62 protein-coding genes, 1 other RNA gene and 1 riboswitch (2 of these 64 cut by a window edge) are annotated in these 54,446 nt (G+C 71.9%); of the genes, 48 read left to right on the forward strand and 15 right to left on the reverse strand.

Annotation, left to right across the window (positions count from 1 at the left end):
• From ASC77_RS13415 to ASC77_RS27230, 4 genes are all read left to right on the forward strand, one after another.
• Nucleotides 1-1,064, forward strand: partial view of a hypothetical protein gene (locus tag ASC77_RS13415; RefSeq protein WP_156391066.1) — the end only. It extends 1,696 nt beyond the left edge of the window; only the last 1,064 of its 2,760 coding nucleotides appear in the window; its start codon lies off the left edge, out of view; the stop codon is at nucleotides 1,062-1,064.
• Nucleotides 1,054-1,899, forward strand: coding sequence for an ABC transporter ATP-binding protein (locus ASC77_RS13420; protein ID WP_162260716.1), 846 nt, complete (start codon nucleotides 1,054-1,056; stop codon nucleotides 1,897-1,899). The genes ASC77_RS13415 and ASC77_RS13420 overlap by 11 nt, the downstream gene beginning before the upstream one ends.
• On the forward strand, nucleotides 1,896-2,534 hold the full coding sequence (locus ASC77_RS13425; RefSeq protein ID WP_056153446.1) for an ATP-binding cassette domain-containing protein: 639 nt from the start codon (nucleotides 1,896-1,898) through the stop codon (nucleotides 2,532-2,534). The genes ASC77_RS13420 and ASC77_RS13425 overlap by 4 nt, the downstream gene beginning before the upstream one ends.
• 208 nt (nucleotides 2,535-2,742) lie before the next feature.
• A riboswitch (cyclic di-AMP (ydaO/yuaA leader) is annotated at nucleotides 2,743-2,893 on the forward strand.
• 6 nt (nucleotides 2,894-2,899) lie between these two features.
• Entirely contained in the window at nucleotides 2,900-3,484 is a 585-nt protein-coding gene (locus ASC77_RS27230; protein WP_056153448.1) for a C40 family peptidase, read from the forward strand.
• Nucleotides 3,485-3,499: 15 nt separating this feature from the next.
• On the opposite strand, the gene ASC77_RS13435 is transcribed toward ASC77_RS27230, so the two are convergent.
• Nucleotides 3,500-4,096: a hypothetical protein gene (locus tag ASC77_RS13435; protein WP_056153450.1), complete on the reverse strand. Its 597-nt coding sequence runs from the start codon at nucleotides 4,094-4,096 to the stop codon at nucleotides 3,500-3,502.
• Nucleotides 4,097-4,267: 171 nt separating this feature from the next.
• Between ASC77_RS13435 and ASC77_RS13440 the strand changes: the two genes are divergently transcribed.
• The 14 genes from ASC77_RS13440 (at nucleotide 4,268) to prfB (ending at nucleotide 16,098) form a co-directional block, all read left to right on the forward strand.
• On the forward strand, nucleotides 4,268-4,660 hold the full coding sequence (locus tag ASC77_RS13440; protein ID WP_156391067.1) for a hypothetical protein: 393 nt from the start codon (nucleotides 4,268-4,270) through the stop codon (nucleotides 4,658-4,660).
• Complete coding sequence (locus tag ASC77_RS13445; RefSeq protein WP_056153456.1) at nucleotides 4,660-5,976, forward strand: hypothetical protein; 1,317 nt, start codon at nucleotides 4,660-4,662, stop codon at nucleotides 5,974-5,976. The genes ASC77_RS13440 and ASC77_RS13445 overlap by 1 nt, the downstream gene beginning before the upstream one ends.
• A 178-nt stretch (nucleotides 5,977-6,154) precedes the next feature.
• The gene (locus ASC77_RS13450; protein ID WP_056153458.1) at nucleotides 6,155-7,447 is read left to right on the forward strand and encodes a CpaF family protein; all 1,293 of its coding nucleotides are present in this window, start codon (nucleotides 6,155-6,157) and stop codon (nucleotides 7,445-7,447) included.
• Between the two features lie 13 nt (nucleotides 7,448-7,460).
• Nucleotides 7,461-8,315, forward strand: coding sequence for a type II secretion system F family protein (locus ASC77_RS13455; RefSeq protein WP_056153461.1), 855 nt, complete (start codon nucleotides 7,461-7,463; stop codon nucleotides 8,313-8,315).
• The gene (locus ASC77_RS13460; RefSeq protein WP_056153463.1) at nucleotides 8,312-9,247 is read left to right on the forward strand and encodes a type II secretion system F family protein; all 936 of its coding nucleotides are present in this window, start codon (nucleotides 8,312-8,314) and stop codon (nucleotides 9,245-9,247) included. Before ASC77_RS13455 ends, ASC77_RS13460 begins: the two co-directional genes overlap by 4 nt.
• Before the next feature lie 18 nt (nucleotides 9,248-9,265).
• Nucleotides 9,266-9,460, forward strand: a complete 195-nt coding sequence (locus ASC77_RS13465) for a hypothetical protein (RefSeq protein ID WP_056153466.1) — start codon at nucleotides 9,266-9,268, stop codon at nucleotides 9,458-9,460.
• The gene (locus ASC77_RS13470) at nucleotides 9,460-9,849 is read left to right on the forward strand and encodes a TadE/TadG family type IV pilus assembly protein (protein WP_056153470.1); all 390 of its coding nucleotides are present in this window, start codon (nucleotides 9,460-9,462) and stop codon (nucleotides 9,847-9,849) included. The genes ASC77_RS13465 and ASC77_RS13470 overlap by 1 nt, the downstream gene beginning before the upstream one ends.
• Nucleotides 9,846-10,307, forward strand: coding sequence for a hypothetical protein (locus ASC77_RS13475; RefSeq protein ID WP_056153472.1), 462 nt, complete (start codon nucleotides 9,846-9,848; stop codon nucleotides 10,305-10,307). Before ASC77_RS13470 ends, ASC77_RS13475 begins: the two co-directional genes overlap by 4 nt.
• On the forward strand, nucleotides 10,294-10,734 hold the full coding sequence (locus ASC77_RS13480) for a pilus assembly protein TadG-related protein (protein WP_056153475.1): 441 nt from the start codon (nucleotides 10,294-10,296) through the stop codon (nucleotides 10,732-10,734). Before ASC77_RS13475 ends, ASC77_RS13480 begins: the two co-directional genes overlap by 14 nt.
• Before the next feature lie 24 nt (nucleotides 10,735-10,758).
• Nucleotides 10,759-11,307: a nitroreductase family protein gene (locus tag ASC77_RS13485; RefSeq protein WP_056154144.1), complete on the forward strand. Its 549-nt coding sequence runs from the start codon at nucleotides 10,759-10,761 to the stop codon at nucleotides 11,305-11,307.
• Between the two features lie 31 nt (nucleotides 11,308-11,338).
• On the forward strand, nucleotides 11,339-11,797 hold the full coding sequence (locus tag ASC77_RS13490; protein ID WP_056153478.1) for a CAP domain-containing protein: 459 nt from the start codon (nucleotides 11,339-11,341) through the stop codon (nucleotides 11,795-11,797).
• Nucleotides 11,798-11,853: 56 nt separating this feature from the next.
• Complete coding sequence (locus tag ASC77_RS26165) at nucleotides 11,854-14,148, forward strand: PAS domain S-box protein (protein WP_082574680.1); 2,295 nt, start codon at nucleotides 11,854-11,856, stop codon at nucleotides 14,146-14,148.
• A gap of 53 nt (nucleotides 14,149-14,201) precedes the next feature.
• Nucleotides 14,202-14,945: a response regulator gene (locus tag ASC77_RS13500; protein ID WP_056153480.1), complete on the forward strand. Its 744-nt coding sequence runs from the start codon at nucleotides 14,202-14,204 to the stop codon at nucleotides 14,943-14,945.
• A 34-nt stretch (nucleotides 14,946-14,979) separates the two neighbouring features.
• Nucleotides 14,980-16,098, forward strand: a complete 1,119-nt coding sequence (gene prfB / locus ASC77_RS13505; protein ID WP_056153485.1) for a peptide chain release factor 2 — start codon at nucleotides 14,980-14,982, stop codon at nucleotides 16,096-16,098.
• Between the two features lie 7 nt (nucleotides 16,099-16,105).
• Here the strand turns inward: prfB and ASC77_RS27235 are convergent, their stop codons facing one another.
• Complete coding sequence (locus ASC77_RS27235; RefSeq protein WP_200944979.1) at nucleotides 16,106-16,702, reverse strand: TetR/AcrR family transcriptional regulator; 597 nt, start codon at nucleotides 16,700-16,702, stop codon at nucleotides 16,106-16,108.
• A gap of 47 nt (nucleotides 16,703-16,749) precedes the next feature.
• Here ASC77_RS27235 and ASC77_RS13515 point away from each other — a divergent pair, with 47 nt between their 5' ends.
• Nucleotides 16,750-17,634, forward strand: coding sequence for an oxygenase MpaB family protein (locus ASC77_RS13515; RefSeq protein WP_056153490.1), 885 nt, complete (start codon nucleotides 16,750-16,752; stop codon nucleotides 17,632-17,634).
• Nucleotides 17,635-17,647: 13 nt separating this feature from the next.
• Here the strand turns inward: ASC77_RS13515 and ASC77_RS13520 are convergent, their stop codons facing one another.
• Nucleotides 17,648-18,250 (reverse strand): hypothetical protein, encoded by a 603-nt coding sequence (locus ASC77_RS13520; protein ID WP_056153492.1) that lies wholly within the window; start codon nucleotides 18,248-18,250, stop codon nucleotides 17,648-17,650.
• 81 nt (nucleotides 18,251-18,331) lie between these two features.
• Here ASC77_RS13520 and ftsE point away from each other — a divergent pair, with 81 nt between their 5' ends.
• The 15 genes from ftsE (at nucleotide 18,332) to ASC77_RS13590 (ending at nucleotide 32,156) form a co-directional block, all read left to right on the forward strand.
• On the forward strand, nucleotides 18,332-19,021 hold the full coding sequence (gene ftsE / locus ASC77_RS13525) for a cell division ATP-binding protein FtsE (protein ID WP_056153494.1): 690 nt from the start codon (nucleotides 18,332-18,334) through the stop codon (nucleotides 19,019-19,021).
• Between the two features lie 52 nt (nucleotides 19,022-19,073).
• Entirely contained in the window at nucleotides 19,074-19,985 is a 912-nt protein-coding gene (gene ftsX / locus ASC77_RS13530; RefSeq protein WP_056153496.1) for a permease-like cell division protein FtsX, read from the forward strand.
• A 55-nt stretch (nucleotides 19,986-20,040) separates the two neighbouring features.
• Entirely contained in the window at nucleotides 20,041-21,303 is a 1,263-nt protein-coding gene (locus ASC77_RS13535; protein WP_056153498.1) for a M23 family metallopeptidase, read from the forward strand.
• Nucleotides 21,304-21,470: 167 nt separating this feature from the next.
• Nucleotides 21,471-21,950, forward strand: coding sequence for an SsrA-binding protein SmpB (smpB, locus tag ASC77_RS13540; protein ID WP_056153501.1), 480 nt, complete (start codon nucleotides 21,471-21,473; stop codon nucleotides 21,948-21,950).
• A complete protein-coding gene (locus tag ASC77_RS13545; protein WP_082574681.1) occupies nucleotides 21,943-22,878 on the forward strand; it encodes an amidohydrolase family protein in 936 nt (311 codons plus the stop codon). The genes smpB and ASC77_RS13545 overlap by 8 nt, the downstream gene beginning before the upstream one ends.
• Nucleotides 22,862-23,140 carry a hypothetical protein gene (locus ASC77_RS13550; RefSeq protein WP_082574682.1) on the forward strand — a complete coding sequence of 93 codons (279 nt, stop codon included), beginning with the start codon at nucleotides 22,862-22,864 and terminating at the stop codon, nucleotides 23,138-23,140. Before ASC77_RS13545 ends, ASC77_RS13550 begins: the two co-directional genes overlap by 17 nt.
• Nucleotides 23,137-23,520 (forward strand): DNA polymerase ligase N-terminal domain-containing protein, encoded by a 384-nt coding sequence (locus ASC77_RS13555; RefSeq protein WP_056153504.1) that lies wholly within the window; start codon nucleotides 23,137-23,139, stop codon nucleotides 23,518-23,520. The genes ASC77_RS13550 and ASC77_RS13555 overlap by 4 nt, the downstream gene beginning before the upstream one ends.
• 78 nt (nucleotides 23,521-23,598) lie before the next feature.
• Nucleotides 23,599-23,969, forward strand: a transfer-messenger RNA (tmRNA) gene (gene ssrA, locus ASC77_RS26170).
• 178 nt (nucleotides 23,970-24,147) lie between these two features.
• Nucleotides 24,148-25,086, forward strand: a complete 939-nt coding sequence (locus ASC77_RS13560) for an alkaline phosphatase family protein (RefSeq protein ID WP_056153507.1) — start codon at nucleotides 24,148-24,150, stop codon at nucleotides 25,084-25,086.
• Between the two features lie 207 nt (nucleotides 25,087-25,293).
• Nucleotides 25,294-26,202, forward strand: a complete 909-nt coding sequence (locus ASC77_RS13565; protein WP_056154154.1) for an ATP-binding cassette domain-containing protein — start codon at nucleotides 25,294-25,296, stop codon at nucleotides 26,200-26,202.
• Nucleotides 26,199-27,032 (forward strand): ABC transporter permease, encoded by an 834-nt coding sequence (locus ASC77_RS13570; protein WP_056153510.1) that lies wholly within the window; start codon nucleotides 26,199-26,201, stop codon nucleotides 27,030-27,032. The genes ASC77_RS13565 and ASC77_RS13570 overlap by 4 nt, the downstream gene beginning before the upstream one ends.
• 82 nt (nucleotides 27,033-27,114) lie before the next feature.
• Nucleotides 27,115-28,542 carry a lytic transglycosylase domain-containing protein gene (locus ASC77_RS13575; RefSeq protein WP_082574684.1) on the forward strand — a complete coding sequence of 476 codons (1,428 nt, stop codon included), beginning with the start codon at nucleotides 27,115-27,117 and terminating at the stop codon, nucleotides 28,540-28,542.
• 81 nt (nucleotides 28,543-28,623) lie between these two features.
• Nucleotides 28,624-30,141, forward strand: coding sequence for a PP2C family protein-serine/threonine phosphatase (locus ASC77_RS13580; RefSeq protein WP_082574685.1), 1,518 nt, complete (start codon nucleotides 28,624-28,626; stop codon nucleotides 30,139-30,141).
• Between the two features lie 37 nt (nucleotides 30,142-30,178).
• Complete coding sequence (locus tag ASC77_RS13585) at nucleotides 30,179-30,703, forward strand: hypothetical protein (RefSeq protein WP_156391068.1); 525 nt, start codon at nucleotides 30,179-30,181, stop codon at nucleotides 30,701-30,703.
• 64 nt (nucleotides 30,704-30,767) lie between these two features.
• The gene (locus ASC77_RS13590; RefSeq protein ID WP_156391069.1) at nucleotides 30,768-32,156 is read left to right on the forward strand and encodes a M15 family metallopeptidase; all 1,389 of its coding nucleotides are present in this window, start codon (nucleotides 30,768-30,770) and stop codon (nucleotides 32,154-32,156) included.
• Between the two features lie 4 nt (nucleotides 32,157-32,160).
• Here the strand turns inward: ASC77_RS13590 and ASC77_RS13595 are convergent, their stop codons facing one another.
• Nucleotides 32,161-33,909, reverse strand: a complete 1,749-nt coding sequence (locus ASC77_RS13595) for a cation:proton antiporter (protein ID WP_056153523.1) — start codon at nucleotides 33,907-33,909, stop codon at nucleotides 32,161-32,163.
• A gap of 18 nt (nucleotides 33,910-33,927) precedes the next feature.
• Here ASC77_RS13595 and ASC77_RS13600 point away from each other — a divergent pair, with 18 nt between their 5' ends.
• The 3 genes from ASC77_RS13600 (at nucleotide 33,928) to ASC77_RS13610 (ending at nucleotide 36,285) form a co-directional block, all read left to right on the forward strand.
• Nucleotides 33,928-34,344 (forward strand): HIT family protein, encoded by a 417-nt coding sequence (locus ASC77_RS13600; protein ID WP_056153524.1) that lies wholly within the window; start codon nucleotides 33,928-33,930, stop codon nucleotides 34,342-34,344.
• A gap of 54 nt (nucleotides 34,345-34,398) precedes the next feature.
• Entirely contained in the window at nucleotides 34,399-35,166 is a 768-nt protein-coding gene (locus ASC77_RS13605) for an SDR family NAD(P)-dependent oxidoreductase (protein ID WP_056153526.1), read from the forward strand.
• A 105-nt stretch (nucleotides 35,167-35,271) separates the two neighbouring features.
• A complete protein-coding gene (locus tag ASC77_RS13610) occupies nucleotides 35,272-36,285 on the forward strand; it encodes a DUF3048 domain-containing protein (RefSeq protein ID WP_056153527.1) in 1,014 nt (337 codons plus the stop codon).
• Between the two features lie 18 nt (nucleotides 36,286-36,303).
• Here ASC77_RS13610 and ASC77_RS13615 read toward each other — a convergent pair whose 3' ends face one another.
• On the reverse strand, nucleotides 36,304-36,999 hold the full coding sequence (locus tag ASC77_RS13615; RefSeq protein WP_056153530.1) for a TetR/AcrR family transcriptional regulator: 696 nt from the start codon (nucleotides 36,997-36,999) through the stop codon (nucleotides 36,304-36,306).
• 150 nt (nucleotides 37,000-37,149) lie between these two features.
• Between ASC77_RS13615 and ASC77_RS13620 the strand changes: the two genes are divergently transcribed.
• Together ASC77_RS13620 and ASC77_RS13625 are read left to right on the forward strand one after the other, a co-directional pair.
• Entirely contained in the window at nucleotides 37,150-37,671 is a 522-nt protein-coding gene (locus ASC77_RS13620; protein ID WP_056153533.1) for a hypothetical protein, read from the forward strand.
• A gap of 105 nt (nucleotides 37,672-37,776) precedes the next feature.
• On the forward strand, nucleotides 37,777-38,334 hold the full coding sequence (locus ASC77_RS13625; RefSeq protein WP_056153536.1) for a YqgE/AlgH family protein: 558 nt from the start codon (nucleotides 37,777-37,779) through the stop codon (nucleotides 38,332-38,334).
• Between the two features lie 7 nt (nucleotides 38,335-38,341).
• On the opposite strand, the gene ASC77_RS13630 is transcribed toward ASC77_RS13625, so the two are convergent.
• On the reverse strand, nucleotides 38,342-39,064 hold the full coding sequence (locus tag ASC77_RS13630; protein WP_056153539.1) for a class I SAM-dependent methyltransferase: 723 nt from the start codon (nucleotides 39,062-39,064) through the stop codon (nucleotides 38,342-38,344).
• A gap of 65 nt (nucleotides 39,065-39,129) precedes the next feature.
• Here ASC77_RS13630 and ASC77_RS13635 point away from each other — a divergent pair, with 65 nt between their 5' ends.
• Genes ASC77_RS13635 through ASC77_RS13645 form a run of 3 tightly spaced genes read left to right on the forward strand, consistent with a single transcriptional unit; the run spans nucleotide 39,130 to nucleotide 41,838 of the window.
• A complete protein-coding gene (locus tag ASC77_RS13635; RefSeq protein WP_056154156.1) occupies nucleotides 39,130-39,381 on the forward strand; it encodes a DUF3039 domain-containing protein in 252 nt (83 codons plus the stop codon).
• Nucleotides 39,378-41,180, forward strand: a complete 1,803-nt coding sequence (locus ASC77_RS13640) for a DEAD/DEAH box helicase (RefSeq protein ID WP_056153541.1) — start codon at nucleotides 39,378-39,380, stop codon at nucleotides 41,178-41,180. The genes ASC77_RS13635 and ASC77_RS13640 overlap by 4 nt, the downstream gene beginning before the upstream one ends.
• Nucleotides 41,181-41,199: 19 nt before the next feature.
• Nucleotides 41,200-41,838, forward strand: a complete 639-nt coding sequence (locus tag ASC77_RS13645; protein WP_056153546.1) for an IclR family transcriptional regulator — start codon at nucleotides 41,200-41,202, stop codon at nucleotides 41,836-41,838.
• Here the strand turns inward: ASC77_RS13645 and ASC77_RS13650 are convergent.
• Entirely contained in the window at nucleotides 41,819-42,367 is a 549-nt protein-coding gene (locus ASC77_RS13650; RefSeq protein ID WP_056153549.1) for a MarR family winged helix-turn-helix transcriptional regulator, read from the reverse strand. The genes ASC77_RS13645 and ASC77_RS13650 overlap by 20 nt on opposite strands.
• A gap of 95 nt (nucleotides 42,368-42,462) precedes the next feature.
• On the opposite strand from ASC77_RS13650, the gene ASC77_RS13655 reads away from it, so the two are divergent.
• Complete coding sequence (locus ASC77_RS13655; protein ID WP_056153550.1) at nucleotides 42,463-43,095, forward strand: NAD(P)H-dependent oxidoreductase; 633 nt, start codon at nucleotides 42,463-42,465, stop codon at nucleotides 43,093-43,095.
• A gap of 66 nt (nucleotides 43,096-43,161) precedes the next feature.
• Here the strand turns inward: ASC77_RS13655 and ASC77_RS13660 are convergent, their stop codons facing one another.
• Nucleotides 43,162-43,650 carry an Lrp/AsnC family transcriptional regulator gene (locus ASC77_RS13660; protein ID WP_056153555.1) on the reverse strand — a complete coding sequence of 163 codons (489 nt, stop codon included), beginning with the start codon at nucleotides 43,648-43,650 and terminating at the stop codon, nucleotides 43,162-43,164.
• Nucleotides 43,651-43,717: 67 nt separating this feature from the next.
• On the opposite strand from ASC77_RS13660, the gene hppD reads away from it, so the two are divergent.
• Complete coding sequence (gene hppD, locus ASC77_RS13665; RefSeq protein ID WP_056153557.1) at nucleotides 43,718-44,926, forward strand: 4-hydroxyphenylpyruvate dioxygenase; 1,209 nt, start codon at nucleotides 43,718-43,720, stop codon at nucleotides 44,924-44,926.
• 3 nt (nucleotides 44,927-44,929) lie between these two features.
• Here hppD and ASC77_RS13670 read toward each other — a convergent pair whose 3' ends face one another.
• The 5 genes from ASC77_RS13670 to ASC77_RS13690 are packed head-to-tail and all read right to left on the reverse strand — an operon-like array spanning nucleotide 44,930 to nucleotide 48,255.
• A complete protein-coding gene (locus ASC77_RS13670; protein ID WP_056153561.1) occupies nucleotides 44,930-45,598 on the reverse strand; it encodes an SIMPL domain-containing protein in 669 nt (222 codons plus the stop codon).
• Nucleotides 45,599-45,616: 18 nt separating this feature from the next.
• Nucleotides 45,617-46,864 (reverse strand): MFS transporter, encoded by a 1,248-nt coding sequence (locus tag ASC77_RS13675; RefSeq protein ID WP_056153564.1) that lies wholly within the window; start codon nucleotides 46,862-46,864, stop codon nucleotides 45,617-45,619.
• Nucleotides 46,861-47,277, reverse strand: a complete 417-nt coding sequence (locus ASC77_RS13680) for a MarR family winged helix-turn-helix transcriptional regulator (protein WP_235547636.1) — start codon at nucleotides 47,275-47,277, stop codon at nucleotides 46,861-46,863. Before ASC77_RS13680 ends, ASC77_RS13675 begins: the two co-directional genes overlap by 4 nt.
• 52 nt (nucleotides 47,278-47,329) lie before the next feature.
• Nucleotides 47,330-47,611 (reverse strand): DUF4873 domain-containing protein, encoded by a 282-nt coding sequence (locus tag ASC77_RS13685; RefSeq protein ID WP_056153569.1) that lies wholly within the window; start codon nucleotides 47,609-47,611, stop codon nucleotides 47,330-47,332.
• Nucleotides 47,608-48,255, reverse strand: coding sequence for a TetR/AcrR family transcriptional regulator (locus ASC77_RS13690; protein ID WP_056153572.1), 648 nt, complete (start codon nucleotides 48,253-48,255; stop codon nucleotides 47,608-47,610). Before ASC77_RS13690 ends, ASC77_RS13685 begins: the two co-directional genes overlap by 4 nt.
• Before the next feature lie 67 nt (nucleotides 48,256-48,322).
• Here ASC77_RS13690 and ASC77_RS13695 point away from each other — a divergent pair, with 67 nt between their 5' ends.
• Complete coding sequence (locus ASC77_RS13695) at nucleotides 48,323-49,216, forward strand: AurF N-oxygenase family protein (RefSeq protein WP_056153577.1); 894 nt, start codon at nucleotides 48,323-48,325, stop codon at nucleotides 49,214-49,216.
• A gap of 19 nt (nucleotides 49,217-49,235) precedes the next feature.
• Entirely contained in the window at nucleotides 49,236-49,760 is a 525-nt protein-coding gene (locus ASC77_RS13700; protein ID WP_056153580.1) for a DUF1697 domain-containing protein, read from the forward strand.
• Here ASC77_RS13700 and ASC77_RS13705 read toward each other — a convergent pair.
• The gene (locus ASC77_RS13705) at nucleotides 49,732-50,979 is read right to left on the reverse strand and encodes an MFS transporter (protein WP_056153583.1); all 1,248 of its coding nucleotides are present in this window, start codon (nucleotides 50,977-50,979) and stop codon (nucleotides 49,732-49,734) included. The genes ASC77_RS13700 and ASC77_RS13705 overlap by 29 nt on opposite strands.
• A 110-nt stretch (nucleotides 50,980-51,089) precedes the next feature.
• Here ASC77_RS13705 and ASC77_RS13710 point away from each other — a divergent pair, with 110 nt between their 5' ends.
• The gene (locus ASC77_RS13710; RefSeq protein WP_056153586.1) at nucleotides 51,090-52,937 is read left to right on the forward strand and encodes a bifunctional metallophosphatase/5'-nucleotidase; all 1,848 of its coding nucleotides are present in this window, start codon (nucleotides 51,090-51,092) and stop codon (nucleotides 52,935-52,937) included.
• A 205-nt stretch (nucleotides 52,938-53,142) separates the two neighbouring features.
• A complete protein-coding gene (locus ASC77_RS13715; protein WP_056153589.1) occupies nucleotides 53,143-54,150 on the forward strand; it encodes a type IV toxin-antitoxin system AbiEi family antitoxin domain-containing protein in 1,008 nt (335 codons plus the stop codon).
• Between the two features lie 18 nt (nucleotides 54,151-54,168).
• Here ASC77_RS13715 and ASC77_RS13720 read toward each other — a convergent pair whose 3' ends face one another.
• Nucleotides 54,169-54,446 carry the 3' end of an enoyl-CoA hydratase gene (locus tag ASC77_RS13720; RefSeq protein WP_056153592.1) on the reverse strand. Its footprint extends 496 nt past the window's final position, so the window shows 278 of its 774 coding nt (coding positions 497-774); its start codon lies off the right edge, out of view; the stop codon is at nucleotides 54,169-54,171.

Genomic DNA, 54,446 nt, shown 5'->3' on the forward strand with positions numbered 1-54,446 from the left:
AGACGGCCGCCCTGGCCGGTGCGACGACGTCGATGCAGGTGGCCGAGGACTTCCGCGGCAAGAAGATGCGGGGCCTGGTCACCCCGCCGACCGACGGGACGACGATCGTGTGGCGGCGCTCGGTCGCGATCCTCCCCGACTTCGGCGACGAGCCGCTGATGTCGATCGAGCCGACCAGCTTCGCCGGGGTCGCCGACTGGGGCGGCTCGGGCGACCTCGACGCCGGCCGCGACCTGCTGCCGCGCCTGGATCGCACGGTGCAGAGCGGCAACCCGCGGATCCTCCCGGTGCTGCTCGCCGGTACGACAGACCTCGAGACCGGCGACCAGGGCACCCTCGACTTCAACTCCGAGTTCCAGATCCAGTTCGAGGTCGTGGGCGTCGTGGACGCCTTCCCCGGGTCGGAGACCGAGACCGGCAACGCGGCGGTCGTCGCCAGCAGCAAACGGCTCTTCCGGCTGGTCCTCAAGACCGTCAACCCGAAGCTCGAGGGGGCCCGCAGCGACGACGCGGGTGCCTTCGCGTCGTGGGTCTGGTCCGACGGCTCGCCCGCGGACCTGCGCCGCGACCTCGGCGAGGCGGGCGTCGCCAACGACGGCGACGTCGTCACCGCCTCGGAGCAGGCCATCTCCAACGGGCTGGTCGCCTCCACCTGGGCCGCCGGCTACGTGCTCGCGCTCGGCGTCGTCATGCTCGTCCTGGCGCTCGCGGGCGCCCTCGTGCTCGCGCTGCGGCTCGCCGACCGTGACACCGTCTCCGACGTGCTGCTCTCCCGGATGGGCTGGTCGTCGCGCGAGCTCGCCCGGTCGCGCTCCTGGGAGGTCGCGTACGCCGTCGCGACCGCCGTCCTCGCAGCGCTGGTCGCCGGCGCCGTCCTCGTGCTCGGCCCCACGATCATCGACGCGGCGGCGGCCATCCCGCCCCTCACCCGGCCGCGTCCCGACGTCGCCGACCTGGTCGTGCTGCTCGTCGTGCTGGTCGTGACGGTGCTGCTGGCCTGGCTCCTCGGCACCCGCCGGGCGAGCCGGCGCAACCCGGCGGAGGTGCTTCGTGGTGGTGGCTGAGACCGTGCCCGCGACCGTGACCGCCCCGGCCGTCAGCTGCGAGGACCTGGTCAAGGTATTCCGCTCGGCGACGGGTGAGACCCATGCACTGCGCGGCATCGGGCTGGAGGTGCACCCCGGTGCGCTGACCGTCGTCGCCGGGCCGTCCGGCTCCGGCAAGAGCAGCCTGCTGACGATGCTCGGTGCCCGCGACCGGCCGAGCGCCGGCACCCTCAGCGTCCTGGGCAGCGACATCGGCGCCGCCTCGACCCGCGACCTGCGGCGGCTGCGGCGCACCCGGATCGGGTTCGTGCCGCAGCGCTCCGCGCTGGCGGTCTTCCCGCACCTGCGCGCGGTCGACCAGCTCCGCCAGGTCTCGTCCTGGCGTGGCGCCGACGACAGCCACGCGACCGAGGCGCTCGCCGCGGTCGGTCTCGAGCACCGCGCCGACCACGTGCCGCTCGCGCTCTCCGGTGGTGAGCAGCAGCGGCTCGCCGTCGCGCTGGCCCTCGCCGGGCGGCCCGCGCTGGTGGTCGCCGACGAGCCCACGGCGGAGCTCGACCACGCCAACGCCGACCTCGTCGTCGACGCTCTGCTGGCCGCTGCCGCCGACGGCATCGCCGTGGTCATCAGCAGCCACGACGAGCGGATCATGCACCGCGCCGACCGGCTGCTGCGGCTGCGGCACGGCGTGCTCTCCAGCGAGACCACCCGCCGCGACACGACCGGGGTCATCGACGCGACCGGCCGGCTCCAGCTGCCGCCGGCCGTGCTCGACCTCTTCCCCTCACGTCGGGTGATCGTCGAGGTCGACGCCGACGGCGTTCGCCTGCGTGCCCCGGAGGGGGAGTCGTGAGCGCGCTCGAGCTGCTCGGCGTCGCCCACGGGTACGGCGCCGGTGGCCGCCGCGTCGAGGTGCTCCACGACATCTCCCTGCGGGTCGAGCCGGGGGAGCTGGTCGCGCTCGCGGGCCCGTCCGGCTCCGGCAAGTCGACCGTCTGCCATCTCGCCGCCGGCATCGAGCACCCCGACATCGGGACGTCCACGCTCGACGGTCGCCCGACGGCCGAGATCGCCGACTGGGCGATGATCGCCGTGGTCCCGCAGCAGCACGGCCTGCTCGCGGGCCTCACCGTCGAGGACAACATCGTGCTGCCCGCCCACCGCGCCCGCGTCGACCCGGCCGAGCGGTTCGCCCGGCTGGCCGAGGACCTCGACCTCACGGCCTTCGCCCGCCGCGGGGTCACCGACACCTCGCTCGGCGAGCAGCAACGGGTCGCGGTGGCCCGCGCCCTCGTCCTCGACCCGCGTCTCGCCGTGCTCGACGAGCCGACCGGGCACCAGGACGACGACCACGTCGGCCAGGTCATCGGCGTCCTCGCGGCGGCCGCCCGGGCCGGCTCCGCGGTGCTCGTGGCGACCCACGACCAGCGGGTCTGGGAGGTCGCGCACCGCGTCGTACGCCTCGAGGACGGACGCGTCCTGGCCTGAACCACATGGCTGGAACTGTGTGATCTGCGTCCACTCGGGCCGCGGATCCACGCGGGGAACGTGACCTGGGCCACCGGAATCTGTACTGCGCGAGTCGTGATTGGCGCAGACCTGTGGTTACTGTCGTTGACGATTGCACCAGCACACACCGGTTCCCGAGCACGCCGAGTCCTGCCCGCTCACGGCACCGGTCCGCCAGGTCGGACACTCGGACCGATCGACGATCTGAACCAGCACGGGCAGGAGTGGGGGAACCACCTTCGCGGCCACACGGTCGCTCGGGGTGAAGCCGCCGACTGGCGGCCGGGCACCTTCCTGCCCGAACCCGACAGCTCACCTCGCAGGCGTGGGAAGGAAACCACGTCATGACTCTTGCCCTGCCCACCCCTCTACCCGCTCTGGCACGCGCCTGCGGCCGCACCGGCGCCCGGGTCGCCCTCAGCGGCGCCCTCGCCGTCGGCATCCTCACCTCGGCGCCGACCTCCGACGCGCACGGCGCCGTCGCCGCGACCCACGCGACCGCCTCAACCGTCGCCGCGACGGAGCGCCAGCAGCCGAAGCACCACCGGCCGAGGCACTCCAAGGTCTTCCGCGCGATGTCCACCGCGGTCGCCCAGAAGGGTGACCCCTACGCGTACGGCGCGGCCGGGCCCAACCGGTTCGACTGCTCCGGCCTGACCTACTACAGCTTCCGCCGCGCCGGCATCCACGGCATCCCGCGGACCTCGTCGGCGCAGGCGCACTTCGCGCGGCACATCTCGCGCGGCGCCATGAAGCGCGGCGACCTGATGTTCTTCACCGACGGCGGCGGCGTCTACCACGTCGGCGTGTACGCCGGCTGGAAGCATGGTCGCCGGCTGGTCCTGCACGCGCCGTACTCCGGCACCCGCGTGCGCACCGACCCCGTGTGGACCAACAGCTGGTTCCCGGGCACCCTGCGCGGTCGCTGAGGGGCGGGCGGGGGATCAGCTGAACGTGAAGGAGGCCAGCCCCTCCGCGATCAGCTTCTCCCGCTCTGCCGCCGGCATCTTCGGGTCCAGGGTGTAGCGGATGGTGGTCTCGTAGCCGCTGTCCCGGACGGCGAAGACGTCCTCCGTGGCGTACCGGTCCCGCTTGCCGGCGACGTGGTAGAACTTCACGCCGTCGATCTCCTGGTCGGGCAGGCGCTGGTAGCCCTTGCGCTCGTACGAGCCCTTCACGGCGTCGTACAGGAGGTCCAGCGGCAGCGTCGGGCCGGCGTACTCCAGGGCCGTGAGGGTGACGCTGCTGGTGAAGTCGGGCGAGGCGGCGTCGACGGAGAAGTCGACGATCTTGCCGGTCGTCTTCCAGCCCTGCGGGGCGTTCATCGTCGCGTTCGACATCTTCAGCTGCTGCCCGGTGGCCGGTGCCACGCTCGGCGACGCGTCATCGGACGGCGACGCCGACGAGCTGCCGTCGGAGGATGTCGCCGAGGGCGACGTGGTGGGGTCGGCGTTCGTGCCAGGGTCGTCGTCGTTGCACCCGGCGAGGGCGAAGGCGAGGCCGAGGGCGGCGATGGCGACGACAGCACGGGGGCGGGACACGGTGCCTCCTGGTGGTCCGAGAACGTCGGGGTCACCCTTCCCCGCGCGGGCGCGCGACAAAACCGGGGGAGACGGTGCGGCCGGGAGGTTTTGTCGCCGCGCCAACGGGGGAGGTGGGCCTGCGAGGGCGCTGCGGCGCGAACGGACTCTTTCTTCGGGGGAAGCGCAGAGATGACGACAGGACCACTGGACATCCTGACGATGCTGGGGCTGCCAGAAGCCCTGGTGAACTCGTGCAGGGACATCCTCGAGACGCATGCCGGTGAGATCCACAAGGCCGGCCCGACCACGATCAACGGGGTCTTCGGCGGCTCGGACGCCGGCGCCGACCTCGACAACCAGGTCAGCATCGCGCACCAGCACGTGAAGGACGCGCTCAACGAGATGGTCGAGGGCCTGCGGGGCTACGCGACGAACCTCAACGAGTTCTCGCGGCACCTCAACGACACCGACCTCCAGGCCGCGGCCGACCTGACGCCGAGCCGCAAGAACGAGCTCGCGGACGCCGCGTCGCACCTGAACTCGCACGACTTCCACGGCGACCGCTCGGGAGGTGAGGGCTGATGGTCCGCGGACCGCAGGCCGAGCGCCTGACCAAGGCCGTCACCGGCGGCAACCCCGGTGTCGTGAACTCCGCCGCCATGGAGTGGCAGAAGTGCAGCGACGTGCTCACGGATGTGGGCTACTACCTCCGGGGTGCGGCGGGCACCGTCAAGTGGGCGATCGGCGGCGAGACCGGTCCGGCCGTGGACGCCGCCTTCCAGAAGTCCGCCGACGCCATGGAGGCCAAGGCGCAGGTGCTGCTCAAGGGCCACCACGCCCTCCGGGGCGCCGGCGACGCGATCCAGACGGCGATCGACCACGAGGCGAAGCTCGAGGACATGTCCTCACCGACGCCGTACCGCGCCCCCGGCAACAACGCGACCGACGAGGAGCTCGCCAAGGAGGCCACGAGCAAGTCGAAGGAGACGGCGTTCGCCAACGCCTTCGCCGCGCAGGAGGAGAAGGCGCGCGCCCACGCCGACGCCCTCGACGAGGCCCTGGGCAAGTCGTCGACGACGATGAAGGAGATCCACGGCGAGCCCGATCCGCCGCCTCCGCCCCCGCCGCCCAGCAGCGCACCCACCCGGTCCGGCGGCGGCTCAGCCGGGGTCGGGCCCATGTCGACCTCGACCATCGGCAGCGCTCACGCCGACCCGGACAGCGGGACGACCGGCAGCGAGCCGAAGCACCCGCCGCGCGACCCCACCACGACCGTCGACTACGTGCCCAACAACACCGGCGGCACCGGCGGCGACGACACCCCGTCCGTCGACGGCGGCTCGTCCTTCCCCGGCACCCCGATCGGCGGAGCCGAGATCGCCGGACCCGGCGGCTCGTCCGGCCCGGGCCTCGGCGTCCTCGGCGCCGGCGCGGGTGGCGGCGCGGCCGCCGGCCTGATCGGCGCCCGGCTCACCAACGCCCTGCGCGGCGGCGGCCTGCTCCCGGGCTCGGGTGGCGCGGCCGCCACGGCCGGTCGTGGCACCGCCTCGAGTGCCGTCCGCGGCATCGGCAGCTCGGCGCGCACCGGAGGCGCCGGCACCCTCGGACGCAGCGGCGCTGCCTCGACGGCCGCAGGCAAGTCCGCGACCTCCGGCACGTCCGGCCGTTCGGGAGCCGGTGCGACCGGCCGCTCGGGCTCCGGCGGTCGCGGTGGCTCCGGCTCCGGTGGTCGTGGCGGCTCGGGCGGACGCAGCGGGTCGGGCGGACGCTCCGGCGCCGGCCCCACCGGCCGCTCCGGTCGCGGCAAGGACGACGAGAAGGGCAAGAAGAAGGAGCTCTTCGACGTGGGTGAGGACTGGGTCGACGACGAGGGAGCCGCCCCCGGCGTCCTCGACTGAGCTCGGGCAGGGATAGTCCCTGACGTTCTGGTCCGCCGATGGCACTCGGCAGGACCATTCCGTCAGGGACTATCCCTTTTCAGTCTCGTTCGTTGTCCACAGGTAGCGATCTCGGGCTGTTTCGCCGGGGTGGCTGCAGGCAACACTGGCTGCGAAGGATCCATCTCGGGAGACCTCCATGTCGCTGACCCACCCCTCGGCCCACCCCGCGGTACGCCGTACCTCTGACGGCGCCGGCGCGCACGACGAGCTCGTCGAGCACCTCGACCAGCAGGTCCGCGAGCACGTACGCCGGGAGGGCGTCGACCCGCAGCGCGAGGCGGCCCTGGTCCGCCGGATCGCCGAGGGCGTCGTCCGCGAGCACGACGACCGCAGCCTGACCGGCGTGGTCGCTCCGGTGCCCGACGTCGGCGTGATGGTCGGCGAGCTGGTCGCCCGGGTGTCCGGGTTCGGACCGCTCCAGCCGTTCCTCGACGACGACAGCGTCGAGGAGGTCTGGATCAACGACCCGAGCCGGGTCTTCATCGCCCGCAACGGCCGGCACGAGCTGACGACGCTGGTGCTGACCAGCGCCCAGGTCCAGGAGCTGGTCGAGCGGATGCTGAAGTCGTCCGGACGCCGCATCGACATGAGCAGCCCCTTCGTCGACGCCATGCTCCCCGAGGGGCACCGGCTGCACGTCGTCCTCGAGGGCATCAGCCGTGGCTTCTCGGCCGTCAACATCCGCAAGTTCGTGCTGCGCGCCGGTCGGCTGAGCCAGCTGGTCGAGCTCGGCAGCATGACGCCGTCCGCGGCGGCGTTCCTCGAGGCGTCGGTCCGCGCCGGGCTCAACATCCTGGTCGCCGGCTCGACGCAGGCCGGCAAGACCACCCTGCTCAACTGCCTCGCGGCCGCGATCCCGGGCGGGGACCGGATCGTGTCGGCCGAGGAGGTCTTCGAGCTCCGCTTCCCGCACCCCGACTGGGTCGCGCTGCAGACCCGGCAGTCCGGCCTCGAGGGCACCGGCGAGATCCAGCTCCGCGACCTCGTCAAGGAGAGCCTGCGGATGCGGCCGAGCCGGATCATCGTCGGTGAGGTCCGCGCCGAGGAGTGCCTCGACCTGCTGCTCGCGCTCAACGCCGGCCTGCCCGGCATGTGCACCATCCACGCCAACAGCGCGCGCGAGGCGCTGGTCAAGATGTGCACCCTGCCGCTGCTGGCAGGCGAGAACATCTCCGCCCGCTTCGTGGTCCCGACGGTGGCGTCGTCGGTCGACCTCGTGGTCCACCTCGGCATCGACGAGCGCGGCGTGCGCCGGGTCAACGAGATCGTGGGCGTCCCCGGCCGCGTCGAGCAGGACGTCATCGAGACCGAGCCGGTCTTCGTGCGACGCGGCGGTGAGCTGCAGCGCGCAGGCGGCCTGCCACCGCACCAGGAGCGCTACGAACGCGTCGGCATCGACGTGCACCGGATCGTGGCCGGGGCCCCGTGATGGAGGTGCAGTGATGGGCGCGCTGGTCGGGCTCGGGGTGGGGATCGGGCTGCTGCTCGTCTGGAGCGCCTTCCTCCTGCCCCGCCGGCCGCGCGATGCGGCACCGACCTCGCGGCGTACGTCGGACCTGCTCGCGCGGGCCGGCCTCGGCCAGGTGTCCGTGACCGGCTTCGTGGTGCTCTGCGTGGTCTGCGGCGTCGCGACGACGCTGGTGATGCAGGTCGTCTCGGGCACGCCGCCGGTGGCCCTCGCGTTCGGTGCGATGGGCGCCTACCTGCCGGTGGCGATCGTGGCGGGGCGGGCTCGGCGCCGACAGGCGGAGCTCGCCGAGGTGTGGCCGGAGGCGGTCGACAACCTGACCTCCGCCGTACGCGCCGGCATGTCGCTGCCCGATGCGCTCGCCGGGCTGGCCGTGCGTGGCCCTGCTCCTCTGCGGGAGGCGTTCGACCAGTTCGCGCTGGACTACCAGGTGACCGGCCGGTTCGGGGAGTCCCTCGACCGGCTGAAGGCGCGGCTGGCCGACCCGGTCGGCGACCGGGTCGTGGAGGGTCTGCGGATCGCCCGCGAGGTCGGCGGCGGCGAGCTCGGCCGCCTGCTGCGCAACCTGTCGACCTACCTGCGCGAGGACGCGCGGACCCGCTCCGAGATGGAGGCGCGCCAGGCCTGGACGGTCAACGGCGCCCGGCTCGCCGTCGCGTCGCCCTGGCTGGTCCTCCTGCTGATGTCCTTCCAGTCCGACGTCATCCATCGCTACGCCTCGCCGGTCGGCGTCTTCGTGCTCGCGCTCGGCGCGGGCCTGTGCCTGGTCGCCTACCGGTCGATGATGCGGATCGGCCGGCTCCCCGTCGAACGCCGGATCCTCTCGTGAGCCCGGCGATGTGGGGCGCGCTCCTCGGTGCCTCGACGGCCGCCGGGCTGCTTCTCGTCGCCGCGCGCGTCCGCGCCATCCGCCGCCCGCAGCTGGCCGTGCGCGTGCTGCCCTACCTGCGCGACCTGCCCCTCCTCGGCGACACCGGGCCTCGCGCCGCGCCGGCCCCGACCTCGGCAGCGGTCGGGGTCTTCGGTCCGCTGCTCCGTTCCGCGGCCGACTCGGTCGAGCGGGTGCTGGGTGGAGCGACGTCGGTACGCCGGCGCCTCGACCGCGCCGGGATCGACAAGACGGTCCACGAGCTCCGCATCGAGCAGGTGGTCTGGGGCCTGGTGGCGTTCGCCGCCACGGCCGCCGTCGCGTTGCTGCGGATGCTGACGCACCCCGGTTCGGTCGTGCTCTGGCTGCTCGCGTGCGCGATCGCCTTCGTCGCCGGCGTCCTCGCCCGCGACACCCACCTCACGTCCCAGGTGCGCACCCGCGAGCGGAAGATCCTCGCGGAGTTCCCGACGATCGCCGAGCTGCTGGCGCTGGCCGTGGCGGCGGGGGAGAGCCCGGTCATGGCCCTCGACCGCGTCGTGCGTCGCAGCGGCGGCGAGCTCTCCCGCGAGCTCGGCCAGGTGCTCTCCGCGATCCGGACGGGCGAGCCCGTCAGCTCTGCTTTCGACGCCATGGCCGCGACCAGCGGGCTGCCGATCGTGTCCCGCTTCGCGCAGGGGGTCGCGGTCGCCGTCGAGCGCGGCACCCCGCTCGCCGACGTGCTGCACGCGCAGGCTGCCGACGTACGCGACGCCGGCCGTCGCGAGCTGATCGAGACCGCCGCCCGCAAGGAGGTCCTGATGATGGTCCCCGTTGTCTTCCTGGTGCTGCCGGTGACCGTGCTCTTCGCCTTCTGGCCCGGCGTCGTGGGCCTCTCCCTGACCGCTCCCTGACCTGAAAGGACAGGACTGATGGAACACCTCACCCTCGCGCTGGCGAGGATCTACCTCACGGTGGTGGCCCCTCGGCCACGCGACGAGCGCGGTGACGTGCCGGGCTGGGTGATGATCACCGTGATGACCGCCGGGCTGGTCGTCGGCATCACCGCGATCGCAGGCCCGGCACTCCAGGACATGGTGTCCAACGCGCTCAACAAGGTGAAGTAGTGCCCCGGCGCGATCGGGGTCAGCGCGGGTCGGCGGTCGTCGACCTCGTGCTGGTCCTGGTCGTGCTGGTGCCCGTCTTCCTCGGGATCCTCCAGGTGGCCCTGGTGCTGCTGGTGCGCAACACGCTCGCGTCCGCCGCCTCCGAGGGAGCGCGGTACGCCGCGACGCTCGACCGCGGGCCCGAGGACGGCGCCGCCAGGACCCGTGACCAGATCGACGGTGCGATCTCGGGTCGCTTCGCCCAGGACGTATCGGCGCGCCCGGCGAACGTCGACGGTGCCCCCGGTGTCGAGGTCACGGTCCGCGCCGTCGTGCCGGCGCTGGGCATCGGCGGGCCCGGCATCGCGCTCGAGGTGACCGGGCACGCGGTGGAGGAGCAACCGCCGTGACCCGGCGCGACCGCGGCGAGGACGGAAGCGCGCTGGTCGAGCTGAGCTGGCTCGGCATCCTGCTGCTGGTCCCGATGCTGTGGATCGTGGTCTCGGTCTTCGAGGTCCAGCGCGGTGCGTTCGCGGTCTCCGGCGCGGCCCGCGCGGCCGGTCGCGCCTACGCCCTTGCCCCGACCGACGCCGAGGGTCGTGCCCGGGCGCAGGCCGCCGCCCGCCAGGCGCTGGCCGACCAGGGCGTCGGCGACGCACCCCTGGACGTCGAGATCACCTGCACGCCGTACCCCCACGACTGCCACAGCGGCACCTCGGTCATCACCGTCGTCGTGTCCTCGCGCGTCGACCTGCCGCTGATGCCCGCGATGCTCGGCGGCGACGCCCCCAGCTTCGCGCTCGACTCGACGCACTCGGTGCCGATCGGCCAGTTCCAGGAAGTGGAGGCCGACGATGCGGCGCGGTGAGGAGGGCCAGACGACGGTGCTGATCGTCGGCCTCGCCCTGGTCCTGGCGATGGCGGTCGCGATGGTCGTCGACGTGTCCGCGGCCTACCTCCAGCGCCAGGGCCTCGACTCCGTCGCCGACGGAGCCGCCTTGCGCGCCGCCGACCTCGGCGCCACCGGCGAGGAGGTGTACGCCGGGGGCGTGCCGCGCGGTCGGCTCGACCTGAGCGTCGAGCGGGTCCGCGGGTCCGTGCGCGAGTTCCTCGCCGGCTCGGGTGCGTACGCCGACTACCCGGGCCTCTCGTTCGACGTGGACGTCGACACCGCGACGTCCACGGTCACCGTGCACGTCACCGCGCCGCTCGACCTCCCGCTCACGGTGCCCGGCTCGCCCGACGTCGCGACCATCGGCGCGACCGGGTCGGCGGTCGTGGTCGCCGAACGCTGAGCCGTCGGCCCTAGGGTGGCGGTCGTGGAGCTGGACGACGTCGCCGCCCTGATCAGACGCCCCGTCGTGCGCAGCTTCGACCCTGACCGGCCCGTCCCGGACGATGCCGTGGGCCGAATCCTCGAGGCCGCCCGCTGGACGGGGTCGGCCCGCAACCGGCAGCCCTGGCGGTTCGCGACCGTCCGCGACCGGGCCACGCTCCGCGCGCTGGCCGGCCTCGGCGCCTACGCCCAGTTCGTGGCGGACGCCCCCGCCGTCCTGGTGGTCTCGTCGGTCCACCACGAGTACGCCGACAGCGAGTTCGACGTCGGCCGGATCACCCAGTCGATCGTCCTCGCCGCAGCCGCGCTCGGCCTCGGCAGCTGCCCGGCGACCCTCTTCCCGGACGACAACGTCGGCGCGGCGCGCAGTCTCCTCGGCCTGCCCGAGGGCTGGCGCCCGCGCCACCTGCTCGCCCTCGGCTACCCGTCCGCGGGCCCGGTGACCGCGACCGGGGTCTCGGCGGTGCCGCGCGGACGGCGTACGGTCGAGGACCTCGTCCTGGAGGACGCCGGGCCGCCCGACGTCGGGTAGGCGGTCCTCCTCTGACCCTGTGGAGGCTGTGATGATCTCGGACCCCCGTCGCACGATCGCCGCGCTCGTCGTGGCGGCCCTCGCCGTACTGCTGCTGCAGGCGCCTGTCCAGGCGGCGCCGGCGGACCGGTACGCCGCGACGGCGTTCGCGGCCACCAACCAGCAGCGCGCGTCCCACGACCGGGTGCGGCTCCGGGAGGGCGCCTGCCTGACCGGGTTCGCCGAGCGCTGGGCACGGCACATGGCGCGCACCGGCCGCCTGGTGCACCAGGACCTCGGACCGATCCTGCGGCGGTGCGGCCTGCGGATGACGGGGGAGAACATCGCCTACGGCTACCCGAGCGGACGGGCCGTCGTGAACCGTGGCTGGATGCACTCCGAGGGTCACCGCGAGAACATCCTGCGGCCGTCGTACCGGCTGATGGGCATCGGGGCCGCGCGCGATCGGCAGGGACGGTGGTGGGTCTCGCAGGTCTTCGGGCGCGGCTGAGGCGCCACGACGCACGGGTGACGACATCGCCGTCCGCGCTGGGTTAGGTTCCGTGCGTGGGAGCGGGCGGGGAGGGAACGCGACCGACGATCGTCGTGGTCGACGACGCGGCGGAGGTACGTGCGCTGGTGCGCACCCGGCTGCGGCTCTCGGGCCTGCTGGACGTCGTCGGTGAGGCCGGCGACGGCGCCGCCGCAGTCGAGGTCGTGAGCGAGCTCCGGCCAGACCTGGTGCTGCTCGACGTGTCGATGCCGGTGATGGACGGACTCGGCGCGCTGCCGCGGATCCTCGAGGTCGCGCCGGGGACCCGCGTCGTCATGTACAGCGGCTTCCAGGAGGAGGGCCTGGCGCACCGCGCCGTCGAGCTCGGCGCCGCCGCCTTCCTCGAGAAGTCCACGGACCTCAACACCCTCGCCGGCGACCTGGTGGACATCCTGGCCACCCCGGACGCTCCGCACGCCACGCACGTGGCGGAGTCGGACGAGATCGACGGCGACGACGAGCGGCGGGTGCTGCGCGAGCACCTCGAGCGCTTCCGCGAGGTCTTCGAGGACGCCGCGATCGGGATGGCGACGGTGACGCTCGCCGGACAGGTCGTGCGCGCCAACCGGTCCCTCGCCGCGATCTTCGGACGCTCGGTCGACGAGCTCGTGGGCGCGTCGTACGCCGGGTTCACCAGCGACACGGGGACCGCGTTCGACGACCTGCTCGCCGGCATCCTGGCCGGTCACAACGACGTCGCACAGCTCGAGCACACGGTCACGGGCACCGAGGGGCGGCAGGTGGTGGCGACGTTCTCGCCCGTGCTCGACAGCAGCCGCCGCCCGCTCTACCTCTTCGCGCAGGTCCAGGACGTCACCTCGCAGCGCGGTGCCGAGGAGGAGCTGCGCCGCAGCGAGCTGCGCTTCCGCCTCCTCGTCGACAACGTCGAGGACTACGCGATCTTCATGCTGTCGCCCGAGGGGCTCATCGAGAGCTGGAACGCCGGCGCCCAGCGGATCAAGGGCTACACGGCCGACGAGATCATCGGCCGGCACTTCCGGACCTTCTACCCTCCGGAGCTGCAGGAGTCCCGGCACCCGGAGCACGAGCTCGAGGTGGCCCTGCGCGACGGCCACTACGAGGAGGAGGGCTGGCGGATCCGCAAGGACGGCAGCCGCTTCTGGGCCAACGTCCTGATCACCGCGGTCCACGACCTCGACGGCCGGCACGTGGGCTTCGCCAAGATCACCCGCGACTTCAGCCAGCGCCGGGTGCAGGAGGAGGAGCTGCGCGCCAGCGAGGAGCGGTTCCGGCTGCTCGTCGAGCACGCCGCCGACTACGCGATCTTCATGCTCAGCCCCGACGGCATGGTGGCGAGCTGGAACGCCGGCGCGCAGCGCACCAGTGGGTACGCCGCCCACGAGATCATCGGGCGACACTTCCGGACCTTCTACCCGGCGGAGCTGCAGGAGTCGCGGCACCCGGAGCGCGAGCTCGAGCTGGCCCTGCGCGACGGCCGCTACGAGGAGGAGGGCTGGCGCGTCCGGCAGGACGGCAGTAGCTTCTGGGCGACGGTGGCCATCAGCGCCGTCCGCGACTCGCAGGGACGGCACGTCGGCTTCGCCAAGGTCGTCCGCGACATCACCGAGCGCCGGCTGGCCGCCGCCCAGGTCGAGGCGGCCAACGGCCGGCTGCAGCAGGCCGCCGACGACCAGGCGCACTTCCTCGCCGTCACGGCCCACGAGCTGCGCACGCCCGTCGGGGTCCTGGGCGGTACGGCGGACCTGCTCGCCGCCCACTGGAGCGAGCTCGACGAGTCCGAGCGCGGCGAGCTGCTGGGCGGGCTCAGCTCCAGCGCGGCCCGGCTGCGGCGGCTGCTCGACGACCTGCTGACGGCGTCGAGGCTGCAGCGCAGCAAGCTGGACCTCCAGGTCGCGGAGGTCGACGTCGCGAAGGTCGTGACGACCGCCGTCGCGACGGCGCAGCGCGCGCACCCCGGAGTGGGCATCGAGGCCGTCGTCGAGCCCGGGCTGCTGGTCGACGGCGACGTCGGCCGGCTCGGCCAGGCCGTCGACAACCTGATCACCAACGCGCTCAGCCACGGCGCCCCACCGGTGGCCGTCTCGGCGCGGGCCGACGGTGCCGACGTGGTCGTGACCGTGCTGGACGCGGGGCCGGGCGTCTCGGCGGAGATGCGGGAGCGCCTCTTCGAGCGGTTCGCGACCGGGCGCACCGCCGGCGGCACCGGCCTCGGCCTCTACATCGTGCGCGAGCTCGCCCGCGAGCACGGCGGCGACGCGACGTACCGGGCCCCTGTCGGCGCGGAGCCTGGAGGGTTCGAGATCCGGATCCCGCGCATCGTCGCGTGAACACTCCCGCCCCGTTCCTGTCTCGAATGCTCCGGACGCTCTAGGCTGCGGTCGTGCCGATCCGCGTCCTCCTGGTGGACGACGTCGTTGAGGTGCGCCGGCTGGTCCGCACCTCCCTCCGTTTTCGGGGCGGTTTCGAGGTCGTGGGAGAGGCGGCGGACGGTGCCGAAGCCGTCCGGCTGGTCGCCCAGCTGCGTCCCGACGTCGTCGTTCTGGATCTCGGCCTGCCCGACATCGCCGGGCAGGAGGTCCTCGCGCGCATCCGTGGGGAGGCGCCGATGACCAAGGTCGTCGTCTTCTCGGGGCTCGAGACCGTCGACCGCGCGTGGATCGACGCCAACGCGGCCGGCTTCGTGCTCAAGGACGCCGACCTCGGCTACCTGGTCGAGCTGCTGGAGTCGGTCGGTCGCGCCACCGACGCGGAGGCCGTGCTCGACCTGCCCAACGACCTGAGCAGCGTCTCCGTCGCCCGCAGGTTCGTGCGCGACAAGCTCAGCGAGTGGGGCATCGAAGAACCGCTCGACGACGCCCAGCTGGTGGTCAGCGAGCTGGCCGCCAACGCGCTGACCCACGCGGACTCGTCGTACCGGGTGCGCATCACGACCAGCGGCTCCGCGCTGCGGATCGAGGTCGAGGACGGCGGCGTCGGCACGCCCGAGCCGCAGCCGCTGACCGACGACGAGGAGCACGGCCGCGGCCTGCACCTGGTCGGCGCCCTCGCCGCGTCGTGGGGGATGGACGCCGGCGAGACCGGTGGCAAGCGGGTCTGGGCCGAGCTCCCGATCACTGCCGAGTAGGCCCGTCGCCCGCCGACCCGTAACCTTGGTCCTTGTGGCAGGACCAGACTTCGACGCGCAGATCAAGCAGCTCCAGGCGACCATGCACACGATCGAGCAGGTGCTCGACGTCGACACCATGCGCCGCGACATCGCCGACCTCAGCGAGCAGGTCGCCGCGCCCGACCTCTGGGACGACCAGGACAACGCGACCCGGGTGACCGGTCGGCTCTCGGCGCTCCAGGGCGAGCTGGACCGGGTGACCGCGCTCGGCAGCCGCATCGAGGACCTCGAGATCATGGTCGAGCTCGGCCGCGAGGAGGGCGACGCGTCCGCCCTCGCCGACGCCGAGGTCGAGCTGCACAAGGTGCAGAAGGTCGTCGAGGGCCTCGAGGTCCGCACCCTCCTGAACGGCGAGTACGACGCCCGCGAGGCGCTCGTCTCCATCCGCGCCGGTGCTGGCGGCGTCGACGCCGCCGACTTCGCCGAGACGCTGATGCGGATGTACGTCCGCTGGGCCGAGCAGCACGACTACCCCGTCGAGGTCTACGAGACGTCGTACGCCGAGGAGGCCGGGCTCAAGTCGGCCACCTTCGCCATCCACGCGCCGTACACCTACGGCACGCTGTCGGTCGAGGCGGGCACCCACCGCCTCGTGCGGATCAGCCCGTTCGACAACCAGGGCCGTCGCCAGACGTCGTTCGCGGCCGTCGAGGTCGTGCCGGTGCTCGAGCAGACCGACGAGATCGACATCCCCGACGAGGAGATCCGCGTCGACGTCTACCGCTCCGGCGGCCCGGGCGGCCAGTCGGTCAACACCACCGACTCCGCCGTCCGCCTGACGCACATCCCCACCGGCACCGTCGTCAGCTGCCAGAACGAGAAGTCGCAGCTGCAGAACAAGGCCAGCGCGATGGTGGTGCTCAAGGCCAAGCTGCTCGCCCTCAAGAAGGCCGAGGAGAAGGCGCACCTCGACGGACTGCGCGGCGACGTGCAAGCCAGCTGGGGCGACCAGATGCGCAACTACGTGCTGAACCCGTACCAGATCGTCAAGGACCTGCGCACCGGCTACGAGCAGGGCAACCCGAGCGCGGTCTTCGACGGCGACCTGGACGGCTTCCTCGAGGCCGGCATCCGCTGGCGCCGCGGCGCCGAGAAGGCCGAGTCCAACTAGTCGGGCGTCACGGCGCGACGACGGCGCCGACCGCTCGCGCCACCGCGTCGGCGAAGGCCGCGCCGTCCAGCGAGCCGGGGGAGACCTGGGCGTCCTCGAAGAGCGCCTGCGAGGCCCCGAGCGCGAAGAGGATCCGCCAGGCCGCCTCGGCGTCCGAGCGGGACGCGCCGAAGCGGCCGCGCAGCCACCCGGTGACCGTCGAGGCGAGCAGGTGGGAGCTGCGCTCGTTGCGTGCGTCGATGGCGGGGTCGCCCTGACCCTCGACGAGGAAGGCACGCATCGGCCCGCGGTGCCGGGCGAAGATGTCCAGCGCCGCGTGCGCCAGCAGCCGCAGTGCGCGTACGTCGTCCGCCTCGCCGTCCGCCCGGGCGAAGGCGGCGGCCGTCTCCTCCTCGATCGCCGAGAGCGCGCGCTCCTGAGCCGCCCGCAGCAGCCCGGCCCGGTCGCCGAAGCGGTGGTAGAGCGAGCCGTTCGACGCGCCCGCCTGCCGCGCGACCGCGGCGACCGTCACCGCCTGCAGCCCGCCGGTCTCGAGCAGCTCGAGGGTCGCGTCGACCATCCGATCGGCCGATGACGTGCTGCGGGTCTGCAGGGGAGTGCGCACGTCGACACCCTAGCCAAACTGGAGCGAGTGCTCTAGTTTCTTGGTCCATGAGGCGCGACCACTGGAGACGGCGCAACGACGCCCTCGACCCCGCCACCGACTTCGTCGAGATCTATGCCAACGTCGTGGGTCACGAGTTCCCCTGGGACATGAACCAGTCCCTCGGCTTCGCGCTGTTCCGCACCTACGCCGTGCCCGGCATCGGCCGGCTGCTCGACGAGACCGGCGAGTTCACCGAGCGCCCGCAGAAGCGCTACGACGACACCGCCCTGCTGCTGGAGCCCCCGACCCGCCTAGGGTTCGAGGACCCGGAGGCCAAGTCGGCGATCCGCCGGATCAACGCGATGCACCGCGCCTACGACATCCCTAACCACGAGTTCCGCTACGTGCTCAGCACCTTCGTGGTCGTGCCCAAGCGCTGGCTCGACGACTACGGCAAGCGGCCGATGACCGCCCACGAGGTCGAGGCGTCGGTGCACTACTACCGCACCCTCGGCCGCCACATGAACATCAAGGACATCCCGGAGACCTACGCCGGCTTCGAGGAGCTGATGGACTCCTACGAGGCCGAGCACTTCGCCTACGACGAGGGCGGGCGCCGGGTCGCGGACTCGACGCTCGCCCTGATGGTCGACTTCCAGCCGCGGGTCGCCCGGCCCGTGATGGGCCTCTTCAGCCGGGCGCTCATGGACCCGCCCCTGCGCCGGGCGTTCCGGTACGACGACCCGCCGGCCGCCGTCGTCGCCCTGTCGCGCGGAGCGCTCAAGGCGCGCGGCCTGCTGCTGCGGGCGTTCCCGGCCCGCAAGCAGCCGAAGCTCATCGAGGACCTGCCCCAGATCCGCAGCTATCCCGACGGGTTCGACATCGAGCGGCTCGGCACCTTCCCGGTGCCCGGCGTGGCCGGCTGCCCGATCCGCCACGAGACCAGCTGAGGCGGCGGCGTACCTAGCTCCGTGCCGCCTGCGCCACCGCGACGCACCACCGGCCGGTCCGGTCGACGTCGGGCTCGGTGGTCGAGCTGAGTGAGCAGGTCAGCCAGGCGTCACCGAACAGGCCCTGGAAGGTGACCACGTCGCCGCAGCGCGTCGCGACCGACGGAGCGCCGTACGCCGGGGCGTCGGGAAGTGCCCGGCAGCCGTCCGCCCCGCGCGCCCGGCGGCCGAGGTCGGCGGCACCGGCGGCGGTGACCGGCGGGGCGAAGACCCAGGCCCGCGCGACGGTGCCGTCGGCGGCCGTCCAGGAGCAGCCGTACTCGTGGGCGACGTCTCGGACGCCGTCGGCCAGCTCGACCCGGTCGCCGTTGGCCCAGGTCGTGCCGTCGGTGGACTCGCTGCCCAGGGCGTCGGTGACCGCCTCCGGGGCGATCCGCGGGCAGAACTCACCCCGCACGACGCTGACGTCGTCGGTCGCGAAGTCCTGCAGGGGCGTGCTGGAGGCCGACGGCCGGTCCGCGGAGGGTCCGTCGTCGCCGTCCGACGTGCAGCCGGCCGCGGCGGTCGCCAGCACCAGGGCGGCGAGGGCGACGAGGGCGCGGCGTACGGCGGACACGCCCGCCAAGATAACCGCCCGCCACGCCCGGCACGACGCCGCATCCGGAACGCTCAGGAACAGCAGTTACGCTCGATTCCCGTGATCCGTTTCGAGAAGGTCTCCAAGGCCTACCCAGGCCAGGCGAGCGCCGCGCTCGACACCGTTTCCGTGGATGTCGAGAAGGGCGAGTTCGTCTTCCTCGTCGGCACGTCGGGGTCGGGGAAGTCGACGTTCCTGCGCCTGGTCCTGCGCGAGTACCGCCCCACGTCGGGCCGGGTCTACGTCGCGGGCAAGGAGATCAACCGCCTCGCGACCTGGAAGGTGCCGCGGCTGCGCCGCCAGATCGGCACGGTCTTCCAGGACTTCCGGCTGCTCCCCAACAAGACCGTCGACGAGAACGTCGCGTTCGCGCTCCAGGTGATCGGCCGGTCGCGCTCCGAGATCAACCAGCTGGTCCCCGAGACGCTCGAGCTGGTCGGACTCGAGGGCAAGGGCGACCGGATGCCCGACGAGCTGTCCGGTGGCGAGCAGCAGCGGGTCGCGATCGCCCGGGCGTTCGTCAACCGGCCCACGATCCTGATCGCCGACGAGCCGACCGGCAACCTGGACCCGACCACCTCGGTCGGGATCATGAAGCTGCTCGACCGGATCAACCGCACCGGCACGACCGTGCTGATGGCCACCCACGACGCCGGCATCGTCGACCAGATGCGCAAGCGCGTCATCGAGCTCGAGCACGGCCGCGTCATCCGTGACCAGGCGCAGGGCGCCTACGGCTTCCAGCACTGAGGCTGCCGACTCCGGCGTCCGACCCCGAGCCCCCGAAGGAACCTCACTCCACATGCAGCTGCGTTACGTCTTCTCCGAGCTCGGCCAGGGCCTGCGTCGGAACCTCTCGATGCACATCGCGGTGATCCTCACCCTGTTCGTGTCGCTGACGCTCGTCGGCTTCGGCGTACTCCTGCGTGAGCAGTCGATCAAGGCGACCGACCAGTGGGGCTCCGAGCTCCAGATCACCGTCTTCCTCTGCAAGGCGCGCGACGACAACCCCGCGTGCACGGGTGAGGTCACCGACACCCAGAAGCAGGCGATCGCCCAGGTCGTCGACGACAGCCCCGAGGTGGACAAGTACCGCTTCGAGTCCAAGGACGAGGCGTTCCAGAAGGTCAAGGAGCTCCTCGGGCCGGAGAAGTTCGAGGGCAGCAACCCGGCCGCGACCGCGGAGGACATGCCGCAGTCGATCTGGATCACCCTCAACGACCCGGACCAGTACCAGGGCATCACCAGCGCCATCGTCGGCCTCGACGGGGTCTCGCAGGTCCGTGACCAGCGCGACGTGGTCGGGCCGCTGCTGCGGAGCATGAAGTTCATGCAGCGCGGCTCGCTGGTGATCGCGCTCGTCCTCGTCGCCGCGGCCCTGCTGCTGGTCGGCAACACCATCCGTCTGGCGGCCTTCGCGCGCCGCCGGGAGATCAGCATCATGCGCCTCGTCGGTGCCTCCCGGCTCTACATCACCCTGCCCTTCCTGATGGAGGCGCTGGTCACCGCGGCGATCTCGCTGGTGCTCTCGTTGGCGGCGCTCGGCGGGTTCATGTACTTCGGCGTCGACCAGTGGCTCAGCGAGGAGCTGGGGTTCATCCCGTGGATCGACTGGGCCGACACGACGACCTGCGTGCTGGTCGTCGCGATCCTCGCGCCCGTGCTCACCCTGCTTCCGACACTCGTGGTGACACGCAAATACCTCAAAGTCTGATTCCGGCGCGTTACGGTCGTCGCGTTCACTTCCCCGAACACGTGAAGGCAGACCGGTGCGTCTCTTCCCCCGTACCGCACGCCGACGCCTGCTCGCGGCCACGGCCGTGTGCTCCCTGGCGCTCGGTGCGCTCGTCGTACCTCTGGCCACCGCTGACAACGGCAAGGGCCTCAAGAACCGTCAGCACGACGCGCAGCACCAGGTCAAGCACGCCCAGCAGGACCTCGACGAGTCCAGCTCGCAGGTCCGTACGGCGCTGGCCGCCCTCGACCGGGCACGCGCGTCGCTCGACGCCGCCCGCGGCGACCTGCGGGTCGCCAACGCCAAGCTGGCGGCGGCCCGCGTCCGCGACGACCAGATGCAGCAGCGGCTGGCCGAGGCCGAGACCCGGCTGTCGACCGCGCAGCAGGACCTGGTGGACGGGCAGGACGCGCTCGAGAAGCAGCGCCTCTCGCTGACCGACACGATCACCGACATCTACGAGGGCGACGACCCGGCCCTGCTCACCTTCGCGAGCCTGCTCAAGTCGCAGTCGACCGCGGACCTGACCCGTCAGCAGGCGTTCAACGACGTGGTGGTCAACCGTCAGGCGCACGCGTACGACGACCTGCACGCCGCGGAGGTGCTGCTCCAGGTCCGGGAGAACCAGGTGCAGGCCGCCCGCGACGACGTGGAGGTCCAGCGCGCCGAGGCGGCCGACCACCTCGTCACCATGCAGGGGCTCCAGGACGACACGCAGGCGGCGGTCGCGAAGGTCCACGGCCTCGTCGTCGACCGGGTCTCGGCAGGCAGGGCCGCGAAGCGGGCCCGGCACCACGACCTGCGCGCCCTGCGCATCGCCAAGAAGCGCGAGGCTCACGTCCGGCAGCTGATCCTCGCTGCCGCCCGGCGCTCGCGCGGCGGCTACAACGGTCCGACCAACGGGCTCTTCATCCGCCCGGTGCCGGGCTCGATCACCTCGCCGTACGGCTATCGCATCCACCCGATCTACCACTACTACGGCCTCCACGACGGCACCGACTTCGGCGTCTCCTGCGGTGAGGGCATGCGTGCCATCGCCGGCGGCACTGTGATCGCGAAGTACTGGTCCGACGTCTACGGCAACCGGCTCTACGTGTCGCTGGGCAACATCAACGGCAAGAACGTCACCGCCGTCTACAACCACGCCACCGGCTACCGCGTCGGCGTCGGCGACCACGTCAAGCAGGGCGAGGTCGTCGGGTACGTCGGCTCCACGGGCTGGTCCACCGGCTGCCACCTGCACTTCACGATCCTGGTCAACGGGACCGCGGTCGACCCGATGTCCTACCTGCCCTGACGGTTGAATCGAGAGTTGTGACGCCCGAGTCGGGACTTCTGACCGTCCAGTCGAGACTTCTGGACACGCTCCGTTGGCAGAACTCCCGATTCAACCGTCAGAACTCCTGATTGAACCGTCAGAAGTCTCGATTCAACCTGGTTGTCGGGCCCTGAGAGAATGGTGGGATGGCCAAGGAGCAGGGGCGCAAGGTGATCGCGCAGAACAAGAAGGCGCGACACGACTACCTCATCGAGGACACCTACGAGGCGGGCCTCGTCCTCATGGGCACCGAGGTGAAGTCGCTGCGCCAGGGCCGGGCCTCGCTGGTCGACGGGTTCGTCGACATCGACGGCCACGAGGCGTGGTTGCACGGGGTCCACATCCCCGAGTACGCCCAGGGCACCTGGACCAACCACTCCGCCCGCCGCAAGCGCAAGCTCCTCCTCAACCGCGACGAGATCGACAAGATCGAGCGTCGCGTCAACGAGAAGGGCCTCACCGTCGTCCCGCTCTCGCTCTACTTCAAGGACGGTCGGGCCAAGGTCGAGATCGCGCTCGCCAAGGGCAAGAAGTCCTGGGACAAGCGGCACGCCCTCGCCGAGCGGCAGGCCAACCGGGAGACCGAGCAGGCCGTCGGCCGCCGCCTGAAGGGCATGGATGACTGACCGTTCGGTGGTCGAGCCGGTCGAGACCGATGCCCTCGCGGTCCGGATGTTCTGGCAGCCGCTCGGGCTCCCCGGGCTCTTCGACGTGCACACCCACTTCCTGCCGGAGAACATCGAGCGGCGGGTGTGGGCGCAGTTCGACGAGGCCGGCCCGAAGATCGGCCGACCCTGGCCGATCCGCTACCGGCAGTCCGTCGCCGAGCGTGTCGACCAGCTGCGTCGCTTCGGCGTACGCCGCTTCTCGTCGCTGCCGTACGCGCACAAGCCCGGCATCGCGACCTACCTCAACGACTGGGCCCGTGGTTTCGCCGCCGACGTCCCGGAGTCGATCTGGTCGGCCACCTTCTACCCCGAGCCCGAGGCGCTGGCGTACGTCGAGGCGCTGGTCGCGCACGGCGTCGAGGTGTTCAAGGTGCATGTCCAGGTGGGGGAGTTCCGCCTCGACGACCCGGTCCTCGACCCGGTGTGGGGCACCCTCGCCGACGCCGGCACCCCGGTGGTGATCCACGCCAGTGCGGCTCCGGTCGGCAACGCCTTCACCGGGCCGGATCCGCTGCGCCGGGTCCTGGAGCGACACCCGCGGCTGACCGCCATCGTCGCCCACCTCGGCGCCCCGGACTACCTGGAGTTCTGCGACCTCGCCGCCGACTTCGAGCGGGTGCACCTCGACACCACGATGGTCTTCACCGACTTCTGGGAGACCAGCTATCCGGCCGAGCTGACCGCGCGCCTGCGCGACCTCCAGGACCGGGTGCTGCTCGGGTCGGACTTCCCGACGATCCCGTACCCCTACGCCCACCAGCTCGAGGGCCTGGCCCGGCTCGACCTGGGTAACGACTGGCTCCGCGACGTCTGCTGGCACAACGGACACCGCCTGTTCGGGATGCCACGCCACGGGGTAGACCTGGCACGTGACGAAGAAGAGTGACCTCAACAACGACCCGACCCTCCTGGCCGGTCTCCGGGGGCCCGACCCGGCACCCGGCGCGGACGTGCTGCTCCGGTCCGGCGAACCGCTCGCCTGCCTGGTCTGCCGCGAGCAGCGCTTCACCCGTCGCGAGATCAAGCTCAACACCACGGGAATGACGCTCATGGACCTCGACTGGGCCAACAGGTCCGGTGACGGTGCGGTCTGCAAGGCCTGCGGCTACGTCCATGTGTTCCTCGACGGCGACCTCACCTGGCGGTGAGTGCGTCGATCTTCGTCGTCCAGCGGCACCGCGCCACGACCCTGCACTTCGACCTCCGGCTCGAGGTCGACGGAGTTCTCGCGTCCTGGGCGGTGCCGAAGGAGCCGTCGACCGACCCGCAGGTCAAGCGGCTCGCCGTCCAGGTCGACGACCACGAGCTCGCGCACGCGACGTACGAGGACGAGAACAAGTCCATCTGGGACCACGGCACCTACGACAGCCTCACCGAGCCCGACGCCGCGACCGCGATCGCGGCCGGCCACCTCAAGTTCGAGCTGCACGGCGCGCGCCTGACGGGCGTCTTCGCGCTGACCCGGACGCGCATGAACGGCGACCCGAAGAACTGGATCCTGGTGAAGGTCAGCGGCCACGGTGGTTGAGGAAGGCGCGCAGCGCCTGTGTCGAAACCACTTAGGAACAACGCGGTTCGACCCGTAGACTGGTGCCACAACTCAAGAGGGGCTGATCGGTTTCGACTTGGGACGTTAGTTCCAGGGGAAGCGGGTCGAGAAGCCAGCGTCATCTCGTAAACGATCGCTGGAAACCTATAACTGCCAACACCAATCGCAGTTCCTTCGCTCTCGCTGCCTGAGCAGTGATCGAAGCGTCAGTCCGGGCACCCGTCTCCGTCCCGGATCCTGGCGTCATCTAGGAGACTTGCTGCTCACTCCGTGTCGCGGAGGGTGAGCGGGACTATTCCGTGACTGAGCCTGTCGGGGACGTGTCCGTGCGAGCCCCGAGGCCGAGAAAAGCGACAACACGGACTGCACCCGGAGAAGACCTGGATCGACGCTCGAGGACCGGGGTTCGATTCCCCGCAGCTCCACCGACCGACCGGGGTGTTCGCGAACGTGCGACACCCCACCTCGCCAATATCGTCAGCGCGAGATCTCCCTGATCAACCTCTTGATGCGTCGAACCGCACCGACTGAGTCGGTGCGGTTCGACGCGTACGCCGACGACCGTCGGTCAGGTTGCTGTCAGGTTCAGGAGCGCAGACTGCGGGGGTGACGTCCCAGCGCAGGTCTGCCGTCGCCACCGTGGCCCTCCTGCTGGCCGTCCTCCTGGTCGAGGGCTGCGGGTCGGGGGCGCCGGAGCTCACACCGAGCGCTCCGTCCGGCTCCACCTCCGGTCGGGCGCGCCCCGCCCCGAAGGTGACGAAGCTCCTCGTGCTCGTCGTGGAGAACCACTCGCTCGACGAGATGAGCCGCGACATGCCCTACACGTTCGGGTTGGCGGAGAAGTACGGCTATGCCACCGCATTCACGGCGCTCACCCACCCGTCGCTGCCCAACTACCTGGCGATCGCGGGTGGCGACATGTTCGGGGTCACCGACGACGACCCGCCCGCGAGCCACACCGCCTCCGGCCCGTCCGTCTTCGGCCAGGCACTCTCCCTGGGCAGGACCGCGACACTGTACGCCGAGGGGATGCCGGGCACCTGCGCCACCGAGGACGGCGGCGACCGGTACGCCGTACGCCACAACCCGTGGGCGTACTTCGCCGACGAGCGCACGCTGTGCGAGCAGCACGACCTCCCGATCGACGCCTTCGCCGCCGACGTCGCGGCCGGGCACCTCCCGAACGCCGGCATGGTGATCCCCGACGCCTGCAACGATGCGCACGATTCCGACTGCACGCTCGGCGACGCCGACGGCTGGATCCGCGAGCACATCGGCCAAGTGCTCGCCGGCCCGGACTTCGCCTCGGGTCACCTGGCCGTGGTCGTCACCGCGGACGAGGACGACGGCTCCCAGGGCAACACGGTTCTCACCACCGTCTTCCACCCCAGCCAGCGCGGCCACGTCGTGGGGACGCCGCTGTCGCCGTACAGCCTGACCCGGCTGTACGAGCAGGTCCTCGGCGCGCCGTTCCTCGGCGCCGCGGCGACGGCACCGGACATGGCGGCCGCGTTCGGGCTCCGGGTCGCGCACCGGCCGGGGTGACGTCAGGTGCCCGAGCCCACTTCCCCTGTCCCACCAGGGATGGACGAGGTCAGGTTGTCGGCAGGTGGACGCTTGTAGCGTCAGCATGCGCGCCGCCGCCGGGGGTACCGACGGGTCGTCTGCCCTCAGCCGGCAGTAGCGCAGGTGTCCGTTGACTCAGCACGCCGCGGCCAACGCAGAAGCCCCGAGCACATGAACGGAGTCGACATGATCGCATCGAGGGCACTGACCAAGAGGTACGACGCGAAGCTGGCCGTCGACGCGTTGTCGTTCGACGTCAGACCCGGGATCGTCACCGGGTTCCTGGGGCCGAACGGCGCCGGCAAGTCCACGACCATGCGGATGATGCTCGGCCTCGATCTGCCGACCTCGGGATCGGTGCTGATCAACGGCAAGCGGTACGCCGACCACGCGGCGCCGCTGCACGAGGTCGGCGCGCTCCTCGAGGCCCGGGCGATCCATCCTGGTCGCAGCGCCCGCAACCACCTGCTGTCGTTGGCGCTGACGTGCGGGATCGGGAAGGCCCGCGTCGACCAGGTCCTCGACATGGTCGGTCTGACCGAGGTCGCCCAGAAGCGGGTGGGTGGATTCTCGCTCGGCATGGGCCAGCGGCTCGGAGTGGCCGCGGCACTGCTCGGTGACCCGCAGACGCTGATCCTCGACGAGCCGGTCAACGGGCTCGACCTGGACGGGATCCGGTGGATCCGCGCACTGCTCACCCGGCTGGCTGACGAGGGGCGCACCGTCTTCCTCTCCTCACACCTGATGAGCGAGATGGCGGTCACCGCCGACCACGTCGTCGTGATCGGCAAGGGGCGCCTGCTGCGGGACCAGCCGATGGCCGACTTCATCCGAGAGGCGGCCGCGGACTCGATCCGCGTCGTCACTCCCGAACGTGAGCGCCTCGCCGAGCTCCTGAGGACCTCCGGAGCCACGATCACCGACGGTTCCGACGACGCTCTGGTCGTCGCGGGTACCACGAGCCGCGACGTCGGAGACCTGGCAGCCGGAGCCGGGATCACCCTCTGGGAGCTCGCCCCGCAGACGGGTTCGCTCGAGGATGCCTACCTGGCGCTCACCCGTGAGTCACTCGACTACCAGGACACCGCCTCATGACGATCGAGACCGCGCCTGCAGACGCGCCCACCCCAGCCGCCGCCCGGGCCGCCGGCCGAGTCGACGGTCCAGCGACCCAGCGAGGTGTCATCGCGTCGGAGTGGCTGAAGTTCCGCAGCCTCCGCTCGACCCTGCTCGTCCTCGCCGCTGCCGTCGCCGGAATGGTCGTGTTCGGGGCCGTGATCGCCTACAACACCCGCAACCCGGCGGGACTGGATCCCGAGGACGTCGTGGCGTCCGGTCCGCTCCAGGGCTACTACCTCGGCCAGCTCCTCATGGCCGCCCTCGGCGTTCTCGTCGTCAGCGGCGAGTACAGCTCCGGCATGATCCGCGCGACGCTGGCAGCCGTGCCGAAACGGTTGCCGGTGCTCGTTGCGAAGGCTGTGGTCTTCACCGCAGTCGTCGGCATCTCGATGGTCGCGGCGTCGGTTGTGGCATTCCTCGTCGCCCAGGCCGTCCTGTCCGGCCATCGGCCGACGTACAGCCTGAGCGACGGCAGCACCCTCCGGGTCGTCCTCGGCACCGGCGTCTACCTCACGCTCGTCGGGCTCATCGGAAGCGCCCTCGCGTGGATCGTCCGCAGCACTCCTGGCGCCCTGGTCGCCACCCTCGCGGTCATCCTTGTCGTGCCGATCCTGCTGGAGCTCGTGTTCCCGAGCTGGGGCACCTACATCGCGGCGTACCTCCCGACCGGCGCCGGCCAGAGCTTCTCCACCAGCCTCCCCATCCAGCACGCCCTCTCGCCCTGGGTCGGACTGGCCGTCATGGCCGCCTGGGTGTGCGCCGGCATGACCGCGGCCGCGGTCGTCCTGAAGCGCCGCGACGTCTGACAGCTCGCTCGTGGGATCGAGAGGGCTGCCTGGTCTCGTCCCCAAAACAAATGTTTGACTACTGAAATAGTAGGGTACGGGCGTGCCTCGCCCTTCCCGCCCGATCCGTACGCCGCTGGACGTCGCCGAGTCGCTCGGCGGCAGCCGTTCGGACGCCATCGGTTCACCTGAGTCTTCAACCATCCGGGGCGTGCTCCGACCCACCCGCCTGGCGGCGACCACGGCCGCCGTCCTGATCCCGCTCGCCGTCGCCACCGGGTCCGGAGCGCCGCCCGCGCCGGTCTCGGCCGACCTGGGCCCGGAGACGGTGTCCGCGCCGGCCACCACGGTCGCGCCCGGGGCGAGCGCGCCCACGACGTGGGCCGCGCCGTCGACCAGCGTCCTGGTCGCGCAGGCCCGCCCGGCGCTGGCCGCCGACGGGGCGATCGACGCGCTCGACATCCCGTACCCCGCGCTGGCGGCCTACCAGCGGGCGGCCACGATCGTCGCCGACGTCGAGGCCGACTGCGGCCTGAGCTGGGAGCTGCTGGCCGCCATCGGGCGGGTCGAGTCGGACCACGGTCGGGTCGGCGGGGCGACCTTGAACGCCGACGGCACCAGCAGCCCGGCGGTCCGAGGTCCCGTCCTGGACGGGCACGGAGCGTTCGCCGCGGTCGGCGACACCGACGCCGGCCTCTACGACGGCGACGCGCACTGGGACCGGGCGATCGGGCCGATGCAGTTCCTGCCGTCGACCTGGACCGCGGTGGGCGTCGACGCCGACGGCGACGGGGTGCGCTCGGTCGACGACATCGACGACGCCGCGCTCGGAGCGGCCGTCTACCTCTGCGCCGGCACCGAGCGCCTCGACACCCGGCCCGGCGCCTGGGCGGCTCTCTTCCGCTACAACCACGACTCGGCGTACGTCACGAAGGTCCTCGACGTGGCCCGCGCCTACACAGAAGGCCGAGCCGCCCTGCCGACGGGGACTTCGGTCGAGACGATCATCGCGCGCGGTCACCGGCCCACCACGAACGCCGAGCCGGTCGCTGCGCCGTCCCAGCACGGCGACCCGGCGACGAGCGTCTTCGTCGAGGCCCACCACCCGTCCGGTGGCCATGCGCCGGCGAAGCCGACGCGCCCCGTCCAGGTGCCTGCAGGGCCGGAACCCGCCGACCCGACCCCGGCGGATCCCGAGCCGACCGACCCGGCCCCGACCGACCCGGCCCCGACGGAGCCGACGCCGACGGAGCCGACGCCCGACCCGGAGCCGACCACGCTGACCGGTGTGGTCGGCGTGTGCGCCGACGACCCGGCGCTCTGGTGCCTGGGCGACACGGTGCTCGACCTCGGCGACGACGCCCGGCTCGCGACGACCGCGACCGCCGACCTCGACGCCGACGGTGCCGTCGAGAGCAACCGTGACGAGATCTCCGGGCTCGTCGGTACGACGGTCACGCTCGGCGTCGCGGCGGACACCGCGCCCGCCCGGGTCGTCTCCGTCAACGGTGTCGCCTACGGCGTCCAGTAGGCCGGTCCGGTCCTCGGACGCTCGGCCCCGTGATCGACGTTCCGTAGGTACGGCGACCGCCCGGCTGGTTGAATTCGCCTCGTGCCAGAGCCCCGCGCGCCGTACTCCGCGCGGGCGGTGGTGCGTGTCGTCGCAGCGGCCGTGGTGCTGCTCTCGCTGGCCGTCGGCGTGCTGCTGGCGGTGACCGTCGTGCAGTTCGTCTCGGCCCGCGACGAGGTGGCCGACGAGCTGAACCCGGCGCGCGTCGAGCTCGGGACGCTGCTCGCCCTGTACGTCGACCAGGAGACCGCCGAGCGTGGCTACATCCTGACCGGGCGGCCCGAGTTCCTCGACCCGTACGACGAGGCCGGCCCGCACATCACGGACACCGTCGCGCAGCTCAGGGGCCAGGTCTCGCCGCAGGTGTGGGACCGGGTCGTCGCGATGGACGACGCACACCAGGCCTGGCTCGAGCAGGCCGTCGAACCCGAGCTGGCAGCAGCTCGCGGCGGCGACCGGGAGCGCGCCGAGCAGCTGGTCGCGACCGGCAAGGGGAAGCAGCTCTTCGACGACGTGCGCACGAAGCACCGGGCTGCCGACGACGCCGTCGCCGCCGCCCAGCTCGACGCGACCCAGCGCGCCGACGCCCTGCTGCGCCGCCTGTCCTACCTGCTCACGTTCACGATCATCGCCTTCGTCGCGACGGTGCTGCTCGGGGTCGCGGCCTTCAGCAGGACGGTGCTCCGGCCGCTCGCCGGGCTCGGGCGCAGCAGCCGCGCGGTCGCCGGGGGAGACCTCCAGCACGCCGTGCGGACCGCCGGCCCGCGGGAGGTCGCCGAGGTGGCGGAGGACGTCGACACGATGCGTCGTCACCTGCTCGACGAGCTCGACGCCACCCGTCGGGCCTCCGAGGCGCTGGTGCTCGGGCAGCCGGCTGTGCAGGCGCTGCAGTCGGCGCTGTCCGAGCTCGCCCCCGTCGGCGCGGGTGTCGAGGTCGCGGCCCAGATCGAGTCGGCCGAGGGCGTCCTCGCGGGCGACTTCCTCGACATCGTCGACCTGGGCGACGGCCGGATCGCGGTCGTCCTGGGCGACGTGTCCGGTCACGGCCACGAGTCCGCGGTCGTCGGCCTGCGGCTCAAGAGCGCGCTCGCGGTGATGCTGCGCCAGGCTTCGGTGCCCGACGTCCTCGCCGCGGTGCGCGACGGACTCGTCGAGTCCGAGCTGTTCGCCACCGTGTTCGTCGCCGTCATCGACACCGCCGCCGACCGGCTCGCCTACGTCAACGCCGGTCACCCGCCCCCGCTCCTGGTCTCGGGTGGCCGGCAGGTCGAGCTCGACCCGACCGGACCGCTGGTCAGCGGGGTGCTGACCGACTCGACCTGGGAGGTCGAGACCCGGGAGTTCGGGCCCGGAGACACCCTCGTCGCCTTCTCGGACGGCCTGATCGAGGCGCGGGACGCGAGCGGCGCGGAGTTCAGCCAGGGCGGCGTCGAGTCCGCCCTCGCGGCGACGGCCGGCCGTCGGCCCGCCGACGTGGTGACCCGGCTGCGCTCGGCGGTCCGCGACCACGCCGTGTCGCAGCGCGACGACGTCACCGTCCTCGTCGTACGTCGCACCTAGCCGACAACCAATCCGTCGCGAGCGGCGTCTCCGTGGCATGACCCTTCGACACCTGAGCCCCCTGTCCCGACTCCTGGTGAGCGCTGGCGCGGTGCTGACTCTCGGCGCCACCAGCGCCGTCGGCCTGCCGCTCGCCTCGGCCTCCGCCCCCACCTCGGCCTCGTCCGCCCGCGTGATCGTCTACTCCAACGCCCACTCGCCGGGCGTCGAGGTCACCCGCGCCTCGCAGGCCCGTCGCCTGCACGGGGCACCCGCATCGTTCAAGCGCTTCATCGGCCGCACCGCCCAGCGCATCTCCGACGCGTCCACCTGCGAGGGCGGGTACGTCGGCGTCACGGTCTTCCGCCTCCGCACCGACGGCTTCGCCGCCGGGGGCGTCAACGACTGCGGCGGCTACGCGGCGCTGTGGGCCGTGGTCGACGGCCGCTGGAAGCAGATCGAGGGCACCCAGGAGATCTGGGCCTGCGCGCCCCTGCGCCGGCACCGGGTGCCGAGCTCCATCGCCGGCCACACCTGCTACGACTACCGCCACCAGGTCCAGCGCCGCTACCACCAGGCCTGAGGCGCGACACGTTCGTCACACCACCTGCAGGGTTCGGGCGCCCGCGCGGGGGAACATGGGTGCCATGTCTCTCGGGTCGCGGGTCTGTGTCGTCGTGTGCGCTCTCGCGCTCACCCTCGGGCTGGGTGCGCCCGTCCGCGCCGCCACGAGCACGGTCCTGACGCTCACTGCGCCGGCGGCGTACGCCGACGACGTCACGACGCTGACCGTGGCCGCGACCGACGAGCCCGGAGCCCCGCTGGTGGGCGCCCAGCTGCTGCTGGAGCGTCAGACCGGCGGGGCCTGGCAGGCGGTCGGCACGGTCACCACCGGTGCCGACGGCACGGCCAGCGCGGACCTCGCCGTCTCCCGGGTCGCGGCCGACAACGTGGTGCGCGCGACGTACGCCGGCGACGCCGACCACCCGTCGGCCGTCCAGGAGGGCACGCTGCCCACCGCTCCCCGCGCGGGCCGGGTCTCGCTGTCCGGCCCGAAGGCGGTGGTCGACGAGCGCTCGGTGACGCTGCGGGTGCTGTGGCGGACGAGCAACGGCCAGCCCGTCGCCGGCGACGTGCGGATCTTCCGCCGGGTCCCCGGCGGTCGCTGGACGGGGTACGACGTGGTCACGACCGGCGCCGACGGCCGGGGCGCCGTGCGGGTGACCCCCCGGACCGACACCCGGTGGCAGGCTCGGGCGCCGCGCCTGTCGTGGGTGGCCGCCGACCGGAGCGGGGTGGTCCGCATCGACAACCGGCCGCCGGGGGAGCCCGTCGCGCTGCCGAAGGGGGCGCCGCAACCCCGCATCAAGCTGCCCGCCCAGCGCCGCGCCGTCGGCGACGGCGCCCACCTGAGCGTCGCGCCGATCAGCGATGCCGTCTGGGCCCAGATGGTCGGCGCCACCTGGCACAGCGGCTGTCCGGTCGGCCGCTCCGGCCTGCGGATCGTGCGTGTCAACTACTGGGACTACCACGGCTACCGCCGCCGCGGCGAGCTCGTCGCCAGCGTCGACGCCGCCCGCCCGATGGGGGAGGCGCTCGCCGAGATGTACCGCCGCGAGCTGCCGATCCGGGCGATGTACCGCGTCGACCGGTTCGGCTGGAGCGGTCGCTCCCGCGGGGGCGACGACTACGCCTCGATGGCGGCCGGCAACACCTCGGCGTTCAACTGTCGCGACGTCACGGGCCGCCCCGGCCACCGCTCACCCCACTCGTGGGGCCGCTCGCTCGACGTCAACACCTGGGAGAACCCCTACCGCTCGGCGCAGGGCATCGTCCCCAACACCTGGTGGCAGCCGCGCTCGCACAAGCGGGTCGCGTGGCGGTCGAGCTCGCACGCCGTCGTCCGGCTGATGGCGCGGCACGGCCTGCGCTGGACCTACGGCAACGGCGACACCCAGCACTTCGACTACGTCGGCAGCGGCGGCAAGCGCTTGGCAGCCGGCGGACCCGAGGCCTGCAGCCAGTTCTGCGATTGAGGCCTCACCGCCCGAGCAGCTCGGTCGTGATCTGGTCGGCGTCGAGCACGGTCAACGCGTGCTCGAGCGTCTCCGAGGAGTAGGTGCCGTCGGAGCGCGCCCGCAGGAGCGAGTCGCGCATCGCGTCGATCATCACCAGCCGGAGCTCGCGGTACTGCTGGCTGACGACGCGCCCTTCCTGCGCCTCCTCGTCGTCGGCGCGCATCGCGGCAGCACCCCGGGTGCGCTCGACGACGGCGGCGTCGTACGGCGTGCCATCGGGTCGGCGCAGGTCCGGGTCCTCGAGCGCCGCCTGCGCGGCGACCACCATCTCGGTCATCAGGTCGTGCCGCTCGGCGGCGTTCGCCGTCGGGTCGGGGTCCTGGGCGAGCCCGAGCCGCGACACCAGCCAGGGGAGCGTGCCGCCCTGGACGACCAGGCTGCCGGCGGCCACCACGAAGGCGATCAGCACCAGCAGCGACCGCTGCGGGGTGTCGTCCTCGAGCGTCTGGGCGGCGGCCAGGGTGACGACGCCGCGCATGCCCGCCCAGACGAGCACGGTGCCCTCGCGCCAGCCCAGGGGAGCACCGGCGAGGTAGTCGACGTCGGCCAGGGTCCGCCGGATCCGGGTCCCCATCATCTCGGTACGCCGCACGATGTGCTCCTCGAGCCGCTGCGCCTCCTGCTCGTTGCGCGGTTGTCGCCCCGGCCGCGAGCGGACCGGCAGGGAACCGTCGTCGAGCTGGGTCTGCATCGTGGTGAGGTGCTCGCGGCTGGCCTGGCCGCGCTCGGCCCGGCGCCGGAGACCGAGCATCAGGGGCACGACGTACAACGCCCGGATGACGATCACCAGCCCGGTCGCGGCCGCGCCGATCCACACCGCGGCCCACAGGTCGCCGTGGGTGTCGTTGACGTCGGAGACGATGCTCTCCAGCTCGAGCCCCATCAGCAGGAAGACGCCGCCCTCCAGCAGCAGCTCGATCGTGCGCCAGTTCTGCTCCTCCGAGAGCCGGTGGCGCGGGCCGAGGTACCGCGGCGCGGCCTGCCCCGTGTAGAGGCCGGCCGTGACCGCCGCGACCAGGCCCGAGGCACCGAGGTGCTCGGTCGGGAGGTAGGCGACGAACGGCACCGCGAACGAGATCGCGGTGTTGACCGCGGTGTCGCCGACCTTGGACCGCACGACCAGGTTGAGGCGGCCGACGACCAGGCCGATCGCGACGGCGACGACCACGGCGAGCACGAAGTCCCACGCCACGCCCCAGACCGAGAAGGCGGTCGCCGCGACGGCGGACCGCAGCAGCACCAGAGCGGTCGCGTCGTTGAGCAGGCTCTCGCCCTGGAGCACCGCGACGACACGTGGCGAGACGCCGAGCCGCTTGACGATCGTGGTCGCCACCGCGTCGGTCGGACTGATGATCGCGCCGAGTGCGATGCCGGTGCGCAGCTCGATGCCGGGGACCGCCGCGGCCAGGAAGAAGCCGACCACCACCGCGCTGATCACCACCAGGATCACCGACAGGCTGCCGATCGTCGTGAAGTCGCGGCGGAAGTCCATTGCGGGCATCGACACGGACGCCGAGTAGAGAAGCGGTGGCAGCACGCCGATCAGCACCCACTCCGGGTCGATGTCGACCTCGGGCACGCCCGGTAGCAGGCTCGCGACGACGCCGACGACCACCAGCAGCAACGGAGCCGCGACCCCGAGGCGGGACGCGAACGCGGTGACGCCGGCGATGCACAGCGCCGCCGCGACTCCGATCAGTGCGATCTCCATGCCCTTACCCTTTCGTGCATGGCGGCCGGGGTCGAGTGCGTGTTCTGCGGGATCGTCGCGGGCGACGTCCCGGCCGACGTGGTGCTCGACGAGCCGGACCTGGTCGCGTTCCTCGACCGGCGCCCGGTGTTCAAGGGGCACGTGCTGCTGGTCCCGCGGCAGCACGTCGTGACGCTGCCCGACCTGCCGGCCGCGCTCCGGGACCCGTTCCTGGGGGCCTCGCAGCGTCTCGCGACCGCGGTCGTCGACGGGCTCGGAGCCCAGGGCAGCTTCGTCGCGATGAACAACGTGGTCAGCCAGTCCGTCGCGCACCTGCACCTGCACGTCGTGCCGCGCACCAAGGGCGACGGGCTGCGGGGATTCTTCTGGCCGCGCACGTCGTACGCCGAGGGGGAGAGCGCCGCCTACGCCGCCCGCCTCCGAGCGGCGCTCTGACCTGTCCTACTGTGGCGTAGGACTTTCGATCACCGACAGGCAGGAGCAGCAGCGATGGGTCGTTTCGACGGGCGAGTTGCGGTCGTCACCGGGGCAGCACGCGGTATCGGTTTCGGCACCGCGACGAGGTTCGCGGAGGAGGGCGCCTCCGTCGCTGTCCTCGACCTCGACGAGGCGAGCGCGGCCGAGGCCGCCGCCAAGCTGCCGCTGGTCGACGGGGCCAAGGCCGTCGGCATCGGCTGCGACGTCAGCAACACGGAGTCGGCCGACGCCGCCGTGGAGCGCGTGGTCGCCGAGCTCGGCGGCATCCACATCCTCGTCAACAACGCCGGCGTGACCCGCGACAACCTGCTCTTCAAGATGACCGACGACGACTGGGACATGGTCATGAACGTGCACCTGCGCGGTGCGTTCCTGATGACCCGTGCGGCCCAGAAGCACTTCGTCGCCCAGAAGTACGGGAAGATCGTCAACCTGTCGAGCGTCTCCGCCCTCGGCAACCGCGGGCAGGCCAACTACTCCGCCGCGAAGATGGGCGTCCAGGGCTTCACCCGGACGCTCGGCATCGAGCTCGGTCGCTACGGCGTCAACGCCAACGCGATCGCCCCCGGCTTCATCGCCACCGAGATGACCGACGCCACGGCCGCCCGCCTGGGCGTCGGCGTCGAGGAGTTCCGCGCCGCCGCGGCCGAGGCCAACCCGGTCAAGCGGGTCGGCTACCCCGAGGACATCGCCGCAGCGGCGGCGTTCCTGTGCAGCGACGAGGCGTCGTACATCACCGGCCAGACGCTGTACGTCGACGGTGGCTCCAAGCTCGGGTAGCCGAGCCGTCGCCGCGATATGTGGGCGCGCCTCCCCACGGGGTACGGTCGCGCCTGCACACTTGAAGTCGATCAGATCACAAGAGTTTCACGAACGGAGCGTCCTGTGCGCCGTGCCCAGCTGACCACTGCCCTCCTCGCCGCGACGAGCCTCCTGCTCGTCGGCTGTGGCGGGGGGAGCGACTCCTCCGACGACCAGAAGCCGGCCTCCCAGAAGGTCGCGGGCAGCGAGGAGATCGCGTCCACCTGGCCGCTGACCGGCCTGCCGGTCTCGGGCGACGAGGACGCCGAGCAGACCCACCCGGTGCTGGTCACCAAGATGGACAACACCTACTCCAGCTCGCCGCAGATCGGGCTGAGCAAGGCCGACATGGTCGTGGAGGAGCTGGTCGAGGGCGGGCTGACGCGGCTGGCGGCGTTCTACTACTCGCAGCTGCCGACCAAGGTCGGCCCGGTGCGCTCCATGCGTGCCAGCGACATCGGCATCGTCTCGCCGATCCACGCCTCCGTCGTGACCAGTGGTGCCGCCGGCCGCACGATCGCCCGGATCAAGGGCGCCGGCATCCAGTTCTTCCAGGAGGGCGCCGCCGGCATCTCCCGCGACAGCAGCCGCAGCGCGCCGTACAACGTGTTCGCCGACCTGACCAAGATCGCCGACTCGGCGAAGCAGGACGCGGCGCGACCGCAGGACTACCTGCCGTGGGGCGACGAGAAGGACTTCCCGGGCGGCCAGAAGGCCACCAAGATCGCGGCCAGCTTCGGCGGTGGGCACACCACGAACTGGACCTACGACGGCAAGGGCTACGTCAACGAGAACACGTACGCCGCGGACGGGGACCACTTCCCGGCCGACACCGTCCTGGTGCTGCGCGTGACCGTCGGTGACGCCGGCTACCTCGACCCCGCGGGCAACCCGGTTCCGGAGACCAAGCTGACCGGCAAGGGGCAGGCGATGATCTTCCACGGCGGCAAGCTGGTCCGTGGCACCTGGACCAAGGCCGACCTCGACGCCCCGATCAAGCTGTCGACCAAGGCCGGCGCGCTGACGGTGCCGGCGGGTCACACCTGGATCGAGCTGGTCCCGGCCGCCAACGGCAACGTCACCTTCACCAAGAGGTAGCGCGCCGCAGGCGGCGGCTCACGACTCGTCGGCGAGCTCGCCGGCGGGCAGCTCCACGCCGCTCTCGGCGAGCGCCCGGAAGCCGGCGAGGATGAAGCTGATCGCGGTCTCGACGTTGGCCGCGGCCTGGATCGGGTCCGGCGCGCTGGAGACGGACTCGCCGGCCGACGACATCGCGCCGAAGAAGATCCGGGCGAAGGTCTGCTGCAGGTCCTCGTCGAGCTCCCACTCGCCCGCGTTGAGCACCGAGCGGACGATCTCGAGGACGTTCGCGAAGGTGGAGCGCTCCTCCTGCTCGCGGTAGCGCTCGTAGCCGAGCACGGACGGGCCCTCCTGGATGACGATCCGCCGGTAGCGCGGCTCCTGGACGACCGTGAGGAACGCCCGGAGGCCCGCGGTGGCCTTCTCCCACGGGTCACGGTGGCCCTTGAGGGCCTTCTGGATCGCCCGCGCGGCGTCGTCCTCCACCCGCTCGAAGACCGCCTCGAAGAGCGCCTGCTTGCCGCTGAAGTGGTGGTAGAGCGCGCCCTTGGTGACCTCGGCTCCGGCCACGATGGTGTCCAGGGAGGTCGCGGCGTACCCGTTCTCGGTGAAGAGCTCCTCGGCCACGTCGATCAGTCCGCGCTTGGTGGAGGCGGAGTACTGCTGACGGCGGCTCGCGCCGGGGACCCCCGGCACGCGGGGGACGAGCTTGGAGACCGAGGACTTGCTCATGGTCACCGGAGCCTAATACCTACCGTCGGTATGCGTGACTCGGATCACCGGCGCGGAAGGTTGCATACCGTCGGTATGAGTACATACCGTGAGTACGTACTTCCGGTATGTCCCGACCGGGACGACCGATCACCCCGAAGGAGAGACACCATGACCTGGACGTCCTTCCACCGCCGCGGAGAGGTCCTCCGCGACGTCATCGCCAGCGCCAACCGCCGTCGCGACGGTCACCTCCCCCTGGAGGTGGCCGGTGTCGCGGAGACGTTCGGCGACGAGCTGTCCCTGCTCGGCGCCCTCCAGCTGCGCTGGCACACCCGCCTGGCCGGCCGCATCGAGCGCGAGCTCCTCGCCGAGCCCCTGGAGCTCGAGGACGCCGTCGTCGCCGCGTGGCACGCGACCGCCGACGAGCTGCCCGGCGTCCGTGCGGTCCTCGACCGCGAGCGGACCGCCCCCCGCAGCCCCGCCACCTCCGCGGCGATGGCCAAGGCCACCGCCAAGGAGCACGCCCTGCTCGCCATGATGGCCGGGCGCGTCAGCACCCCCGACGACGCCGCCGCCCACGTGGGCGCCGACATCGAGGACCGCGCCCGGGCGACGTACCGTCCCGCGCAGGTCGCCGTCGCGCCGCCCGCCAGCCTGCTCGGTCGCCTCAAGGCGGTCGTCGCGGCCTGACCCCGATCCATCCCCCTCCGGCAACCCCGGGCCCGACCCTCCCTCCCCCTGGCGGTCCCGGGGTTGTCGTACGCCCGGGGGCCGGGTCTGGGCGATGATGGGTGCATGAGCCAGCCGGTCGCCGGGATGCTGCTGGTGGCGACCCCTGCCCTGGTCGACCCCAACTTCGCCGACTCGGTGGTGCTGCTCCTCGACGTCGACGACCACGGCGCGCTCGGGGTCGTCCTCAACCGACCGTCGGGCGTGCCCGTCGACGCGGTGCTCGACGGCTGGGCCGACGTCGTCGCGGAGCCGGACGTCCTCTTCCAGGGCGGGCCGGTCGGTGCCGACGGTGCCCTGGCGGTGGCCCTGCTGCGCGATCCCGACGACGTGCCCGTGGGCTTCCGGGCCGTGGACGGGAGACTCGGGCTCGTCGACCTGGACGCGCCGGTCGAGCTGCTCGCGGGCAGCCTCGCCGGGCTGCGCATCTTCGCGGGGTACGCCGGCTGGGGTGCCGAGCAGCTCGACGGGGAGATCGAGGAGGGCAGCTGGTACGTCGTGCCCGGCGAGTCCGGCGACCCGTTCCGGCTCGACACGGCCGACCTGTGGCGCGAGGTGCTGCGCCGCCAGCCGGGAGAGATGGCCTGGCACTCGACCCGCCCGGCCGACCCCGAGCTCAACTGAGCGCGGCTCAGTCCCGCTGGGCGATGAAGACGTGCTCGAGTCCCGGGCGGTCGGGGGCGTCGCGCACGTCGACCACCCCGAACCCGTGGGCGACCAGGGTGTCCTCGACCTCGGTGCGGTCGCGGAACCGGAGCGTCGAATCCGACACGAGGACCGCCCCGTCCACGGCGAACGTGTAGGTCCAGCGGAACGACACGTACGGCGCTGCCACGTCCACCAGCTCGAAGCGCTGCTCGACGGCGCCGATGCCCTCGATCTCTCGGACGGCCGGCGGCCTGCCCGCCCACGCCTCCCAGGCGCGGGCCTCCGGTCGTCGTGTCTCGAAGACCAGCCGACCGCCGGGCCGCAGCGCCGACCGGAGGTCCTCGAGCGCCGAGCCCCAGGCGGTGTCGGTGAGGAAGACCTGCGCGACGTTCCCCGTCATCAGCGCCAGGTCGCCCCGGCATGCCGGGATCGCCGAGCTGTCCCCACACACCCAGGTCACCGTGGCGGCGCCGGGCTTGCTCCGTGCGACCTCCAGCGACGCAGCGGCCGGGTCGACGCCGATCACCCGCCGGCCGTGGGTCGCGAGCCGGATCGCCAGCTCGCCGGTGCCGCACCCGAGGTCGACCACGACCCGGGCGTCGAGCCGGTCGGCCAGGGTGACGTACGCCGTCAGGTCCGCACGCTCGCCGTCGAACGCGTCGTAGACCGCCGCGAGCCGGGGGTCGGCGAAGATCGGGTCGGACACCGCGCTGACGCTAGTCCGAGGTGGCGTCGCGGCGTTCCTGAATTACAGTGGAGTCCGTGACCACCATCGGATTCTCGACAGACACGGATGTCCGGGAGGACCGCCGTACCGTCCCCACCGATGAGGGCGACCACGAGCGGTTCTCGCACTACGTGGAGAAGGACAAGCTCACCGAGGCCATGGTGATGGGGACCCCCGTCGTGGCCCTGTGCGGCAAGGTGTGGGTGCCCAGCCGGGCACCGGAGAAGTTCCCGGTGTGCCCCGAGTGCAAGGACGCCTGGGAGTCCCTCAACGACGACGCGGGCTCCGGCGAGTGACGGGTCGGCCCGACCCCGACCCCCTGCCCGACGCGCCTCTCGGATCCAAGCTAAGCCCGGCCTGGCCGGAGCGCGCCGCCTGGGGGACGGCGCCGTCGCTGCGTGCGTGGCAGACGGCGGCGATGCGGCAGTACTTCGACGAGCACCCGCGCGACTTCCTCGCGGTCGCGACCCCGGGCGCCGGCAAGACGACCTTCGCGCTGTCGGTCGCGGCCGAGCTCCTGGGTCGCCGCCTGGTCGACCGGATCACCGTCGTCGCGCCGACCGAGCACCTGAAGCTCCAGTGGGCCGAGGCCGCGGCCCGCGCGGGCATCCCGATCGACCCGGCGTACTCCGCCGGCAAGGGCAAGACGTCGCAGGACTTCGTCGGCATCGCCGTGACGTACGCCGGGGTCGCGGTCAACCCGCTCGCGATGCGGATCCGCACCGAGCGGTTCAAGACCCTGGTGATCCTCGACGAGGTGCACCACGCGGGCGACGCGCTGTCGTGGGGCGAGGGCGTCCGTGAGGCCTTCGAGCCCGCCGCCCGGCGACTGGCGCTCACCGGCACGCCGTTCCGCTCCGACATCAACCCGATCCCGTTCGTCACCTACGCCCCCGGCGGCGACGGGGTGCCGCGCTCGGTCGCCGACTACACCTACGGCTACGCGCACGCGCTCGCCGACCACGTCGTGCGCCCGGTGCTCTTCATGGCCTACTCCGGCGAGATGACCTGGCGCACCCGCGCGGGCGACGAAATCGCCGCCCGGCTCGGCGAGCCGCTCACCAAGGACCTGACCAACCAGGCGCTGCGGACCGCGCTGGACCCGTCCGGCTCCTGGATCCCGTCGGTGCTGACCGCTGCGGACAGGCGGCTCTCCGAGGTCCGTCGGCACGTCCCGGACGCCGGCGGGCTCGTGATCGCGACCGACCAGGACTCCGCACGGTCCTACGCCAAGACCCTCAAGCAGATCACCGGCGAGTCCGCGGTCGTCGTGCTCTCCGACGAGAAGGCGGCGTCGAAGAAGATCACCGAGTTCACCGACAGCGACAAGCGCTGGATGGTGGCCGTCCGGATGGTGTCCGAGGGCGTCGACGTGCCGCGGCTCGCGGTCGGCGTCTACGCGACCACGACCTCCACGCCGCTCTTCTTCGCCCAGGCCGTCGGGCGCTTCGTGCGAGCGCGCAACCGGGGTGAGACCGCGTCGGTCTTCCTGCCGTCGGTGCCGTCCCTGCTCGGCTTCGCCTCCGAGATGGAGGTCGAGCGCGACCACGTGCTGGGCCGCAAGATCACCGACGAGGGCGACATCTTCGCCGCCGAGGACGAGCTGATGGCGCAGGCGAACGCCGGCGAGGGCGCGTCCGACGAGCTCGAGGCGTCCTTCGAGGCGCTGGGCTCCGAGGCCCGCTTCGACCGCGTCCTGTTCGACGGCGGCGAGTTCGGGCACGCCGGCGAGGTGCACGTGGGCTCGGAGGAGGAGATGGACTTCCTGGGCATCCCCGGGCTCCTCGAGCCCGGCCAGATGCGCGAGCTGCTCCAGCAGCGCCAGAGCGACCGGGCCAAGAAGCAGAAGGCGGCGCCGAGGCCCGAGTCCGACACGGTCGCCCAGGTCTCCACCCACGAGCAGCTCGCGATCATGCGGCGCGAGCTCAACGGCCTGGTCGCCGCCTGGCACCACCGCACCGGCCAGGCCCACGGCATCACCCACGCCGCGCTCCGCAAGGAGTGCGGCGGACCGGCTGCCGCCGTGGCGACCGCGGACCAGCTGCAGTCCCGGATCGAGCGGATCCGGGACTGGGCGACGCGCAAGTCGTCCTGACCTCCCTACACTCGGGCGCGTGCCGGGCGAGATCTCCCAGACCCTGGACCGCGGGTTGCGCGTCCTCGACGTGCTCGCGGCGAGCCCGGACGGCCTGACGATGACCGAGCTGGCCGCCCGGATGGAGGTCAACCGGACCATCGTGCACCGGCTCGTCGCGACGCTCGAGGCCCGCGCGCTGGTACGCCGGGACGCCGACGGCCGGCTCCGGGTGGGACTCGGCGTGCTGCGGCTCGGTGCGGCGGTCCAGCCGGTGCTGCGCGACCTCGCCGTACCCGTGCTGCGCGAGCTGGCCGAGGCGGTCGGCTGCACGGCCCACCTCACGGTCGTCGACGGCGAGGAGGCGCTCGCGCTCGCGGTCGTCGAGCCGTCGTGGACCGACTTCCACGTCGGCTACCGGGTCGGGTCTCGGCACCCGCTCGGCCAGGGTGCCGCCGGCAAGGCGATCCTGCTGGGCCGGGCGGGCGACCCCACGCCGTACGTGCTGACGGTGGGGGAGCTCCAGTCCGGTGCCCGCGGCCTGGCCGCCCCGGTGCTCGGCGTACCCGGGCTCGAGGCGAGCGTCGGCATCGTGACCGTCGACCCCGGGCTGGACGCCGAGGCCGTCGGGCCTCAGGTCGAGCGGGCGGCGGCCGAGCTCACCCGGCGGCTGAGCTGATCTCGTCCTCCAGCTCCGACCCGGTGCACTGCGCGAGCTCCTCGTCGGTCAGCTCGGGGGCGGTCAGGCGCAGGATCGCGCGCGCCGTCGTGCCCAGCGCCTCGAGCTGAGCGGGGGAGAGCTGGTCGACGACGAGGCGCCGGGCCTCGCGTACGTGGCCGGGCGCGGACTCCTCGAGCTTGCGGCGGCCGGTCTCCGTGAGGTGCGCCGCGGTGCGCAGGCCGGCGCCGGCGCAGGAGCGGCGCTCGACCCAGCCGGCGCCCTCCAGACGGGAGACGGCGTGGGAGAGCCGGGAGCGGGAGCCACGCGACATCACGGCCAGCTCGCTCATCGGTAGGGCACCGGTCGGCTCCTCCGAGAGAGCGGCGAGCACGTGGTACTCGAACATGTTCAGCCCGGTGTCGCGCTTGAGCTGGGCGTCGAGCGCCGCCGGGAGCGTCATCAGCATCGCCACCAGGGACCGCCACTGCCGCTGCTGCTCGGCGTCGAGCCACGGCTCGTCGGCGGGCGGCTGGGTGGGATCGGTCACGAGGCAAGGGTAGCGACTTGAACATTCAACTCAACCGTCGTACCGTCGTGTTGAACATTCAACACGCCACTCATCCGACACCGTGGGAGAACCTCGTGACCCTGCTCCGCATCGACTCGTCCATCCAGGGCCCGGCCTCGGCCAGCTCCGCGCTCGCCGACCTCGTGCTCGACGCCTTCATCGCCGCCCGCCCCGACGAGCAGGTCGTCTCGCGGCACCTCGCGGTCGACCCGCTGCCGTCCGACGCCTGGGCGAATGCGATCCACGCCTCGTTCGCGCCCGAGGACCAGCGGACGCCGGCCCAGGCCGAGGCGCTCGCCCTCGCCCAGTCGCTCGCCGCCGAGCTGGAGGAGGCGGACGCCGCCGTCCTCGCGCTGCCGCTCTACAACTTCGGGGTCTCGCAGCACGTGAAGACCTGGTTCGACCTGGTGCTCGCCGGCGCAGCCATGGAGGCCCGCCCGCTCGAGGGCAAGCCGGTCGTCCTGCTCACCACCCGCGGTGGTGCGTACGGCGAGGGCACGCCGCGCCACGGCTGGGACCACAGCACCGACTACCTGCGCCGGATCCTCGTCGACAAGTGGGGTGCCGACCTCACGGTCGTCGAGCGCGAGTTCACGCTGGTCGGCGTCAACCCCGCCCTCGACGAGTTCACCGAGATCGCCGGCATGATGAAGAAGGAGGCCGAGGAGGCCGCCGTCGTCGCCGGTCGCGACCTCGCTGCCCGCTGAGCCGAAGGGGTAGTCCCTGACGTTTTCGCCCCTCGCCGCACGGATCGGGGGCGAGAACGTCAGGGACTACCCCGACGTCACCACCTGCGCCAGCGGCCGGACCCGGTACGGGACCTGGGTGGCGAGCGCGATCACGGTGGAGGAGCGCACGATTGCGGGTGTCTCCAGCACGCGGTCGATGACGCGCTGGAGGTCGGTGTTGGACCGGGCAACGACCCGGGCCCACAGGTCGCCGGCGCCGGTGATCGTGTGGACCTCCAACACCTCGGGGATGCCGGCGAGGTGGGCGCCGACGACGTCGTGCCCACCTCGGCTGGTGTCCTGCCGGATCTCGAGCGTCAGGAACGCCGTCACCGGGTAGCCGAGCGCCTCGGGGGAGAGGTCCGGTCCCCAGCCGGTGATGACGCCGGTGGCCACCAGCTTGTCGAGCCGGGCCTGGACGGTCCCGCGCGCGACGCCGAGCCGTCGGGACGCCTCGAGGACGCCGACGCGCGGGTCGTCGGCGAACAGGTCGATCAATCTGCCGTCGAGCTCGTCCATTGCGGCCTCCGTCATCAGACAGGTTGTCCAGCGTTTCGCGACACGATTGCACACTCTGCGCGACACCGGCAGGGTTCGCCCCATGACGACGACCCACCACGCGCTGACCGCCGACGAGCTCAAGGCCGACCTCACCCTCGAGCAGCTCCAGCAGCTGGTCGGGCTGGTCGAGTACGACGAGGAGGGCGACGTCTTCCCGGTGACCGGGTGGGACGCGATCGTCTTCGTCGTCGGCAACGCGACCCAGGCGGCGCACTACTACCAGTCGGCGTGGGGCATGGAGCTGGTCGCCTACTCGGGCCCGGAGAACGGCAACCGCGACCACAAGTCCTTCGTGCTCCGCTCGGGCTCGATCAAGTTCGTCCTCAACGGCGCCGTCGACCCGGACAGCCCGCTGGCCGACCACCACCGCCGGCACGGCGACGGCGTCGTCGACATCGCCCTCGAGGTGCCCGACGTCGACCGCTGCATCGCCCAGGCCCGCAAGGCCGGCGCCCGCGTGGTCCGCGAGCCGGAGGACGTCACCGACGAGCACGGCACGATCCGGATCGCCGCGATCGCGACGTACGGCGAGACGATCCACACCCTCGTCGACCGGAGCCGGTACGACGGCCCGTACCTGCCGGGCTACGTCACCAAGACCTCGACCTTCGTGAAGCCGGAGGGTCAGCCGAAGCGGCTCTTCCAGGCCCTCGACCACATCGTCGGCAACGTCGAGCTCGGCCACATGGACGAGTGGGTCGACTTCTACAACCGCGTGATGGGCTTCGTGAACATGGCGGAGTTCATCGGCGACGACATCGCCACCGACTACTCGGCGCTGATGAGCAAGGTCGTCGCCAACGGCAACCACCGGGTGAAGTTCCCGCTCAACGAGCCCGCGATCGCGAAGAAGAAGTCGCAGATCGACGAGTACCTCGAGTTCTACCGTGGCGCCGGCGCGCAGCACCTCGCGGTCGCGACCAACGACATCCTCGCCTCCGTTGACGCGCTGCGCGCCAACGGCGTGGAGTTCCTCGCGACGCCGGACTCCTACTACGAGGACCCCGAGCTGCGCGCCCGGATCGGCAACGTCCGGGTGCCGATCGAGGAGCTGCAGAAGCGCGCGATCCTGGTCGACCGCGACGAGGACGGCTACCTGCTCCAGATCTTCACGAAGCCGCTCGGCGACCGGCCGACCGTGTTCTTCGAGCTGATCGAGCGGCACGGCTCGCTCGGCTTCGGCAAGGGCAACTTCAAGGCGCTCTTCGAGGCGATCGAGCGCGAGCAGGACGCCCGCGGCAACTTGTGAGCGTCAGCTCGCGACGAAGCGGGCGTCGACTGTCGCCGAGACGGCGATGTCCTCGGGGGTGAAGGCCAGGCCGCTGCCGCCGGTGTCGGCCTTGGCTGCCCGGGCGAACATCGCCGTCCCCTGACCCGAGGCCTGGGTCTGGTCGCCGAGCATGCCCGGGTCGGCGATCGCGACGCAGTGCAGGGCGCCGAGGCCGAGCGCCTCGGCGTACGCCTGCGCCTTGCGGCGTGCCTCCTCGACCGCCCGCGCGCGCACGGCAGCGACCGTGTCCTGCTTGGTCTGCTCGGTGAGGGCCCACTCGAGGCCGTCGACGCGTACGCCGGCGTGCACCGCCGCGCGCTCCACCCAGACCGCTAGGTCGTCGAAGTCGCGGAACTTGGCGCGCGTCGTGGTCTGGGCGTGGTGGACGAGCGGGAGCTGCTCGCCCTTGTTGTTGAACGGCCGGTGCGACCAGACCTGGATCCGGTCGGTCGCGTGCCAGGTGACCGGTCCCTGCGCCGGGTCGTGCCGAGCCGCGATCCCGGCCACCAGTGCAGCCGTCCCCTGCGTGGTGGCGGCGACGACCGGCGCCCGCTCCGGCCCCTCGAAGCCGACCGTCACGGTGACGGTCGCGCGCTCGGCGGGGTGGAACGAGTCGTAGCTGCCCTGCACGGTGATCACGGTCTCGGCCATGGACCCGATTCTGCCGGGTCAGGCCAGGTCGCCGACCAGCTCCGCCTCGGCCTCGGCCGGCGAGTGCGCCGCCGGGGCGTGCGCACCAGCGACGACCGTGCGGCCGGCCGTGAGGATCGCGACGCCGACCAGCACGGCACCGGCGCCGAACCAGAACGGCGCGTGCGGGCCGACGTTCTCGCCGAGCTTGAGCGCGACGTACGGGCCGACCGCGCCACCGCAGAAGCGGAGGAACGAGTACGCCGCGGACGCGACCGGGCGCTCGACCGGGGCGGCGCCCATCACGATCTCGGTGATCAGGGTGTTGTTGATGCCGATGAAGGCGCCCGAGAGCACGATGCCGGCGATCACGAACGGCGTGTGCTCGGTGAAGACCGCGATCATCGCGAGGTCGAGCATGAACAGCACGAGCATGGAGATGACGCTCGGCACCGTGCCGATCAGGCGCTGCACCAGCGGCGCGACGAAGACCGACGTGAAGGCGAGCAGCAGGCCCCAGCCGAAGAAGATCCAGCCGATGTCGATGATGCTGGCGTCCGGCAGTGCGAACGGCCCGGCGGCCAGGATCGTGAAGAAGCCGATGTTGTAGAAGATCGCGGTCAGGCCGGTGAGCAGGAGCGCGGGGTAGCGCAGCGCGCGGAACGGGTCGAGGAGCGAGGTACGACGTCCGGTCGGCGGCGTGCTCGGCAGGAAGACCGACGTGGCGACGAGCGCGATGACCATCAGGCAGGAGACGCCGAAGAACGGCGCGCGCCAGGACTGCTCGCCCAGCAGCCCGCCCACGAGCGGGCCGGAGGCGATGCCGATGCCGAGCGCGGCCTCGAAGAGGATGATCGCGCGCGCGGTCGAGCCGGACGCGGCGGTGACGATGGTCGAGAGCGCGGTCGCCACGAAGAGGGCGTTGCCGAGACCCCAGCCTGCCCGGAAGCCGACGATCTGCCCGACCGTGCTGGACGAGCCGGCGAGTGCGGCGAAGACGATGATCAGGACCAGGCCGCTGATCAGCGTGCGCTTGGCGCCGATCCGGCTCGAGATGACGCCGGTGACCAGCATCGCGACGCCCATGATCGCCATGTAGCTGGTGAACATCAGCGAGACCTGGCTGGGGGTCGCCTGCAGCTGCGCGGCGATGTCCTTGAGGATCGGGTCGACGAGCCCGATGCCCATGAACGCGATGACGCAGGCGAAGGCGACGGCCCAGACGGCGCGCGGCTGCTTGAAGAAGGAGCCCTGGTCGGGCTCGGTGGACGTGGCGAGGTGGTTCACGGAGTGCCTTCCTGGAGGATCGCCCGGAGCACGGCGACCGCCGTGGCGAGGTCCTCGGTGGTGAGGTCGGGGTGCGCGGCGACGATGGCCGCGATCCGGTCGCCGTGCAGGCGGCGGATGCGGGCGAGCTCGTCGCGACCCGAGTCGGACAGCGTGACGACCGTGCCGCGGGCGTCGGCGGGGTTCGGCGCCTTGCTGACCCAGCCGCTCTCGACGAGCTGGGCGACCGCGGCCGACATGGTCGGCTGGGAGCAGCGGTCCAGGTCGGCGAGCTGGGTGATGCCCAGCGGGCCGTGCTCGTCGAGCAGCGAGATGATCCGGGTCCCCGCGGGCAGCTCGAGCTCCCGTCGTACGGCGCGCACGAGGCGTGCGGCGTGGACGACCAGGTCGCTGGCGAGCTCGGTGTCGGTCACGCCCTCCACATTACATAGGAAGGCTATGTAAATCTAGGTGCGCTGGCTCACGCTAGAAGGGCGGGCGCCCGGTGCCGCTCACCCGCAGCCGTCCCCACGGGTCCGCGTCGCTCAGCCGCCCCTCGGCGCTGCCGTGCTCGGTCGTCACCGTCACGGTCGACCCGGTGCCCACCGCGTCGAGGTCGGGCGAGGCGGCGAGACGGCCGTACCAGTGGAAGCGACCGTCGATCGGGTCGAAGCGGCCGCGCAGGTCGGCGTCGACCGGGATGCGAGCCTCGCCGGAGACGACGGTCGCCGGACCGCCGTACTCCTCCTGGGGTTCGTGGTGGGTCATGGTGATTCCTCCTCGAGGGGTACGCCGAGCTCGGTGGCCGTCCCGGAGAACGCGTGCCAGATGAAGGACGTCAGGTAGGCGCCGACCGCGGCGCGGCTCATGGTCTGGCGCTCGAGCCACCACTCGCCGGTGGACAGGCCCATGCCGACCAGGGCCTGCGCCCACGGCTCGGCGCCGCCGGTGTCGACGCCGAGCTCGCGCATCGTGTCGCCGAGCACCCGGGCGAACGCGGCGGCGATCGCCGCCTTGCCGTCCGCGAGCGGGTCGATCGCGACCGCCCGGTGGCGGACCAGGAGCAGGAAGACCGGGGGGTGCTCCTCGATCGTCGCGAGGTAGGTGTCGACCCCGGCGGCGACCCGCTCGCGGACGGACGCCTCGGTGAGGATCGCCGGCAGCAGCCGCCGCATCACCTCGTCGGCGCCCCAGCGCCCGACCGCGGCGTACAGGTCGTCGAGGCCGTCGAAGTAGCGGTAGAGCACCGGCTTGCTGACGCCCGCCTCGCGGGCGATGTCGGAGATGCCGGCGGTGGGACCGACGGTGTCGATCGCCGCGACCGCCGCGAGCACGAGCTCGGCGCGGCGCTCCTCGCGGTGCTCGTCCCAGCGGGCGGAGCGGCCGTCCTTGCCCTTGACCTGGCGTGCCATGTCGGGGAGTCTAGCGGTAACCGTTACTTCTGGTAACACCTAAACCACTGCGACCTCGGGAGTGCTCATGACGCTCACTCAGCCCTCGGCCGACCCGGTCTCCGACCGGCTGCTGAAGTCCTCCGCCCGGCACAGCTACGACCCCGAGGTCGACATCGACTGGGACGCTCCCTTGGTCGACGGCCTGTGGTTCATGCAGCCGGAGCGCGTGTCGCTCTACGGCACCGACCTGTGGGACCGGATGTCGCAGGAGCAGCGCATCGAGCTGTCCAAGCACGAGGTCGCGAGCATCTCCAGCGTCGGTGTGTGGTTCGAGCTGATCCTCATGCAGATGATGGTCCGCGACCTCTACAACGCCGACCCGCGCACGCAGCGCATGCACTACGCGCTCACCGAGGTCGCCGACGAGTGCCGCCACTCGCTGATGTTCGGCAAGGCGATCGACAAGGTCGGCGCGCCGGCGTACGGGCCCCCAGCCCACGTCCACCGCCTCGGTCGCCTGATGAAGTCGATCGGGTACGGCGTCTCGGCGTACGCCTCGATCCTGGTCGCCGAGGAGGTGCTCGACCGCTGGCAGCGCGAGCTGATGAAGGACGAGCGGGTGCAGCCGATGGTGCGGATGGTCTGCCGCATCCACGTGCTCGAGGAGGCGCGGCACATGACCTTCGCTCGCGACGAGATCGAGACGATGGTGCCGCGCCTGACGAAGGTGACACGCACCTGGCACCAGGCCTCCCTCGCCCAGACGGCCTTCTTGGTGGCGCGCTCGCTGGTCAACCCGGCGGCGTACGCCGCGGTCGGGCTCGACCCGCGGGAGGCCCGGCGGACGGCGCTCCGCAACCCGCACTACCAGCAGACGGTGGCCTGGATGGGCGAGAAGGTGACGCCGTACCTCGACGACCTCGGCCTCATCCCGCGCCACCAGCGGCCGCTCTGGCGACGGTCCCTGCTGCTGACCTGACCTTTGGCATGATCGGCGGATGGCGACGTACATCGGCTTCCTGCGGGCGATCAACCTCGGTGCGAAGCGGAAGTTCCCGAGGGCCGACATCGTCGCCGCCGTCGAGGCAGCCGGGTTCACCGAGGTCGAGACCTACATCAACACCGGCAACGTCCGCTTCGACACGACGATGCGCTCGCGGGCGAGGATCGAGGCCGCGCTGGAGAAGGCGTTCCTCGAGGACCGTGGCTTCGAGGTGCCGACCATGGTCTTCACCCAGAAGGAGCTGGTGGAGATCGCCGACCACGCGTCGTCCTTCGGGCACGGCGGCAAGCACTACGTGTCGCTACTCAAGGACGCGCCGACGGCGGCTGCCGTCAAGAAGGTCGAAGAGGTGAGCACCACGGAGGAGATCGCGAAGGTCGGCGGTCGCGCCGTGCACCTGCTGCTCGGCGACAACTACCACGAGGCCAAGCTGACGAACGCGACGATCGAGAAGCACCTCGGGGTCGCCACCAACCGGAACCTGACGGTGATCAGGGCGCTGGCGGAGAAGTGGTGCTGACCGGGCTGACCCGCCGCAGGTCGCGCACCGACCGGGACGTCAGCGTCAGCAGCGCGCCGACGACGTAGACGACCCCGCCGACCAGGAGCACGTCCTGGGTGCCGAACGTGGCGGCGAGCGGGCCGAAGCTGAGCTGGCCGACCGGGATCGCCACGAACGAGCCGAGCATGTCGTAGGAGTAGGCCCGCGACAGCATCTCGTCGGGCACGTTCTCCTGCATCGCCAGGTTCCAGCCCAGGCTGAAGACCTCGATGCCCATGCCGGCGGCGAACGCCGCGACCATCACCCAGGCGGTCTGCGGGTGCAGCCCCATCACCACCAGCGGCGCGCCGAAGAGGGCGACCCCGATCATCCCGGTGAAGAGCGGCCGGCGGAGCGGGAAGCGCAGCATCAGCAGGGTCATCGTGAACAGCCCGACCGCCTGGGCCGACATGATCAGTCCCCATCCGTGGGCGCCGATGTCGGTCTCGTTCGCGAGCACCGGGCCGAGGGTGTCGAGGCCGCCGGCGTGGATCACGTTGAGGAAGCCGAACGCGAGCACGACCACCCACAGCCACGTCGTACGCCGGAAGAAGTCCCAGCCCTCGACGAGCTCGCGGACCAGGGACGGCTCGACGCCACTGCTGGCGCGGGCCGGGAGCCGGACCGGGACGAGCAGCAGGGCGGCGACCAGCCAGGTGACGGCGTCGACGGCGAGTGCCCAGCCCGGTCCGACGGTGACGACCAGGCCCGCCGAGACCGACGGACCGAGGATCGCGAGGGCGTTGCGCATCATCGACAGCAGCACGTTGGCGGGCTGCAGCTCCTCGCGCGGCACCAGCGCCGGCACGATGCCCGCGAGCGCCGGCAGGCTCATCGCCGACAGCGTGCCGTTGATCGCGGACAGCACCACGAAGTGCCAGAGCTCGGCATGGCCCGACAGCAGCAGGACGGCCAGCACGCCCTGGCTGATCCCGGCGCCGACGTTGGCGATCTGGATGACGAGCGTCCGGCCGAGCCGGTCGGCCACGACGCCGCCGAGCAGCAGGAACACCACCTGCGGGATGCTGTGCGCCGCCAGCACCAGGCCGAGCGCGCCGGGGGAGTCGCTGACGTGCAGGACGGCGAACGCGAGGGCGACCGGCGCCATCGTCGTACCGGCCAGGTTGACCGAGCGGGACAGGAAGTACCACCGGAACCGCGGCTCGCGCAGCGGGCTGAGCGCGGTGGAGGTGAACATCTCGTGGCAGATGATGCCAGCCCTTGTGCGGCGCGGTCGGGGCGAGATAGGACTGTGGGGCTCTGATCCGTTCTCGGGAGGAATCGTCAGTGTCTGACTCGTCTGTGCCCATGCCGTCTCGCCGTGCCGTCCTCGGCGGCGTCACCGGAGCCGCGGCCCTGGCCGCCGCCGGCTACTCGAACCCGGCGTACGCCGGTGGACCCCACGGCCATCACGGCCACCACGGCCACCACGGGCCCGACCGGGCACGCCTGACCGTGCTCGGCACCACCGACCTGCACGGCAACGTCGTCAACTGGGACTACTTCAAGAACGCGGAGTACGACGACGCCGCGCACAACGACATCGGGCTCGCGAAGGTCGCGACGCTGATCAAGGCGGTGCGCCACGACCGTCGCGGCGAGCCGATCCTGACGCTCGACGCGGGCGACACGATCCAGGGCACGCCGCTGGCGTACTACTACGCGAAGATCGACCCGATCACCTCCGGCGCCGTGCACCCGATGGCGCGGGCGATGAACGCGGTCGGGTACGACGCCGCCGCGCTCGGCAACCACGAGTTCAACTACGGCCTCGACACGCTGCGGACCTTCGAGGGGCAGCTCGACTTCCCGCTGCTCGGTGCCAACGCCGTCGACCCGGCGACCAAGCGGCCGGCCTTCCCGCCGTACATCATCAAGCACTACAAGGTCGGCCGCGGTCGCTCGATCAAGGTCGGCGTCCTCGGACTCACCAACCCCGGCATCGCGATCTGGGACAAGGCCAACGTCGAGGGCCGGATGGAGTTCCCGGGCCTGGTCGAGCAGGCGAAGAAGTTCGTGCCCGAGCTGAAGCGTCGGGGCTGCGACCTCGTCGTGATCTCGGCGCACTCGGGCGCGGCCACGTCGTCGTCGTACGGCGACGCGCTGCCCTACCCGGAGAACGCCGCGTCGCTCGTCGCGGCCCAGGTGCCGCACGTCGACGCGATCCTGGTCGGGCACGCGCACCAGGAGATCGCGCAGCAGTACGTCGCGAACGAGACCACCGGCCAGCAGGTGCTGCTGTGCGAGCCGTCGTACTGGGGGCGCCGGCTGGCGGTGATGGACTTCGTCGTGGAGGAGACGCGCTCGCGCGGCGGCCGGGGCTGGCGGCTGGTCAGCGCGACCTCGCAGGTGCTCAACTCCAACGCCGTCGCGGAGGACGCGCGGGTCGCCCGCGCCGTGCGCGAGCAGCACGACACCACCGTCGCCTACGTGAACTCGCCGGTCGGCACCTCCGCCGCGGCGATGTCCGCCGCCCGCGCGGTCGTCGAGGACGTGCCGATCATCGACTTCGTCAACTACGTCCAGGCAGACGCGGTCAAGGCCGGCCTGACCGGCGCCGACGCCGCGCTGCCGGTGCTCTCGATCGCGGCCCCCTTCAACCGCGCCGCGTCCTTCCCGGCCGGGCAGGTCACCATCCGCGACGTGGCAGGGCTCTACATCTACGACAACACCCTGCTCGGGGTGCGGGTCTCCGGTGCGGACGTCAAGGCCTACCTCGAGTACTCCGCCCGCTACTTCAAGCAGGTGTCGGGCACCGGTCCGTTCACGCTCGACCAGGTGACCAATGCCGTCACCCCCACCGCCCCGACCGGCACCCCGGACTACAACTTCGACTCGGTGGCCGGGCTGGACGCGCCGCTGACCTACGACATCGACATCGCCGCCGCCCCCGGCTCGCGGATCGTCGGGCTGTCGTACGCCGGCGTACCGGTGACCGATGCGCAGCAGTTCGTGATGGCCGTCAACAACTACCGGCAGTCGGGCGGCGGCGGCTTCCCGGCCGTCGCCACCGCCCCGGTCGTCTACAACCGCCAGAACGAGATCCGCCAGCTCCTCATCGACTGGGTCACCGCGAACGGCACCATCGACCCCGCCGCCTTCGCCTCCGTCGACTGGCGCCTCACCTCCGGCGGTACGCCAATCACCGTGAGCTGAGCCCGCCGTCTCGCTCCCGCATCGGCTGTAACGCGGGGTTAGACCCACTGGTGACCCCGTTCGAACGGGGTGCCTAGTGGTCCTAACCCCGCGTTACAGCCGGCGAGCGGCCGCGAGCCATCCACAGACACGCCCCTGACCGGGTTCTCCACAGGCCAGCTCCACGGACCAGCTCGGGGGGAGCGGCGGCGCGCACGCTGCCTGAATGCAGCCGAAGTTCGCTTACTACCTCACCCACCAGCACGGGCTGATCCGCCGGCGCCAGGTGCTGGCCGCCGGCATGACCGTGCAGCAGATCGCGACGCTGGTCCGCGGGCGCGAGTGGGTGGTCATACGCCGGGGTGTCTACACGACGCGGGCGCACTGGGAGTCCCTCGACCGCTACGTCGGGCGGCCGCAGCTCGAGGTGTGGGCGGCCGTCCTGCAGATGCAGACGCCGCACATCGTCAGCCACGACTCCGCGGCGTACCTGCATCGACTTCCGATCCTCGAGGCGAAGCCGAGACTGGTGCACATCACCCGGATCGGCGCGCTCGGTGGGCGGACGCGGCACGGGGTGAAGCACCACAAGGCGCCGGTGCGGACCGAGCGGATCGAGTTCATCGACGACCACCCAGTGCTCGACCTGCCGCGGACCGTCGCGGACATCGGTCGCGAGCACGGCCTGCGGCACGCGGCCGTCGCCGCGAACTCGGCTCTCCGGCGCGGCGTGTCACGAAACGCGCTGCGCGAGGCCGTGGCGGAGATGCGTTGCTGGCCGTACGTGACGGTGCCCCGGCTCGCGGTCGAGTGGGCGGACGGGCGGTGCGAGAACCCAGGTGAGGACCTGACGATGCTGATGCTCAAGCAGCTGGGACTCGGGTTGGTGCACGCGCAGTTCGGCATCCAGGAGCGCGGTCGGGTCGCGTGGGTCGACTTCCGGATCGGGCGGCACCTCGTCGAGTTCGACGGACGCCACAAGTATCAGCGCGACGCGGACGGCGGGTACGCCGACCGGCCGGCCGAGGAGGTCGTCCTCGACGAGAAGAACCGCCAGGACTGGTTGTGCGGCTTCAAGCTGGGCATGTCTCGGGTCATCTGGTCCGAGGTGCAACCGGACACCTGGGACGAGACGCAGCTCCGACTCCACCGCGAGATCACCGACACGGCACGCAGGTTCGGGACGTCCGTCGACGACCTCGCGCCGTACGTTATCCGTCGGCGGCGCCGCTGAGCAGGGTCGGCTCGGCGCCTACTCGCCGCGGAAGACCGGCCTCCGGCCGGCCGCGAAGGCGTCCAGCCCCTCGGCGAAGTCGGCGGTGGTGAAGAGGGCGCGCTGGCCGGAGTGCTCGCGGTCGAGGGCGGCCTCCAGGTGGGGGAGCGTGGCGGCGTTGATGGCCTTCTTGATGCCGCTCTGGGCCAGCCCGGGGCCGGCAGCCAACCGTCGTGCGAGGCGCGCGACCTCGTCGGCGAAGGAGTCGTCCGGCGCGACGTGGGTGATCAGCCCGCACGCGAGGGCGTCGGGCGCCG

It is taken from the genome of Nocardioides sp. Root1257, from assembly GCF_001425175.1.
Taxonomy (GTDB): Bacteria; Actinomycetota; Actinomycetes; order Propionibacteriales; family Nocardioidaceae; genus Nocardioides.

What these genes read in the sequence shown, in the direction of transcription:
- ASC77_RS13590 (WP_156391069.1), top strand. Translation starts at nt 30,768, where the DNA reads ATGTCTCTCGGGTCGCGGGTCTGTGTCGTCGTGTGCGCTCTCGCGCTC.
- ASC77_RS13715 (WP_056153589.1), top strand. Translation starts at nt 53,143, where the DNA reads ATGCAGCCGAAGTTCGCTTACTACCTCACCCACCAGCACGGGCTGATC.
- ASC77_RS13595 (WP_056153523.1), bottom strand. Translation starts at nt 33,909, where the DNA reads ATGGAGATCGCACTGATCGGAGTCGCGGCGGCGCTGTGCATCGCCGGC.
- ASC77_RS13455 (WP_056153461.1), top strand. Translation starts at nt 7,461, where the DNA reads ATGGGCGCGCTGGTCGGGCTCGGGGTGGGGATCGGGCTGCTGCTCGTC.
- ASC77_RS13565 (WP_056154154.1), top strand. Translation starts at nt 25,294, where the DNA reads ATGATCGCATCGAGGGCACTGACCAAGAGGTACGACGCGAAGCTGGCC.
- ASC77_RS13450 (WP_056153458.1), top strand. Translation starts at nt 6,155, where the DNA reads ATGTCGCTGACCCACCCCTCGGCCCACCCCGCGGTACGCCGTACCTCT.
- ftsX (WP_056153496.1), top strand. Translation starts at nt 19,074, where the DNA reads ATGCAGCTGCGTTACGTCTTCTCCGAGCTCGGCCAGGGCCTGCGTCGG.
- ASC77_RS27230 (WP_056153448.1), top strand. Translation starts at nt 2,900, where the DNA reads ATGACTCTTGCCCTGCCCACCCCTCTACCCGCTCTGGCACGCGCCTGC.
- smpB (WP_056153501.1), top strand. Translation starts at nt 21,471, where the DNA reads ATGGCCAAGGAGCAGGGGCGCAAGGTGATCGCGCAGAACAAGAAGGCG.
- ASC77_RS13620 (WP_056153533.1), top strand. Translation starts at nt 37,150, where the DNA reads ATGACCTGGACGTCCTTCCACCGCCGCGGAGAGGTCCTCCGCGACGTC.
- ASC77_RS13490 (WP_056153478.1), top strand. Translation starts at nt 11,339, where the DNA reads ATGATCTCGGACCCCCGTCGCACGATCGCCGCGCTCGTCGTGGCGGCC.
- ASC77_RS13570 (WP_056153510.1), top strand. Translation starts at nt 26,199, where the DNA reads ATGACGATCGAGACCGCGCCTGCAGACGCGCCCACCCCAGCCGCCGCC.
- ASC77_RS13700 (WP_056153580.1), top strand. Translation starts at nt 49,236, where the DNA reads ATGGCGACGTACATCGGCTTCCTGCGGGCGATCAACCTCGGTGCGAAG.
- ASC77_RS13660 (WP_056153555.1), bottom strand. Translation starts at nt 43,650, where the DNA reads ATGACGGAGGCCGCAATGGACGAGCTCGACGGCAGATTGATCGACCTG.
- ASC77_RS13705 (WP_056153583.1), bottom strand. Translation starts at nt 50,979, where the DNA reads ATGTTCACCTCCACCGCGCTCAGCCCGCTGCGCGAGCCGCGGTTCCGG.
- ASC77_RS13440 (WP_156391067.1), top strand. Translation starts at nt 4,268, where the DNA reads ATGACGACAGGACCACTGGACATCCTGACGATGCTGGGGCTGCCAGAA.
- ASC77_RS13690 (WP_056153572.1), bottom strand. Translation starts at nt 48,255, where the DNA reads ATGGCACGCCAGGTCAAGGGCAAGGACGGCCGCTCCGCCCGCTGGGAC.
- ASC77_RS13600 (WP_056153524.1), top strand. Translation starts at nt 33,928, where the DNA reads ATGGCGGCCGGGGTCGAGTGCGTGTTCTGCGGGATCGTCGCGGGCGAC.
- ASC77_RS13615 (WP_056153530.1), bottom strand. Translation starts at nt 36,999, where the DNA reads ATGAGCAAGTCCTCGGTCTCCAAGCTCGTCCCCCGCGTGCCGGGGGTC.
- ASC77_RS13545 (WP_082574681.1), top strand. Translation starts at nt 21,943, where the DNA reads ATGACTGACCGTTCGGTGGTCGAGCCGGTCGAGACCGATGCCCTCGCG.
- ASC77_RS13515 (WP_056153490.1), top strand. Translation starts at nt 16,750, where the DNA reads ATGAGGCGCGACCACTGGAGACGGCGCAACGACGCCCTCGACCCCGCC.
- ASC77_RS13710 (WP_056153586.1), top strand. Translation starts at nt 51,090, where the DNA reads ATGCCGTCTCGCCGTGCCGTCCTCGGCGGCGTCACCGGAGCCGCGGCC.
- ASC77_RS13625 (WP_056153536.1), top strand. Translation starts at nt 37,777, where the DNA reads ATGAGCCAGCCGGTCGCCGGGATGCTGCTGGTGGCGACCCCTGCCCTG.
- hppD (WP_056153557.1), top strand. Translation starts at nt 43,718, where the DNA reads ATGACGACGACCCACCACGCGCTGACCGCCGACGAGCTCAAGGCCGAC.
- ASC77_RS13445 (WP_056153456.1), top strand. Translation starts at nt 4,660, where the DNA reads ATGGTCCGCGGACCGCAGGCCGAGCGCCTGACCAAGGCCGTCACCGGC.
- ASC77_RS13480 (WP_056153475.1), top strand. Translation starts at nt 10,294, where the DNA reads ATGCGGCGCGGTGAGGAGGGCCAGACGACGGTGCTGATCGTCGGCCTC.
- ASC77_RS13695 (WP_056153577.1), top strand. Translation starts at nt 48,323, where the DNA reads ATGACGCTCACTCAGCCCTCGGCCGACCCGGTCTCCGACCGGCTGCTG.
- ASC77_RS13465 (WP_056153466.1), top strand. Translation starts at nt 9,266, where the DNA reads ATGGAACACCTCACCCTCGCGCTGGCGAGGATCTACCTCACGGTGGTG.
- ASC77_RS13670 (WP_056153561.1), bottom strand. Translation starts at nt 45,598, where the DNA reads ATGGCCGAGACCGTGATCACCGTGCAGGGCAGCTACGACTCGTTCCAC.
- ASC77_RS13585 (WP_156391068.1), top strand. Translation starts at nt 30,179, where the DNA reads ATGACCCTTCGACACCTGAGCCCCCTGTCCCGACTCCTGGTGAGCGCT.
- ASC77_RS13605 (WP_056153526.1), top strand. Translation starts at nt 34,399, where the DNA reads ATGGGTCGTTTCGACGGGCGAGTTGCGGTCGTCACCGGGGCAGCACGC.
- ASC77_RS13685 (WP_056153569.1), bottom strand. Translation starts at nt 47,611, where the DNA reads ATGACCCACCACGAACCCCAGGAGGAGTACGGCGGTCCGGCGACCGTC.